The sequence below is a fragment of the Bacillus sp. ISL-39 genome (genome assembly GCF_018613295.1).
In the GTDB taxonomy this organism is placed as follows: Bacteria; Bacillota; Bacilli; order Bacillales; family Cytobacillaceae; genus Mesobacillus.
The window spans coordinates 1-48,224 of the sequence record NZ_JAGGQM010000029.1; the positions used below are offsets into that span (position 1 = coordinate 1).

Consider the following 48,224-nt stretch of genomic DNA (forward strand, 5'->3'; position numbering starts at 1 on the left):
AAAATCAATAAAAACTCGTTAAAATCCACTATTTCCACCTCATAATTAACGTATTGCATTCGGGGAAAACAATCAACTCTTATTGAACTAAACTGCATCTTTAGTCCAATAAGAGATTACTGCCGTGTTTGGCAGCACAATTATACCTATTAACCCAACGACATTAAAAATTTCACAAGATCGATTGCCTTTCCAAGTCAAAAACATTTATAGGTACTTGTTCAAAAAGTTCTTCCAATGCTTCTACTCCCTGCTCATCAGCATAATTTTTTTCAGCGTTAGATATAGGAATAGCCATCAACCAAACCACTTTTTTACTTTTAAAATCTAATGTTTTTAATTCCTCTCCCCAAAGAAAAGGAGTTACGAATAAAATATGGTTCATTGGGCTGTTTGGTAAGTACATATTAATAACATCTTTAAAAATACTACCAAGGGAACACTGGAATTTTGAGTTAATAATGTTGAAAGCGCAAGTAGCTAATACATTGGGGAAACAATCAAAGTTACTTGCCCCCACAATTTCAATTCTCACTGGTAAAAACCCTTCTTCATATCCAATTGAATAATCTGATAGACCAATAGTGGATCTTAAAACTACATCGGTTAACTCTCTAGACTTTACAGAGAGAATATCAATAGAGCTTGAATGATTATCATCCCAATATTTATAAACGCTTGGATTTTCTCCAAATGCTTTAAGGGCCGTTTTTGCAATAATTTTATTTTCTACTGAAATACTCAACCCAAGCCCTCATTTCTTTCCAAATTTATCAATACATATTCTAGTCTCTTATTAAACATTACTCTATCTTTAGTACAATAAGAAATAATTGTACTATTCGGATTCATGCAACCCTTAGATGATTTACATATTAATTCTTTTTTGCTCCATATCAAATAATTGGGTGTACTTAATTATCTTTTCACTGTCTTTTAGATATTCGGCAAAATACTTTGCTTTATAAAACTTATTCAATGAATTATGCTGATTTTCAATTTCATTAAAAGCTACCTTTAAATTCGTATATGTTCTAAACCATTCCAACCCATCTCTTGAAAAAGAGTTTTTTATATCTGTTATGACTTCCTCTATATTACTTCCATCAGGTTCAACCCACCAAATATCCTCTCTCTCTTTTTCGGCAGGATTATCTAAATGATTCTTGTATCTTGCTTGATCAATTTGACAGTTTAATTGATTCTCCAAATGACATTGAAATGGTTTCGGCAAGAGTTCACCCTGAGTACCTATTTTTATTTCACAGTTTCTTGAGGGAATAAAGTCGTAGTAAATACCTAAATCAACGTTAATAGACATTGGCGGCCATCCCGTTACATCGGAAAAATAATTACCCACGGCTCTTATTTCTAATACCCAGATGCAGTGGTCAATCCAAGCCCAGTTTTGTCTTGAATTCACTTTATTAAATCCTGCTTCTCTCAATGAAGGTGATAAGATTCTTCTAATTGTTTTATTTATTTCTGGGGATCCTATCATTACATGCCCACCCCTTAAATGGTTATTTTAACCTATTATATAATCACTACTATTAAGCTATACTGCCCCGTTAGTTGAAGAAGGATCAATAATATTGATACTCAAAACTTAAATGAAATTGACAGAGGTTTTGACTCTCTTTTTTAATTGTACAACACTTTTTGCCATCATAATAATGATGGCAATTGCTATGTCAAAGTTAAAGAAATTCCGCAGAAACCTTGATAAATAAAGAAAAAGACGTATGCCAATTCATACGTCAATTCTTGTGTCATTTATTAAAAAAGCACCCGAAAAACGGAACCCTTTATTAAAAAACTGTATTAAAAAACAGTCTCGCCTTCATCGCTTACTTTTCTGCCAAGATAATTTCCTTGAAGTCTACTTGTTCTAGTATTTTATAGCATTTATAGGAACCATTATTCTCAAACACAACGATTGCCGCATCTTTCCCAAATGGCTCCCATAAAAAGACTCCAGTTCCCTCACTCCAGCTCCCGCATTCACCGTCCAGGAACATTTCCCCTGCTAACAGCCCAAAAACCATTTCGCCACTTTTCTCCAGTTTTATAAACATATCATCAACCCTCTCATTTTCTATCTACTTTGATATTAATGCTTATTTATGTAGAAAAAATGGAGAAAAAATGGAGTTTTTGTAACCTCCTTGTGGAATGTAGGCCAGATTTGCCTTGGTGTAGCGATATTCTTTTATTAAGGAGTTGCAAGTAGGTAAGATGAATATTACCAGGATCTTCGACATTCAGCCTTAGTCCCACCAACCGTAATAGGCCAATCTTACCTAAGTAGGTTTCCATCTTCTAAGAAGAGATATCCCGACAACAAATAATGAAATGAGTGCTATTCCTGCTCCAGCAAGAATTGGATTCAATAGCACGCCTACTACGACAGGTATCAACCACGATATTTTAATTGAGGGGGGAACAATGCTTACAAAAAATAAAAGGATTTATACCTCTGTAAAAAAACTATTTCAATACTATCAATCAACTTTTCTTAGATAAGAAAACAGAGAAAAAAATCTTTAGATAAACTCACTGATGAAAATCGATATATTGAATGTCATTTGCTTTTATCGCTCTTTGGTCCATCAACCAACATACAGAATGATGTGTACTTGATAGGATGGTTTTATTTGGTTGATACAAATCACATACCTCCATTGCAAACGGACATCGCGAAGTAAAAGCGCAACCTTTTGGAGGGTCATGCAAGTCTGGTGGTGTCCCTTCAATCACGGTTAATTGTTGGTTTTTTTCTAAATCAAGATGAGGAACTGATTCTAGCAATCCAATCGTATAGGGGTGTTTTGGATTATAAAAAATTTCGTTTTTCGTTCCACTTTCGACTATTTTACCGGCATACATTATATTCACTCTATCTGAAAACCTTGCAACCACACCTAAATCATGCGTAATAAGAATGATCGCCATACCCATTTTCTCCTGCAGGTCTTTTAATAAATCCAAAATCTGTGCTTGGATGGTTACGTCAAGAGCTGTTGTTGGCTCGTCAGCAATTAACAGATCAGGTTCGCAAATCAAAGCCATTGCAATGGCAACTCGCTGCCTCATTCCTCCACTTAGTTGATGAGGATAGGTTGTACAACAATATATAGGATCCGGGATTCCAACTAGACTAATGATTTCAATTGCCTTTTCATGAGCTAACTTTTTACTATAGCCTTTATGAACGATTAGCCCCTCAGCAATTTGGTCACCCACCTTCATTGTCGGGTTTAAGGAAGTCATGGGATCCTGGAATACCATACCGATCTTTGCCCCCCGGATTTTGGAAAGTTGTTTTTTCTTCATTGTTGTGATTTCTTCCCCATTAAATAAAATGGACCCTGATGGGATGGAACATGTTTTCTCAGGAAGAAGTTTCATAATACTTTTTGCAGTAACTGATTTACCCGATCCAGATTCTCCGACAATTGCGAGGACTTCCCCCTTGTTCACATGAAAGGAAACCCCACGGACAGCGTAGATATTCTGTTTTTTTGAATGAAAATGAACTTGCAGGTCATTAACTTCTAGTAATTTTTTCACATTTATCACCCTTTCATTGAGTAAAAGAGTTATTTTCTGAATTTCGGATCCAGTGCATCCCTCAGACCATCACCCAATACATTAAATGAAAACATCGTTAAAGAAATAAATAATGCGGGAAAAAACAACCTCCATATTTCACCTGTTAATAAAGTGACGAGACCTTCTGATGTCATCGTTCCCCAGCTCGCAAGGGGTACAGGAACACCTAGTCCAAGAAAGCTTAAAGTGGCTTCCGCAAAAATTGCACCAGGAACAGATAATGTCATGCTCACTATTATAGGGCCCATAGCATTTGGAATAAGGTGCTTAAACAAGACCCGAAAAAAACTCCCTCCTAATACTTGGGATGCCAATACAAATTCAGATTCCTTCAATCTCAGTATTTCACCGCGAACTAGACGCGCCATTCCAATCCATCCCGTTGCAGCCATGGCAATTATAATAGTGAGTAATCCAGGCTTTAATACGACCATCAATAAAATTGTCACCAGCAAATGAGGCAGTCCATAAAGTATATCTACGATTCTCATCATCACTTCATCAGTTTTTCCGCCTTTATACGCTGCGATTCCTCCCCATATAATTCCGATTATTAAATCCAAAACTACTGCTGTTATACCAATAAAAAGGGAAATCCTTGCTCCTACCCAGGTCCTGGAAAATAAATCTCTACCTAAATCATCCGTTCCAAACCAATAGTCAAATGATGGAGGGAGATTGGAATTTAGCAGATTTTGGTCTGAATACGAATAGGGAACCAGCATTGGACCTATAATTGCCATTACAATCAAACCAATATTAATGGCAAGTCCAGTCATAGCAAGCTTGTTTTGTCTCAGAATGCTTATTGCATCTATCCAAAATGATTCACTAGGTTTACTATCGGCCTTTTCTTCTTTGTTTTTTTTCTTTAGAACAAAAAGATCGTCTGGCACTTGCTGCATTGTCTATCCCCTCCTTTTGATCAGTTTTATTCTTGGATCGATCAGGACGTATGCAAGGTCGACTAATATAATAAAGAATATTAATATAGCACTATAAAAAACAGTCGTTCCCAAAATTAATGGATAATCTCTATCAGTTATGCCCTCAACAAAATATTTCCCCAAGCCTGGAATACCGAAGATTTGTTCTATGACAAAGCTTCCAGTCAATACTGTAGCTGTAATGGGACCAAGTATTGTTACAACTGGAATCATTGCATTACGAAGTACATGTCTAAAAATTAATCTGAAACCAGTCACTCCTTTAGCTATGGCAGTTTGAATATAATCCATCGAAAGTACTTCTAAAATACTTGATCTAGTGAGTCGTGCAATATAGGCCATCGGTGTCACCGCAAGAGCAATGCTTGGCAAAACGGAGTGTTTCCATGTACCCCATGTTGCGACAGGGAACCATTGCAGCTTTATAGCAAAAAAATTGATTAATATTGTAGCAAAAATGAAGCTGGGGACGGAAAGGCCAAGTATGGCAATAATCATCGAAAAATAGTCAATTGCACTATTGTGACGAAAAGCTGCGAGAATACCTAAAACGATTCCAAAGAATGCAGCTATGAGAATGGCTTGAATACCTATCATGGCCGAAACAGGAAATCCGTTAGCAATTAATTGGTTAACTGTCTGGTTATCCCATTTGATTGAAGGACCAAAGTCCATCAATAATGCTCCCTTTAGATATTTAAAATATTGAATAAACAAGGGATCATTAAGTCCATAATGCTCTTTTAAATTTTCAACTACCTGCTCTGGAATACGATTTTCACTTGTAAAAGGATCTCCGGGTATCGCGTACATCAATAAAAAGGTAAGCGAAATAATGACAAATAAAGTTAAGATAACACTAATAATTCTCCTGGTAATAAATTGCCGCATATTCCCCCTCCTTTATGATTTTAGGAAAAAACAACTGAAAAAGTGTACTCATTGTACACTCTTTCAGCATTCTAGCCGCTTAGCGTGCCACCATTTTTACTACTTAACACTTGCCTCCCGGAAATCAATTGCCTGAATTGTATACTGATAGACTCCTTCGATATAGTCCTTTTGCAAGTAAACTTTTGTACGGTAATAAAGTGGGGAAATTGCCATTTGGTCTATTAGAACCTTTTCTGCTTCGACCAAATACCCCGCTCGCTTCTCCAGGTTCAATTCCGCTTCTGCTTTTTCCATTAATTGATCGTAATCAGGAATAGAAATGTTGCTATAGTTATAGACATCCCCACTCATGAATTGTCCCATTAAATTGCTTGCATCATCATAGTCTGCGCCAGTACTGTACAAAGCTAATTGGTACTCACCGGCTTGAACATTTTGAACAAATACCTTACGTTCCATCGTTTGGAGCTCTGTATCAATTCCTAAGTTTTTCTTCCACATTTCCTGCATTGCTTGAGAAAGTTTATTGTAAGTATCGTCTGTATAAAAAAGCAGATTAATTTTTGGCAATGTAGAAAGTCCCAGTTCTTCGAGTCCTTCTTTCAGAAGTTGTTTTGCTGTGTCTAAATCATTATCCTTAAACAAGGAGTCTCCAGCTAATTCCCTGAATTCTCCTGCACCACTACTCAATCCTAATGGTATTAAACCAAGAGCGGGAACTTCTCCTCCCTGTGTCACTTTTTCGACCAAAAGTTTTCTATCAAGGGCAAGACCTAATGCTTTACGGATTTTTTCATTTTTAAAAATTCGATCCTCATGATTAAATCTTATATAAGCTAAACTTGCGCTTGGCGCTGTTTTTGCTTCACCTGAAGCGATTAATTTACTTCTTATTGAATTTGGGATATTGGCAGAAAAATCGAGCTCGTTCGATTGGTACATAGCATATTCAGTATTTTGTTCATTCACCATTACCCACTTTAACTTTTCAAGCTTAATTACATCATTGCCCCAATAATTTTCATTTGGAACCATAATTAATTCTTGGCCGTGTTTCCAACTCTCAATTTTAAAAGGTCCGTTAGAAACAAAGGTTTCAGCTTCAGAAGCCCACTCTGGATTTGCCTTATCCGTTTTTTCATGGATCGGTAATAATGTAAAGAAAGCAGTTAAACCTAAGAAAAAGGAAGTAGGTTTTTCTAAAGTAACCTCCAGTGTATACTCATCAATAGCCTTAACTCCCAGCTGTGCCGGATCCTTTAATGAACCTTCATTGTATGCTGCTCCATTTTTAATAAAGAACAAGTTACTGCCAAGAGGTGAAGCTACTTCTGGACGTAAAACCTTCTCCCACGAATAGACAAAATCCTTAGCAGTCACAGGGTCACCATTTGACCATTTAGCATTCTTATTAAAATAGAAAGTATAAACAGTTCCATCATCAGAAATGTCCCACTTTTCTGCGACACCAGGAACTATGTTTCCTTCTTTGTCCAATCGGACCAAACCCTCGAATAATTGATTTGAAATATCCCCTGCAGTCTGGTTATCAATCAGTGCTGGTTCAAGACTAGGCGGTTCACTTAACGCATTGACTGTGATAACTTGCTCTTTATTAGAACTGCTTGTTTTTTCTTCATTCTTTTCTTTATTTGCAGGAGTATTAACTTGACTATTATTACAGGCACTAAATACTAATATCAGTACACAAAGTAAGCTGAAAAATGATAAGCGTTTCCCATAATTAAGCATTGTGTTTCCCCCTATTATGTTCTAGACCCGAAACTTCATCAATCCAAGTAAACCTCTTGATATCTATAAGCAAAACCTCCTACTGTTCTCAATATACATTACCCCTCTATAGTATATGTGGGTGCATCATTAAAATAACTTTTAATAACCATTAAAGGATGGTCAAGAAAATATAAATAGAATTTTTAAAATTAGAATTGTAGGTTAATACATACAGCGATAAATAAGCTTATAAAAATTGATTCAGTTAATCCCTAAGTTTTTTTCTTCTATTTTTTTAAAGTGTTTTTTAAATTGATAAAACAAAAAAGCTCCCCTTGTATATAAATCAATCGCGATTGAAATCCATATTCCCGCTATCCCCATGCCGAAATGTATTCCAAAAATATAAACTCCGATTATCCTAATCACCCACATGCCAAGTGCGGTGCTGTACATCGGACTTTTTGTGTCGCCGGCCCCCTGAAGTGCACCTGCTAAAACTAAACCCACTGCCAATGCAGGCTGTGCAAAAGCATCAATTTTTAGCGCGGTTACAACCATGCTTCTAGCATGTAGGTCTGTAGTAAACCAGGAAGCAAACCATGGAGATAAAAAGAACAACACCAAGCCAATTAATGACATAAATCCAATTGCTAACCCCGTAGTTAAAAAACCAAATTCATATGCCTCCCTATACTGTTTAGCACCGATCCTTTGGCCAACAAGGGTAGTGGCTGCTATTGCAAGACCGTAACCCGGCATATATGAAAATGTTTCAATATTCCCTGCAATTGTGTGGGCAGCATACGTTTCTGCCCCTATTTTCACGATCAGGCCAAAATAAACCACCTGGCCAAGACGCATAATTAGTCTCTCAATTGCTGCAGGTGCAGATAATGTTAAGATAGCAAATAAATCTCCTTTGGAAGATTCGCCAAAGAAAGAAAAAGAAACCGGAGATTTTTTTATATGATGATACAACGCAGCTGACCCCAAAAGCCTTACAATGACAGTGGCCCACGCGGCTCCAGCTAGACCAAATCCATCCAACTTAAATATGCCAAAAATCAGGACATAATCTAGACCAATATGAATTAAGTTAATCCACCAGCTTACTTTCATAGGTGTTTTAGTATCCCCAGCAGCCCTTAATATGCTACCAAAATTGAACATCAATGAAATAAAGACAGATGGAATTCCAACAATCTGTAAATATATGGACCCATCTCTTAAAACATCTGATTCTGCGCCCATCATTTTAAGCAACGGCTCACTAAAAAAGACGGAAATGATACCGAAGATCATTCCCGCCAAAATAGAAATAAAAGTGGATTGCCTGGCAATCGATTTTGCTTTTTCGATGTCTCCTGATCCGATGCTCCTGGCAATTAGCGAAGAAGTTCCCACCCCTATTGCCATAAAAATAGCAATATAAACGGCTAAAACTGCATTCGCTATCCCAACAGCTGTCACTTCGTTTAAACCAAGTCTGGCAACAAACAGGGTATCCACAAAACCTACCACCATTTGTAAGGTATTCTCAACCATAGCTGGAATAGCTAAAGCTAAGATGGTGCTAACCTTTTGTTTCGTACTTTGTATACCCGCCGTCTCTTGTTGAGCCACCGAAAATCCCTCCCGGTTTTCTTTCTCTCTTACTTTTTCAGCAATCTCTGGAAGGTAACTAGGACCTCATCAATGACTTCAGTATCTCCTTCATTTATCCTTTCTAGGACGCAGCTTTTTAAATGTCCTTCAAGAAGAAGACTTGCAACGCTGTTTAAAGCAGATTGGATGGCGGATAATTGAGTTATCACATCGTCACAGTAGGTATCATTTTCAATTAATCTTTTAACCCCGCGAATTTGTCCTTCAATCCGATTTAGCCTTGAATCAAGGTTCTTTTTTATTTTTTCTGAATGATGGCTCTTTCTATGATTTGTAGAGCAACCAGTGGGTGGCAATACTTGTTCATTAGCCGCCTCTACACCCATGCCCATTCCCCCTTATACCTGACTTATATTTTCAATTAGCTCTTCCTTTCCGAATCTCTTTAAAAATTTATGGAAAGGCTCTCGTTTCTTTCCTTTTTCCCCATATACCCTAATAATTTCTTCGACTGTAGTATAAAGTTCTTCAGGATTTAGATTTTCCTTAAATAAGCTTCCTGCCTCGGCATCCTCTCCTTTTGTTTTTCCGCCAATATAAAGATTATATTGATTCCCATTTATTTTCATAACTCCAATATCATTAACCAAAGGCTCTCCACAGCCAACAGGACAGCCGGTGTATGCTGGTTTTAGGGTAAACGGAACAGGTTTTCCGGCAATTCTCTTATTAAGTTCGATTGCGACAGGCATTCCCTCTTCCTCTGCACCTTTACAAAAGTTGCAGGTTCTAAGGCTCTTTACAAAATTGCCGACTGGGTAGCAGTGTAACCCGACCGACTCAAAATCCGTAATAATTTCATCCTTTTTACTGTCAGGAATATCAATATAAAGCTGCTGGAAGGTTGTAAGCTCTAGCTCCTGGCCTTCCTCCATATATTTTGCAAGTATTCGAAGCTGATTAGCAGTCAGTTTGGACCCGAAATCAATGCCACCATTAACAGCGACTTTTATTTTCTTTTCGTTGTTCAATTTAAAACTCCCTTTCCTAAGAAGTTTTTTCAAGTAAATTACTATGGCAGTGACAAGATACTGCATGGCCTGTGCCTAGAGATTCTTGTTTAGGCATTTTACTGTTACAAATATCCTCCTGGTATGGACATCTTTTTACAAATGGGCATCCTGCTGTCTCTTCGGTTGCATCCACTTCACCATCTAGAATTAACTTTTCTCGATTTTGGATAAAGTAATTTAGATCTTTCACTACCGAAACTAGTGCCTTTGTGTAAGGATGTGAAGGCGACTGGATGATTTTCTTGGTGGGCCCGACCTCGATGATTTTACCCTGGTACATGACAGCAATGCGGTCACACATATAACTTGCTGTCGATAGGTCATGTGTAATCAGCATCATGGTCAAGCCCATTTTCTTCTTAAGTTCGAGAAGGAGGTTTAAAATACCTGCTCGGACAGAAACATCAAGCATAGAAGTAGGTTCATCAGCTGCAATAAACAGTGGTTCCAGAATCACAGCTCTTGCTATAGCAATCCTTTGCCTCTGCCCGCCACTAAGCTGATGTGGAAACCTCTCCATATAGTCTTCAGCCGGCCTCAGCTCAATTGATTCAATCGCCTCTTTGACCCTTCGGACTTTCTCATCATATGGCAGGTGTTTTTCGTGGGCATTGATTGGTTCCATTAAAATGTCCATTATTGTCATACCAGGATTGAGAGTATCATATGGATCCTGAAAAATCATTTGCATTTTGCTTCTCAGCTTGTTTGTCTCTGAATCAGTTAATTTACATAAATCTCTTCCTTCAAAAAGGATTTCCCCGCTGGTTTCCTTCATCAGGCGCATCACCATTCGCGCTGTTGTAGTTTTTCCACAGCCGCTTTCCCCGATGATCCCTAGAATTTCCCCTTTTTTAATCTCAAAGCTAACGTTATGGACGGCGTAAACATTTTGCAATTTCCGGTTTAAAATCGATCCAGTTTTCTTCACAAACGTTTTCTTCAAATCTCTTACTTTCAGTAAAATTGAATTATCCATTTTCCTCCTCCTCAAGAAAGCATGCGGAAAAGTGGCCATTTTTTACTTCCCTGAACTCAGGTGTTTCTTTTCTGCAGCGGTCAAAGGCAAACGCACATCGCGTATGAAACCTGCAACATTGTGGGATGTTTACTAGATTAGGGACACTGCCTGGTATCGAAATCACTTCCCGATCAGGATCGGACAGGTCAGGAGTCGCTTGTAATAAAGCCTTTGAATAAGGATGTCTTGTATCATTCAATATATCCTCTGTTGATGCAAGCTCAACAATTTTCCCTGCATACATGATTGCAATTTTGTCGCAAATAGCAGTAACCATCGGCAAATCATGTGAAATTAGGATTACTGATAAATCCATCTTTCTCTGAAGGTTTTTAATTAATGCTATCACCTGTGCCTGGGTTAATACATCTAGTCCTGTCGTTGATTCGTCGGAAATTACCAGTTTGGGAGAACAAGCAAGAGACATGGCAATGGCAACGCGCTGCTTCATCCCTCCGCTGAATTCGTGGGGATAGCTTTTCCATCGGTCACCATCGATACCGACAAGCTCAAGTAGGGTCTTCGTCCGTGCCAGTGCTTCTCTTTTGCTTACTCTTTCATGGAGCAAAATGGCTTCCATAATTTGATCGCCTATTGTATAAACGGGATTTAGTGCATTCATCGCACTTTGTGGTATGACAGAAAGATCCTTCCATCTTAAAGAATCTAGTTCAGAATCGGAGGCTTTAAGCAAATCCCTGCCATTTAAATGAACACTTCCAGCCACCACTTTTCCGGGAAACTCTATTAATCTTAGAATCGATTGGGCAACGGTCGTTTTCCCGCATCCCGACTCTCCAATCAGTCCAAGCATTTCTCCCTCTTCAACAGAGAATGAAACGTTTTCTACAGCACGGGCAATTCCCTTTTCGGTTTTAAAGAAAGTCGAGAGGTTCTCTACAGTTAATACAGCAGTCATATGCTAACGCCCCCTTCTCAGTCGCGGATTCATAACTTCTTCCAATGAATAGCCAGTAAAAGCAAATCCTATTACCAGTGTGGTGATGAGTAAGCCAGGAGGAAGTATCCACCAGACCCATGCATCCGTTAAAAATGCTCCCCTTGCCTGGGCATAATATAAAATCGTTCCCCAACTCTTAGTAAAAGGGTCTCCTAGACCCAAAAAGCTTAAAGAGGCTTCAATTAATATAGAATGACTAGCTGCTAATACAAATTGGGAAAGTGCAATCGGGATAACACCCGGCAAAATATGCCGGCCTAATATGACCTTAATATTTGTGCCGATTGATTTGGCGGCTTCGACATACCCTTTTGTTTTTAGCGTTAATACCTGTGATCTTATAACCCTTGCTGGACTCGCCCAAGAAATTAAGCTTATAACCAAAATGATATTCCAAAAACTTGGACCAATAAAGGCTGCCAATAAGATCATAAGAGGCAAAAATGGGATAACAAGAACAAGGTCTACTAATCTCATTAAAAGAGCATCTACTTTTCCGCCGTAATACCCTGATATTACACCGATAAGGCATCCAAGAAGAATCGAAATAAAGGCAGCAAGGACACCAATTAATAATGAAATTCTAGTCCCATACAGCAATTCACTTAAAATATCCTGTCCTACGTCATTGGTACCCAGGAGAAATTGACTGTTAGGTTTCGTAAATGGTGTTCCCACACGTTCAGTCGGGTCAAATGGTGCAAGTAAAGGAGCGAAAACAGCTATCGCCAAAAATATAATCAAAAGTCCTAATCCGACTATACCGATATTATTAGATGTAAGTACATGCCAATACTTTCTCCATTTTTTATTACCCATTTCGGCTTCCCACCTTCGGATCAAGTAAAGGGTATAGTAAATCCGCCAAGAAATTGGCAATGACAACACTGAAGGTAATAATCAGGAATGTCGCCTGAATCAGTGGGTAATCTCTGCTTAGGACCGATTCAAACATTAATCGTCCTACACCCGGGTATGCAAAGACCGTTTCTATTACAGTTGCCCCGCCCAAGGTAAACCCTAAACTAAGCATAAATACAGTAGCCACCGGAAGCAAAGCGTTTCTCATGGCATGCTTATACTTAATAACTTTTTCTTTTACGCCCTTTGCTTTGGCCATCATAATATAGTCTTCCCCAAGAACATTTAGCATCGAATATCTCATAATCATGAAGGTGCTTGTTACTGAGATTAATATAAGAGTTGTTAATGGTAATATAAGGTGTTTACTAATATCAATGAATCTATCCATACCCGAATAGTTCGACCAGGCACTTTCAGCTCCGAAAACAGGGAGCCATCCTAATTGAGCTGAAAAAATAGAAACTAAAATCATACCGACCCAGAAGGAAGGCATTGCACTTAGAAACATAAAAACTGTCAATAAATTCGCATCAGTTTTAGTCCCTCTGCGCCAGGCTGAAATGGCTCCAAACATTACTCCTAGAATGGTTGAGAGGACAAGACCGAGCCCTGTTAGAAGCATTGTCCAAGGTAAGCGCTCCATAATAATCTCTGAAATCGGTCTTTTTTGCTGATAGGAGAAACCGAATTCTCCTGTCAGAATATTTTTTATATAAGTTACGTATTGTTCAAATATGGAATCATTAAGTCCATGCTTTTCCAAGATTGCTTGTTTCTCAGCGCTGGACATTAATCCAACATCCTCACCTGCCAAAAATACGAGGGGATTGCCTGGCATAAGCCTAGGCAGAAGAAAGTTCAATGTCAGCATTAGGAAGATAACAATTGTGTATTGCAAAAGCTTGCCTGCCATAAATTTCCCCATTATTCTGCACCTCCTGCTAGTTTAGGAAAAAATCCCGTAAAAATTTTTACGGGATAGATCCTTTATTCCTTAAAAATCAAAATCATCCTTATCGTTCGTCTTCTTTTTCCTTTTTAATAAGAAGAAAACTATAGCTGCTATTACGATAAGTACGCCAAAAATTAAAATCCCGTTATTATTTTCTTTTACTGAATTGCTGTCATTAGACGTTTTTTCATCAGAAGATTTACTTTCCCCACCGGAATTACTGTTATTCCCAGCAGCATCTTCACTTCTTTCCCCAGAGACAAATGACAACTTATTGATTATCCCTTTTCCTGTTTGGAAAACAAAACCATCATATTTTTCAGGGTTATAAGCATTGACGATTTCCTGATAATAGAGAGTAATAATTGGTGCTTCATCTGCTACCATTAATTGCAGATCATTAATAAGCTCTTGTCGTTCCGTCTCATCAAATGTCGCTCTTAGTTGGTCCGACAGAGCATCAAATTCTTTGTTTTTATAACCACCGATATTTACAGCACCAATTGCAGGATCTGAATAAAACAACTCGACTATCCGATCAGGGAAAAGCTGCATCGTGTTTGACCAGCCGAATACTCCCATATCAAAGTTTCTTCCCTTGCTAACATCGTAGTCAGGCCACATTAAACTAATAATGGTTGTGTCTTCCATGGCTTTTACAGAATTTTTGATGCCTATCTCATTTATAGCTTCAGAAATCAGTTCTGCAACACGGATTCTAATTGGATTGTTAGAGTGGACTAGTGTTGTGAAATTTATTTCATTTCCTTTTTGGTCTTCCCTGAAACCGTCTCCATTGGTATCCTTGAAACCAGCATCATCAAGGATTTTCTTTGCTTTTTCGGGATCGTAAGAAGTTTTTACTTCACTATTGTATGAAGGTGATGATGGATGAATAAAACCTGGGCTGCCGACTTCTGCAAATCCTAAAAGCACGATATCGACCAAACTTTTTTTATCTATTGCAAGATCAATTGCCTGTCTGAAAGGCTTTTCTGTCATAGGATATTTTTCAGAATTCAGCTGGAATAATGTGGTGCTGAATCCAGCCCCACGTGAAATCTTTAAGGAGGGGTTAGACTCGAATTGGCTAACAAGCTCCGGAGATATATTTGATGAAATCGCATCAATTTCCCCAGATTTCAATGCATTGTAAAGTGCTGTAGTATCTTTGATGATTGGAAATATGATTTCTTGAATAGGCGGAGCTTCTTTAAAATAGTCCTTGTTAGCGGTCATTTTATAATATTGATCAGCTTTATGTTCACTTAAAATGTATGGCCCACTTCCTATTGCATTGGTTTCACTATCTGGCGCTGAGATTTTAGACCAAATATGCTCTGGTAAAATTGGTACATCTGCAAGAGGTTGAATCAAGAAGTTTGGATCGGATTTTGTAAGAATCATTGTAAAGTCTGTTTCATTTTCAACAGTTAATGAGGCAACGTTTTTAAGAGGGTTGGTGAATCTTGATTTAGGATATTTAATAAAATAATCTACAGTAAACTTAACATCATCAGACGTAAGCATTTCTCCATCATGCCATTTAATATTATCGTTCAGCTTAAAACTGTACTCCAAACCGTTATCACTGACTTTATACTCTTTTACGAGCCACGGAACTGGTTTGTTATCCTTATCAAGTTGCAATAGTGTGTCGTACAGTAAGCTTACTAAGTCAAGACCTGGATAACCGGTTTGATAAGTATAAGGGTTTAACGTGCTTTCATCACTAAGAATTCCAATTTTTAAGGATTCTGCTTCTGATTTAGCAAAACCGTTTCCTGCAGAAGTAATAACAAAAAGAGCGATTATAATAAGTGATACTAATTTTCTCATTTTTTCCAGCTCCCTTATTTATTGTTAAACTATTAATTCCTTTAAGTGGAAATTCCCTTCTCTCCGATAGGCTTCCGCAAGAGCGAAATGACCATGAGTGGCAAGGCCATGATAAACATGAACAGCTTTATCTAGAACTTGATGTATAGCTCTTCCTTTTTCCTGAAAGTTGGTTAATTTGGAGAATCCAGGATACAGAAGTTCAGCTGCTTTCTGATCAAGCATTTCATCAAAATGCATGCCACTGAATTCCAATTGACTTTCAAGCATATCCATTGCACGTTCTTTTTTCTCCCATACTTCTGTAATGTCAACGACAGTATTAGGATGGTGCGGTGTCATGTAGTAAATGGTCGGAATCGGATGAGGGTCTAATCCTGGAAGTTCATCTAATGCAAAATCTCTGCTGGAAAGGGCGATGGACTCGAGTAGCAAAGTCATTGCCGGACGACGGTCGGGGTCCAAATCGTGAAAGGAATGTTCGGGATCTTGGGTAATGATGATGTCAGGTTTAACCTCTCTAATAATTTTTATAATTTTTTTCTTGGATTCAACGCTTAAATCAACGGTGCCATACTGGAAATTCAGAAATGTAATATCCTTTACTCCAAGTATTTCTGCTGCATTCCTAACCTGTGGTTGACTAGTTTCTCGGCACAGCATGATAGATGCAAATGATTCCCCACCATTTAGAACGTTCTTAGCAAGTGCACCTCCGCACTCCACAACTTCCATTCCATAGACCCCAAGAAATAAAACTTTCTGTCCTTTTGCCATTCTTTTCCCTCCTCATAAGTACTTTACCCCGCTACGGTATATTCCTGGAGTAATTAAAAATAATCTTACTACCATATTAACCTTTTGTAAATACTAAATATTTAGAATATTTTAATAATTATTCTTGAATAGAAATCTTTTTTTTAAGAATGGCTTGTCTTGGAGTGACATATGATGTACCAATTAAAGGAGGTCGAAGATGAATGAACGAATTTCACTATTTTGTAGTAGGGACGCTTTTACTTGTGACTCTCATTTCCATCATACTTTCATATCAATATAGAACAAAGATGCAGAGTATGACACCCATGGTTATATCTATGGCTATATCAATGAATATTGGTGTAACCTCTGGGATTCTTTTTGGGTTTATATATCAAGGAGATTTATTCCTTTCTTCCCTTATTTCCGTATTGATCGGAATTTCGGTAGGTGTTGCTGCAGGATTTGCATTTGGTATACTCCCGGTTATTGAGGGATCTATGGCTGGAATGATGGGCGGAATGATGGGTGCAATGCTTGGTGAAATGATTTCAAGACTCCAAGCAGTTTCTCTTCTAAATATATTTTTGACTATTACAGTCTCTACCTTATTCCTGTATTTAATTCTTTCCCAACAAAAAGCAACCGAAGATACTAGGGTTTTTACCAGTTGGCTTTTAAAGCCTATCTTTACACTCATTGTTTTAGTAGGATACTTTTATTTTGGCAACCAATTAAATAAAGAGTCGGTTATTTCAAAAGAATCACCAATACATGAGAATCATTCCCAAATTCCTACTGATGACAAGGATGAGCAATTAAACCGAATAAATATTCAAGTTAATCCCTCAAATTTTTCCTATTCTCCAAGTAGAATCAATTTGTCAAAAAACAAAAAAGTCTTGCTTACCTTTACTAATCACGACTCCATTGAGCATGATATCGTGATAGTAAAAATGCCGACATTGCCTAATACCGACCAGGAAAACATCTCATCCCATGGTTCACATGATTCACATGGAGATGGACTACATTTACATGCTAATCCACATGAGGAGGGCAACATTTCTTTTACTCCTACTGAAACTGGTACATATGAGTTTTATTGTTCCCTGCCAGGGCATAGAGAGAATGGAATGGTCGGGATTATCGTAGTTGAGTAAGTAAGTTAATTCATTTTCAATTATGAATATAAGAACTTGATCTCACTAAATATTGATAAATGTGGTTTGACCCGTTGATGCGATACCAAAATTCTTTGCCTCATGCCTAAATTGAAATTAATAAATATGGAATTTACTTATTGGCTGATACACTAAGGGCCACTGCTATAGAAAATAAAACAGCCTTCCTTGTTTTTGAAGGGAACAAGGAAGGCATAAAAGGGTTATGACTACTTATTTTTTTCGATTAATGCGGTTGATCACCATCCACAGCAATAATCCGATTCCAAGCAATATAAGGAACAGCCAAAAAGCCTGACCGAACCAGAAACGCATATGATGGTACATCATTTGCCTTCCCATCATCATCCCCATGGAATTTGGCGGGAACCATATCATTCTGACTACGAAAAACAGGAAAAACAAACCTGTTATGGTGGCAAATGTCATTATGATAATCGGCAATAAACGCTTCATTTTTCATCACCACTATTCCATTTTATATCCAATACCCCAAACTGTCTTAACAATAGACTTATCCACTCCAGCTTTTTGCAACTTTTCACGAAGGTTCTTAATATGCGAATCCACAGTCCGGTCCTCACCCATGAATTCAATTCCCCAAATCAAATCCACAAGTTGTTCTCTTGATAAGACTTTTCCCCTGTGCTCGATTAGTGCTGTGAGAATGTCGAATTCAGTCTGTGTCAGGTTGATTCTCATCCCTTCATACATTGCTTCCCTCGAGATGAGGTCAATAACCATCCCCTGATACTTCAAGATGTTCTCTCCAGAATTGGAATGGCCGGTCCTCCTTAGGAGTGCTTTGACCCTTACTAGCAGCTCTGCTTCATCAAAAGGTTTGACAACGTAATCATCCGCCCCTGTTGATAAGCCCGTAACTTTGTCCTGGACAGTACCCTTAGCAGTAAGCATGATAATCGGCAAGTCAGACATTTTGCGGACATGCTGTATTGTCTCCCACCCGTCCATCATAGGCATCATTACATCCAGGATCATCAAATCGTAGTCATCCTTTCGAAGCATGTCAATTGCCTCCTGTCCGTCCTCTGCTTCCTCCACCTGATAGCCTTCCTGAAGCAGATAAAGTTTAACCAGCTTTCTCATTTGTGCCTCGTCGTCAACAATCAATATTTTGTTCATTCGACTCTCTCCTTGGAAGTTTTTAAGTAGATGGTAAAAACAGTTCCTTCATTCAGCTTACTGTTAACCTGAATCTGTCCACCATGGGCTTCGATAATTTGCTTCACCACATAGAGTCCAAGACCTGTTCCTCCAGTTTTCCTTCCCCTTGATCGTTCCACCCGGTAAAATCTATCCCAAATTCGGGAAAGTTCAGGCTCAGGTATTCCTTCCCCAGTATCACAGATTTCTACAACAACAAGGTCCTTTTTGGTCGAGGATCGAATGGTAATTTCGCCTTCAGTGCTGTATTTCACCGCGTTTTCAAGCAGGTTGTAGAAAACCTGCTCCATTCTCTCTTTATCTACTTTTGTTTTTGATAGTCCGTCCTCAAGTACAAGAGTGATCTTCAGTCCTTTTTTTACCACTTCAGGTCTTAGGTTCGTAGCTGTTTTATTAATTAGCTCATTTAGGTTGACCGGCCTTTTATCCAGTTCGAATTTCCCCACCTGAAGCTTGCTCATTTCAAACAGGTCATTAATCATGATGGATAGCCGCTGTGCCTCTTTATTTATGATTGATAAGTACTCCTCTTTTTCTTCGTCGCTATTTGCCATTCCTTTTTTCAACACATCGCTGTACCCTTTGATGTATGTCAAGGGAGTCCGAAGTTCATGGGATACAGCAGCCAGGAATTCATTCCTGCTATCTTCAAAGTATTGAAGTTGTTCACCCAACTTCTGGATAGATATGCCAAGTTGGGCTACTTCATCCTCGCCTTTGACAGGAATCGTTTGCATATACTTTCCCAAGGACATTTTAGAAGTGGCTTCCTTCATTGCGAGCAATGGGCTGGTCAGTTTTTTTGACAAAATACCGATAAGCCCGAAAGCCAGGAGGATAATCCCAATACTGGCTATTGTGATAAGGGCATTCATGACAAAGACGATTTCTCGGAGGATGTTTGAAGGATAGTACATGTAAACATACCCTTCTTGATCGCCAATAACAGAGACTGAGATGATATAGCGATGGTCCCTCCAATCATCTTCTAGAATATAACTGCTTTTTTTCCTGTTTTCTCCAAGATGCTTCTTCATGTCATTGTCGGGGTCTTTTGAAGCAGCGATGATATTGTTTTCGGAATCTACAATAAGCACCTCAGTTGTGACTCCCTGTTCCATTTCAACCACATGGCCAATCGTTGCCCGGTCGAAGTTTTCTTCTAAAATACGGGCATGATTGTTTCCACGCGTGAGGACATCCTGCTTAATATAATCAATCAAGACATTTGTGAAAACACCATAGAGGACCAAACCAAGCAGTAGAAGGAAGCAGACAAATATCCCACTGAACAAAAGGCCCAATTTAAAAGATATATTCTTCAACCTAGAAGGCATATAAAATTCTCACCCTAACTCAATAACTACTTCATTTTATTTGTATTACTCATTATATAATAGATTAAAAAAATCAAGAAAATGTGGAGAAATCTGATAATCCTAGATTATCGGACGTCGTTCCTTATTCAAGTTGATTCAAGAATCAACTTAGACAAGTCATAAAGTATTGTTTATTCAAGACTAAAGTTCAATGGCTAAAGCATTTTAATAATTTAGCAACTGATAACCAATTATTTTTTTTCCACTCTCTGTTTCCTTTAAAACGATCTAGTGAGGCAGAATTGTAGCAAGAATTGAGGCAGTATTTAGAAGAACTAAAATAGAAGAAAGAACATCTTAATTATCTTATATAACGGCCTTTTATTTACAAAGGGTAACTCGAAAAATAATCATATAAAAAAGGGTGTTCAGAAAGTCTAAAATATGACTTACCTGACACCCTGTTATTTTTAAGTTGTTTTATTCAATCGGTGATAGTTCATCCTCTGTTACCCATTTATGATTTTTTACTTCTTCACCATTTGTAGTCAGTGTGAAATCAACCATGTACACTGTTGTTTGTTCAGCAGAATCAATTTCAGCAGTTGCCCCGTCCATTCCCTCCATATGTTCAGCATTTATAGTAACTTCTGATCCAGGTTTAACTGTTTCTTGTCCGACTCCCTCTAACTCTTCATGAATCACCCATTTATGATCTTCCACTCTTTCTCCCCCGGTAGTCGGAGTATATGAAACAGTATAAACCGTTGTGTCATATGCCCCTACAATAGTTGATTCCGCACCTTTCATACCAGGCATATGATCGGATTCAATAATTGCTTTGCTCCCAACTTCATAAGCTGGTGAAGCCGCCTCTTTTAAACCTTCAGGAACTTCACCCGAACCGGACATATCCATATTGCCATGATCCATATCTTCCATATCTTCATCCATATTATCCTGGGTCTCTTCTGTATTGTTAGTACCCGTACTTTCATTTTTTTCTTCATTTGCATTTGCACATGCCCCTAGTAGTAATAAAAGAAATGTCAGCAATACAAATAGCATTAATCTTCTTGTATTAATTCTTAACATTCAATAAACTCCTCCTTTGGCATTTTAGATTATCTTACCCTGAATTAGTAATTAGACACATCAATTCCCTTAATCTTTTATTCCCCATCTGCGAACATTTATCTGAAAGTCAAAATTATTACTTAATAACTGCATAGAAGGCAATCATTTAAAAATTACTAATCAGTATGGTTTTTTCATAGGTAAGGGAAGAAACGAGAATGACTCAGTAAGTCACTCCCATTTCTTGTACTTTTTTCTAGACCTTTTCTAGCGAATAGGTTTCCATTTTCGTAAAAACAGTGTATTGCCAACTACTGAAACAGAACTGAAAGCCATAGCTCCTCCAGCGAGAATTGGGTTTAAAAGGCCGATTGCTGCAACCGGTATCAATATGACATTATACGCAAATGCCCAGAAAAGATTTTGTTTGATTTTTCTCATTGTAGATTTTGATAAGCTAATTGTATCAACTATTCCCATCAAATCACCTCGCATTAAGGTGATATCCGCAGCTTCCATAGCAACATCTGTACCTGTTCCAATGGCAATACCAACATGCGCAGCAGCTAGTGCTGGTGCATCATTGATACCATCCCCGACCATGGCTACAATTTTCCCTTCCTGCTTCAATTTTTCTACCTCGGCTGATTTGTCTTCTGGGAGAACTTCGGCAAGTACCCGATCAACCCCCACCTGATTGGCGATAGCCTCGGCTGTCAATTTATTATCGCCAGTTATCATAATAACTTCTATGCCCATGTTTTTAAGGTGTTTAATTGCTTTTGCAGATGTTTCCTTTACTGTATCAGCAACTGCGATTATACCGGCAAGGTTGTCATTAACTGCTATTAACATAGCAGTTTTCCCTTCACCTTCAAGTTTTTCCATTCGATTTAATGCAGTATCAATAACGATACTATTTTTGTGCATTAACTTTTTATTCCCTATAAATACCTTTTGATCATTTATGTCCACTTGAATTCCATGCCCTGGGATGGCATTAAAATTTTGAGCATCCTGGAGCTGAAGATTCTTCCCTTTTGCTCCATTAATAATTGCTTCTCCAAGTGGATGCTCTGATCCTTTTTCGGCAGAAGCAGCTAATTGCAATAATTCATTTTCACTGTATTCCCCAAATGTGATGATATCTGTTACATCGGGTTCTCCTTTAGTTATAGTACCGGTCTTATCCAGTACAACGGTAGTTACCCGCTGTGCTGTTTGAAGATGTTCAGCTCCTTTAATAAGGAGGCCATTTTCAGCACCTTTTCCAGTACCAACCATTACTGCAGTTGGTGTAGCCAAGCCTAATGCACAAGGACATGCAATAACCAGCACAGCAATAGTGCTGACAAGGGCAGGCGTAAATCCTGCCAGGAAATAAGTTATAGCAAAAGTACCTAATGCAATTAGTATGACAATCGGGACAAAGATTCCAGATATTTTATCGGCAAGTTTCTGAATAGGGGCTTTTGAGCCCTGAGCTTCTTCGACAAGTTTGATAATTTGAGCTAATGCAGTATCCTTTCCAACTTTGGTCGCTTTAAAGGTAAACGCCCCGTGTTTATTTACAGTTGCTCCAATAACTGTGTCGCCTTTTCCTTTTGTAACAGGCATACTTTCACCGGTAAGCATGGATTCATCAACTGTAGTATTTCCCTCGATTATTTCTCCATCTACTGGAACCTTTTCTCCTGCTCGAACAAAAATCAAGTCACCTGTTTGAACCTCTTCTAGTGGAATATCAAGTTCTTCTCCATTTCGTAGGACCTTTGCTGTTTTTGCTTGAAGTCCCATGAGCGTTTTAATCGCTTCTGATGTTTGTCCTTTTGCTCTTGTTTCAAGCAATTTACCCAAAACAATTAAGGTCATAACAATGGCAGCTGCTTCATAATATAAAAATTGCCCTGTACCTAATATCGTGACAATTAGACTGTAAAAATATGCTGCTGATGTCCCCAGTACAACTAAAACAGCCATGTTTGCACTGCCCCCACGAACCGCGTTGAAGGCATCACGGTAATAATGGCCACCTACATAGAATTGAACTGGAGTAGCAAGAAGGAATTGAACCCATGGACTCATATGAAAGAACATCCCATTTCCATATTCCATCGCAAAATCCGATATCATTTGAACTAAGAAAAACACAGATAAGATTGCTCCTACAGTAAATTTTCTGACCTGAGTTTTGTATTCCTTTTCCCTTGCACTGCGTTCATAATCATCATCCCGATCGCCTACTACCCTGGCATCATAGCCGACTTTTTTTACAGCTGCCATGATTTGCTCGATATTTGTATTTCCAGGAATATATTCAATAATTGCTTTTTCAGTTGCTAAATTGACAGCTGCACCAGTAACTCCTTCGACCTTTTCCAACGCTTTTTCAACACGAGTTGCACATGATGCACATGTCATTCCGATGATATCGAGTTGAACTTTTTCCTCTTGAACCCCATAGCCGGTCTTTTTTATTTTAGCAATGACATCATCAACAGTAGCAACATCAGGATCATATATAACAGAAGCTTTCTCTGTAGCGAGGTTCACATTAGCCTTTTGTACACCTGGAACTTTGGCAATGTTTTTCTCGATGCGTGTGGCACACGCAGCACATGTCATTCCAGTGATATTCAATGTGACGTTTTCTCCTGAAGGATTAGTTTGAGTCTTTGCTATAGATTTCTCATCCATTATTCTTCCTCCTTTTTAGATAGAAATAAGGATACATACTATATTTTTAAAAACTGTTATATACCCACACAGGGTATGTATTTTTTTAAAAAGAAAGGGTGTCCCATTAAGCACACCCTTCTTCATAATTAATTCACATCATAACCTTGATCATCAATAGTTTCCTTAATCTTATCCAGGGAAACTTCCGTTGGGCTGTATTCAACATCGACTTTTCCGCTTTCTAGATGAACTTTAACATTTGAAACTCCAGATAATTCTCCTACACTACCTTCAATCGCTTTGACACAATGTCCACACGACATACCTACTACATTTAATGTTACCTTTTCCATTTCTAACAGCTCCTTTACTTTTTTATTAACTTATGAATAGTAACGAGTACTTCATCTATTACATCGAAATCTCCTTGCTCCAGGCGGTCCACTACGCATCCCTTTAAATGTCCTTCTAAAAGAACTTTTGCCACGCTGTTCAACGCAGATTGGGTTGCTGATATTTGTGTAATAACATCATCACAATAAGTGTCTCTTTCGATTAACCCTTTTATGCCACGTATTTGACCTTCTATTCGGTTTAGTCGAACCACAAGCGAGTTTTTCACTTTATCCGAGTGATGACTTTTTCTTTCAAACGCGTAACAATTTACTTCATCAGCGATTAAAGTATTCGTTTTTATTTCAGGATGCATTTAGCTTCCCCCCTTCTACAATTAATATACTATACCCCTGTACCCTATGTAAATATAAATAAATTTAATTTTTGAAAAATATGTAATTAATGTGAACGCGAAACAAGAGAAGCATTGTAGTTGATTTCCAGTTTGCTTTGTTGGCATTGCCTGTCTACTACCTATGTATCATTTTGTACATAAAAAGGGGTTTATCATTTTAGTGTCATTAAGATATTTAGCAAGTTGAATACTCGATTCTGCGAATCCATTTCTTAAACATAGTTGCCATCTAAAAACACTGAAATGTCTTCTACAGATCTGCATAACCGGGTTTATTGTTCTATTACGGGACATAAAGAAAATGAATGATTGGCACTATTACGGAGAATTTAGGAAAAGCCATCCCTCGTTTATTATACAGGGGTGGCTTTTAGGTCATGCTTCACTCTTTTGACAGTATACTTCATGCAATTTTATATAATTTCCTATAACAGGTTACATTTCTATTTAAGATCACTTTTATCCTGACTTCCTACTGTTACCTTCTTCAACAATTTCTTCCCATGTTTTCCCACTATCACTACTTGTATATACATTTAGTAGGTCGGTTGCAAATGAGAGCTCTTTTTTGTTTTCACGGTTTACGGCAATATAAGAGATAATTCCCTCAAAGTTTTGGGGCATATTTAAATTACTGAAACTACTATCACTGATATTAATTTGTAAGATTCGCTTGTCACCATTATTTGTTCCTGCAATTATTGTATCATCATCTGAAAATACAGCAGCACTCACACTTAAATCCGTTACTATCTGTTCAAACGAATCCCCATAGTTCTCAGAAAGATAGAGACCCTGATCTGTTCCAATTGCGAATGTTCCCTTTTTGGAAGGATGTGCCGCCATTACTAAAGGAGAGCCGGAAATCCCTTGCAAATTCATTAAATTCCAGGTTTCTCCCTGATTATTTGAGTAGTAAAATCCTTGTTTTTTCATTTTGGAATTAGGTTCAGATGCAAAGACATAGATTTCTTCTGTTTCGTACCCTACGGACAATGCATGGAAATCTGCCTCCCCATGCAAATCAACTACATCAACCGTCTGTCCATTGTCCTTGCTTTTTACAATTCCTAAGGGATTTTGAAGGTTAGAACCAGGTGCTGGGTGTCCACTGCTGTAAAATCCATCCTTAACGGGTGAATACCCCATATAATCATTTTTTGGTCCTTCTGGTATTGACCATGATCCATTAGAGTATACCTTTAAACCATCATGGACTGCTGCAATTAACTTTTCTCCATCTTCTGAATAGCTCAGACCATGCAAGTCAGAAAATGTCATTTTATTTCCTCCGTTATTAGGAAGAAGAATTATAATCACGAATAAACCCATTACTACTAGAAAGAGCCACCCTAAGTCAAACTTTTGCTCTTTGTTTTGTTTCTTCTTCTTAGACATCGTTTCCCTCCTGAAATCTATTATTCCTTTACTTTTGTCACTAATATCCCATAAAACTGTGCATTTTTTATGAAGCACCATATTGATATATATGATTTGAGGATTTTAAGTGATTTAACAAGAGGGAGATAGTCTATTTTAAAACGCCAAAACTAAAACAATCAATTCCCGTTTACTTCCACAGCTTCCCAATAATATTCACTGAAAACTTCTGCAAATGCTTTAATAGAATGATCCAATTCAATGCTATTATTTTCTATTCCTCCAAACTCAAGCAGCATCGATTGGCTGGAAAGGTCTTGATTATATACTCCATTCCCATCATCTTTTGTCTTTACAAAAACACCTCTGCTGATTCCTGGGAATTTCTCTTCTAGCATTTTATTTAACTCTTTAGCCAAGGCAAGGTTTTTTTCATAGTTTTTGTTATCTTTTCCCACAATAAAAAACAATCTGGCGTAGGGTTTTCCATTTATAATTGTAGTTGTAAGCTTTCTTGGCTGGGAGTCTCTATGAATATCAATAAGATAACTAATTGACGATTCTTGTGCCATTACCTCTTTTACTGTCTCCCTTGAAAGCGTATAGGAATCATTGTAATTCCAATTTTTCTTTTTCAATTCTTCTGTAACATTGGATGTGCTATGGCTTGCTCCAATGCCTTTTTTCATTAATTCATCTCTTAGCTTCTTCCCAACCGCAATGATGTTTTTACTTTCATTTAAACTAACAGCTTCATCTGCCGTTTTCTTTCCAGGTAAAGTTGGTAAAAAAGCTTCCCAGCTGTGCGAATGATAAATATACGCCACATCTTTTTCAGTTTTAGGGACAGGCGTAACCGGATTCTCTTGAGAAACATTTGTTTTCGCTAGCTCCTTATCTGCTCGTTCTTTCTCCTTTAACAGCACCTCCACCGGGGGAGCTGACTCCATTGGCAGAGTAGTGAGGTCTGTTCCTCTTCCAGCGATAGCAATTTCTGTGTTGAAGTTGGAGAAACCAGGAATTTCTCTGCCAAGAAATGTTCTAATGTCTTCGGGCCAAATATTTGTGATAGTGAGGAATACCGCTCGGGAGATAGAGGGTGTTTCTTTTTCATCAATACTTGGTCTAAGTGAAGCAATTTCAGTTGACATGAGGCTTAAGAGGATATTGGTATGTACCTTTTCACTAGTAGCTGTAATAATGGAAGAACTCAATTTTTCTTTTAAATCAAGAAAATTAATGAAAAATATGATACCAAAGATTAATAAAAATAGAGAGAAATAAATCCTGTGAACTTGTAATATAAATATAGTATTTTGATGTCTTTTGTTCATTCGTTCCCTCCGTTCTATTCCTATCAAATCTACTGTATTTATATGACCTAAAGTAAAGTTATAGACTATTTACCGGTTGAATTCTATTGCAGTTGCACAGGAAAATACCATTCCATATTACCCCTTCTTCACTATTTTTTAGATATTCAAATTAAAAATTCCAGCGTAGAACCTAGGTGAAAGAAAGGTATTTTAACTTCTTGAGGGCAAAAAAAACAGACATCAAGTGCCTGTTTTTTTGCTTATCAAACCATATGACGGCATGCTCCAAGCATATACTGCGAGGTACTGGTGCAATGTAAATTTAAATGCTTCACCATTCGTTTCTGTAACCCTCGCAAAGGTCCGTTTACAACTGGCAGATTTGTTTTACAACCAAAAAAAATAATTAAACTACGCTATAATCAAACAAAGTTAATTAACCTCTAACGCTCGTTTTAAGGTTTCAATATTTTTATTCATCAAGCTAATATAGTCTTCGTTGTTTTTAATATCTTCTTCTGTTAATGATTCTAAATTGTGAAGAATCAAAGTTTCTGCCCGATTTCTTCTTTTATGACCTCGGCCACCCGATTCTCGACATTTTGCTCGAAAAGGATATAATCCAATTCAGCTTTTGCAGCGGTTTTTACTATTTCTGAGAGCTGTTTTTGAGACGGTTCAGCACTAGGAGAAAGACCGCTAATTCCTATTTGCTTCAAACCATATGCATCTTCCCAATAACCATAGGCAGAGTGGGCAACGACGAAAGTTTTATTTTGTGACTCGTTGACCATACTTTCAAAGTTGGAATCTACAGCTTCTAAATTAGTTTTCAGAGTTTGAAAATTCTTTTCAAAGTAATTTTGCTGTCTGGGATTGATTTTGATTAATGCATTCTTTAATTTTCAGCAAGCTGCACGGATCGCCCTGGGTCTAGCCAGACATGAGGATCAAAATCCCCCTCTTCTCCAGTATGTTCCCCTTCATTTTCTTCTTCATTTTCTTCTTCATGTTCATCTTCAGGAGATTCATATGCACTTATTAGCGGAATGCCTTCGGATGCTTTAACAATGGCTGTATCCTCATTTTTCACAGCACTAATGACGGCATCAGTAAAACCCTCGATTCCCGTTCCTAAATAAATGAACGCATCCCCTTCAGCAATTTTGACCATGGTTTTAGTTGTAGGTTCAAAGGAATGAGCATCAGACCCTGCTGGTACGATGTTTTCTACTTCTACAAAATCCCCACCTATTTTTTCTGAAAAATCCTGAAGCGGAAAAATTGTCGTGAAAATTTTAATCTTCTCTTCATCTGATTCATTGTCAGTATCGTCTTTTGCTGCTTGACTGCACCCTCCGAAAACTAGGATGCTAGACGCAAACAATATTAGCCACAGTGATTTAAACAGAATGTTACCTCCTCCATTAATAAATAGTAATGATTACGATTTGTATTTTATAAGTATTTCATTAAAAAGGCAATATAACTTCTATTTTTTGCATAAAGTATGAATTCTAAAAGGAGCATTCCCTCCTTTTTAATCTGCCTATTCTTTATTCCATTGTAAATTAAATGACTCAGGATTTTTGTAAACAAATTTTGTTTATCCTTGATATTGATTGAGGCATCATTTATATTTTCCTGTTTTGCTTTTGAAAACACTTCGAATGAATACGGCCCACTGCAGCAAGAAAATGGCTATTACGGTGACCATAAAAAGGCTTTTGCATCCAATTATAGCTGCCTAATCTGAAAAAGAAGAGGAAAAATGCAATGTGCAATAATGCCAAAATATATAGAGTCCCACTTTTCTTCTGGAGGTAATCCCAAGTCCTTCTCCCTAAAACGTTTATTGCATAATTATTCGATATTAAAGCAAGCATAAATAAGTAGACTAGTCCCACAGCACCAACTAGGTTAGCGAGGGTGAAACCGGGTCAAACGAAAGCTGGCCAGTTTCTTGGTTAACACCAATGATCAGTCTGATCGGTTCCCAGTAAAACCATCCTTGGAATAATACATGTACATGCAATAAAGCCATGATGCAGCACCAGACCCCTAACTCCCTTCTCCAAGATAAAAAGCGGACAAATAGGTTACTCAATTTACTTAAGGGACCGATCATAATAGTTATGACGAGAAGAAGAAGTGATACATCAGCATAGGCTCTATTCCAGGCATGCATAGAACTCCATTCAGACCTACTAATAAAGAATAGATAAGCTAGAATAATGCTTATCAATCCAACAGCCATGTGCCTCACATATATATTCATAAACATAACATGCAATCCCTCTCTCCCTCTCTTTAGTTATCAGCCCAGAGTGTGTCACTTTGAACGACTTTCTAGACGAAATGCTGTTTCATAACAAAGTATTATTTAGATATGGATACAGCCAATTTGCAGTTTCCAAAGAAAAAACGAAAGCCTCTTGGATATTGGCGGCTTTCGTAGATTCGATTAAGGATCTCCCTGAAAAATTTGTTCCTTTCTCAAACCCAACAACACCAATCAATTTGATAGCTGAATTAGTTGAGTAATATACTCAATATGCTTACCACTCCCATTATCATAAACCAAATCACAAAAAATAAGCCGTTGGGCATTTTCTTGTCCGAACTCTTTTCTTTCCTGAAGCGACAACACGATATAGGACATCACTCCTTCGGTCTTAGTGATTATTCCCGTTTGACGGGACTCAATATGGCAATATACACTATTCCATCCTGGACAAATGCCTCAAAAATATCCAGCGGCCTTGGAGGGGGGCCACCGATATTTACACCAAATTCGTCATATTTCCCTCCATGACAGGGACAATAAAACGCGACTCCTTCCTATGAATTCAAACCCTGCTCTGCTTTTCCAGCAATACATCCCAAATGTGTACATACAGGTGACATAATCATTAAAGAGTCCACATTTGCGTTTTTATTGATGTATACAAACCCCTTCCATTTTCTGTTCAACCCATGCATCTTGAACGGTTGTTTTATAAGGCACTTTCTTAAGGAATTCTCCCTTTTCCAATTCACTGATAGGTCCAAGGCTGGCCATCGAACTAGTATCCACCTTTTTGATATTGTGGCAAGCATTCAAACCAAGAGGAAGAACAGAAACGCCAATAACTCCTGCCGTCCCTTTGAGCGTTTTAGCTATAAATGTTCTCCTGCTCCATTTATCCATATTCTCCACCTCCTATTTAGGACCAATCTTAACATTACTTTTTGCGAAAATTTCTAATTATTGTTTACTAAAAAAATACCTTTTCAAAATTTTCATGGTAAGTCTTGCCCTAATAACCTTTTCAAAAAAAAGAAATGAATTTTTCATCCATAATTTCTGCATTTATTTGTATTATGATTTCCTTAAAAAATTTCTGGAGGTATACAGCTATGAAATTAAAGTTACTTTCAATTCTCATTTTATCCACCCTTTTTATTGCTGCCTGTTCCAGTAGCAGTATGAGTGAAATGGATCACAAAAACATGGAAGAAGAACCTAGCTCTGAAGTAAATGAAAATATAGAAGGTCTACAAACAGCAACCGTTACTGAAACACTTACTGGCAATGAAATAAATATTATTGCCAAAGAAGCCATGCACCAGCTAAATGAGGATGTTAGCGTAAAAGCACTTACTTTCAATGGCTCTGTACCCGGCTCCCAAATTCGGGTAAAGCAAGGAGAGAAATTAAAAATCAATCTTAAAAATGAACTGAATGAACCAATCTCTATACACTGGCATGGAATTACAGTGCCAAATGAAATGGATGGCATCCCTGGTGTGACACAAAATGCAGTCCAGCCAGGTGAAAGCTTCACATATGAATTTATCCCTGAAGATCCAGGAACGTATATGTACCATACCCATCAAAATGCTGTTGAACAAATGGATAAAGGGCTTTACGGTTCATTTATTGTAGAACCAAATGATAAGTCTTATGATCGTGATTATACCCTTATGCTTGACGAGTGGATGAGCAACCCTGCAGAAGGTAAGTCCAGCATGGAAGGAATGGACCACGGGAATATGGGGTCAGATGAAGATGGTGATAAAGAGGCCAATTCCTCGGATACCAGCATGAGTGGCATGGATCATGGGAATATGGGCTCGCACGGGAATGACAGCATGAATGGAATGGGCCATGATATGAGTGCTTACGATATCTTTACGATAAATGGCAAAAGCGGTAAAAGTATTGAGCCTTTAAAGGTTAAAGAAGGTGAAAAGGTCAGAATTCGTCTTGTCAATGTAGGGTATATGTCTCATAAAATCCACCTGCATGGACATGACTTTAAAGTAGCAGCAATTGACGGACAAGAACTAAATGAACCAAAAGAATTGAGAGATCATGTGATTGCTATAGCACCAGGTGAGCGATATGACATTGAATTTACGGCAAACAACCCGGGAGAATGGTTCATAGAACGGCACGGAGACATGGAAGTTTCAAGTGGAATGAAGACAAAAATTCAATATGAAAATTCTACTGATTCATCTGACAAGTCCAACCAGTCCGAAAAGCTTCCCGAATTCACATTTATGAATTATGGCGGTTCTGAAAAGGGTGAGTTCTCACTGGATCAAAAATATAATGTTGAATATAAAATGGATTTAAACACTGCTATGGATGGCAACGAAATGGCCTATACGATTAACGGCAAGACTTTCCCAGAAACAGATAACATAACTGTTGAGGAAGGTGATCTTGTTAAAGTGACCCTGACAAATAATTCTATGATGGATGATCACCCAATGCATTTACACGGCCACTTCTTTCAGGTCCTCAGCAAGAATGGAAAACCTGTGGAAGGTGCTCCTATCATGAAAGATACAATTAACTTAAAACCAGGTGATGAATATGTTGTTGCCTTTAAAGCAGATAACCCTGGAAACTGGCTCTTCCATTGTCACGATTTGCATCATGCCACTGCTGGAATGGTGAACATGGTTAAATACGATGGATTTAAAGTAAACTTCACTCCAGATCCTGATGCTAATAATAAACCCGAATAATAACCTCTTCCGTTAGAGCATTAAAATGTAGAATAAGAAAACTGATTTCAAAGAGGAAGCCTACCTGGCTTCCTTTTTTACTTTCAATCCCTTCTTCAAGCGGTATATATAGCCTTTCCTCAACGTGTTTTCCGATTTCCTCTCTAGTTGGAACCTAACTAGATTTAGTCCTCGCAACTTCTTCTAAACTTACCGGAGTCGTTGATATTGGCCTCTTTCTATACGAAAAACTGAAGTTTTCCAGCCACTTTCCTGCAGTCGAAGTCAAATTGCATTGGCTGTCAGGCTAGCACTTTAATAGCATAACCCCTACAACAGAAACTGAGCTGAATGCAGTAGTTATTCGGGCGAGGAAGGGATTTAAAATCCCCTTTATCTTGGCAGGGATTGTTATGATATAAAAGCTGTAGTCTATTTCTGCGTAGTGGCCCTTGACAGAATAAATAAAGGATTCAACTCTAGCTAGATTCTTTAGGTTTTTTCTATTACTTTGCAATTGCAAAACTGATTTCATGCGGAGTCTTACCAAGCTTAATCTTTGAAAGAATCTTCATTGATTTAGCATCCACCACAGTTAAATCATCAGAATCCTTGTTAGTGACATAGAGTTTATCTGTTCCTGGCACCAATGAGACATGATTGGCGGTTTTCCCGGTCAGCACATTCCCCTCAAGTTTTCTAGTATCCAAATGAATTTTAATGAGGTCATTCGATATACGATTGGATGCAAACAAAAATTTTCCATCAGCAGAGAGAGCTAACCCATGTGTTCCTTCTCCTGCTTTTACTGTTTCTATTTCTGCCCTGTTTATTAAGTCTACAACGGATACGGTACCATCTGTTACATTCGCTACGTAAAGGTATTTATCATCCGCTGAAGGCTCGACCTCATTTGGAATGGTGCCGACTGGAATTGTTGCGATGATCTTAAATGTTTCTGTGCTAATCAATGTAATATCATTTGACAGAATATTCGCGACGTAAGCCAGGCTTCCATCTCTGCTGAAATCTATATGCGACGGGCTTTTTGATGTAGTGGGGATTTCTTTGACCACTTTATGGCTGCCGGTTGCTACTACGGTTATATAGTTGAATTCTTTCCCTTCCTTGAAATCCCCGCTCGCCAGGTACAAGTACTTCCCATCCGGAGTCATATCAATTCCATGAAGGTTCTTGCCTGTATCAATTCTTTTTACTATTTCCCCTGTTTTAGAATCAATAACCAATAGCTCCCCGCGACTATAATTCCCAGCATAAATCCATTTACCATCTTTACTGGCCTCAATCCCGTCGGATAGCACATTGTCTACTTTAAGCGTTCTCATAACCTTATCTTTTTTAGTATCAATAACAGAAATAGTCCCTTCATCGACATTCGGAATATAGGCAACCATTGTGTTACTATTCTTTAGTCCTATCACGTAAATAATGGAGAGCAGCAGTAATATAGCTGCCCCCGACACCATCAACCGATTCTTTTTCACTGTTCTCCCTCCTTGGCGGACTGGAAAATATCCTCATTTGTCCAACTAAACGTTCTCACTGGTATATTATCGATTTGCTCCAATTTAAGGCTCACCTCTTTGAAGTCAACAGTCACTTGTCCATCCCAAGTTAATATTCCGCTCATATGATGAGAATCCTCTGATGATGCTTTCCATATGAATTCTTGGCTTTCTTCCCTTTCATCAAAAACAATCTTGGAGGCTTTAGTGATATTGTATTTTGATAGATCGACAGAGTGCGTATTCAACACCAACTCAAACACCAGTTGGTTGGTATTGCTTTTCTCCGGAATGATTGTGGCTTTTACGGCAACAGCTCCTTGGGTATCCGTTTTTGTAAGGCTGTCATCTTTTTGATTCAATCCAGCCACCTCTTTTTTTCCCTTCACCTGTTCAGCGATGGTAGGCGTGACTGACTGTGCATTTTTGTCAAAGTCTAAAATCAAATAAACGGAACCTCCAAATAACACAACTATTGCTGCCACAAGCACGATTCTTTTATACTTGTTCATTTATCTTCCTCCAATTGACCCTATTGGAATTTCCTAAAATCTCATGACTCCTTTTTTATAATTCATTAATGCCACCCAATCACCTCTGCTTTTGAATTTCATATTAGGCAATTCCTCAACAAATGCTTCAATCATCTCCCAGATTATTTTACTTGCATCTTCAGTCATCATTACTTGGTTCATGGTATACAAAGCCTCCTTTACTATAGAGAAACCTTTTTTCATTATGATTGTATAAATCAAATGTGTAGAAATAATCGAGTTTATGTGACGAATAATTGTATTCAGTAATGCAAGAAGCCGCCCCTCAAAGATATAAGGCGCGGCATCCATCCATTACTTCATGATCGTGATTCCATTTGGGACTTCTCCAATCTTAATCGTTTGTTTTACTTCTTTCGTTATAAGTCTATTATGCTTACCGTATTTTCGAAATATTAGTTACATACGCAGTATAACTGTCCCCACTCAGCACCACGCCATGTGCTCCTTTGCCGGTTTCAATCGTAGATATAGCTGCTTTTGATTTTAGATCAACAATCGTTATGCTGTTAGAAGGATTACTCTATGTTCCCTGATTGGCGACATAGGCAAATTCATTATTCGAAGCAAGGTATACCTGAGCCGGGCCAATGCCAACTCCTACCTTCTCTATGTTTCCACTTTCCAGATCAACAATTGCCAGAGCATTTTCAGCATTCAGCGTCGCTACCAATGTCTTCCCATCAACACTTATTCCTGTTGTAACAGGAGCGGCACCTACCTGTATTTTCCGATCTTCTTATGTGAATGTTTTTTTTCCTCATGAAGGACTCAAAGTTCTCCAACCAGGAGTCTGCAAGTGACATAAGCCCAAATCCACCTAGTCTAATTTCAGAATCAATCCTTTTAATTCTTTTATAGCTTTTTTCATACAACTTAAAAAACTCTTCTTCGGTTCCTGACCAAAAACTTTTAACCTCTGGTTCATTCCAAAATTCAAAATACCAGGTTCTTACCTCCATTAAACCGTAGCGGTTAATGATATGTTTGAAAAAGGCTTCTAACAATATTAACCACCTATTCATATCCTTAGGTGGAGAAACAAATGCATTCCACCAGAAAATCTTATCTTCTGTACTCGCTAAATCCTTTGGCATAAAACCTATTTCAATAAAAGGTTTTACATTTGCCTTTAATAAATTATCTAAAAGAGAATCAATATGATTAAAATTAAAATAATATGTTCCATCCTGTTTCTCGTTATAAACAAGAAGTTGATCGGCAAAGATTCCATGAAATCGAACATATTCAAACCCATTTTCCTGTTGGATTTGTTGCAGCTGATCAGTAAAATCCCTTCTAAGAGCATGAGGGGCATATCCATAGGCCATTAATTTAGTAAAGGTTGGAGTAATCTTTCCTTTAAATTCCTTCATGTCAATATAATATTTTTGTCCATCAGTTATAAGGTCTTTTCTATTTTCGTCATTTCTATCTTTTTTCACTAGGTGTTTAAATAAGTTCACCAGTGATTCACCGCTATTAATATTCAAGTAATCTTTAGGAATGTTTTTTTCAATATCAACCTTATATTTCTCTCGATATTGCATCGGTGTAATTCCTAACACTTCCTTAAATACCCTGTAATAGGCTTTGTTATCAGGGAAACCATATTTTAGTGCTATTTCTGTAATCGTCTCATCTGTTGTCCTTAATGAAAATAATGATTTATTAAGTCTGATGCTGTCTAGTTTCTTCTTAAATGATTTCCCAACATTTGACTTAAAATATCTTGATAAATATTGTGGATTTAAAGAAAACTCGTCTGCAATTTCCTGTAAACTTTATTGGGAATCCATACAATGGTGATTCTTATATTTTAATATCTCAAGCAGTCTTTGGTCGCGAGCTATCTCTCTCTCTTTAGTCTGTGTAGGAAGTTCATAATGTTCCAATAGTATGACAATTAACTCAAGTAATAATTTCTCAATTTTTAAATGGTACAGATTCTTTCTGTTAAGTATGAGGTCCATCATATTTGCTAATATGTATTTGATATGATCGAGTGTGTATGTGGATTCAGTTACCATTTTTTTAGAGTTTAAATAAAACCTTTTTTCTGAAAGGTTAAAATTATGTTTTTTTACATATTTATGATCAATTTGAAGTGCTAAAACATGTGTTTTCCCTATTGCAGTCTTAGAGTTGACGAAATGGAGTTCGTTCCCATTCACAAGGAACAAATCCCCCTCTTCAAGTTGAAAGCTATCCTGATTACTCTTATCTCTAAGGAACCGTCTAGAACGAAAAGGAGTTCAAGATCTTCGTGCCAATGATATGGAAAACGTTCAACGGTTTGCGTAAAGATTTTAATCGGCAAATCTACTTGGTAGTCTATTTGCTCATACTGGTAACGAGTATCCATTTTTCTTCTCCTTCTCCAAAAATTAAATTTACTTTAGCATAATAAGAATACGTTAACAACTAAGTAAATTTAAATAGGATTTTCACATTTTAGAAATCATCTAAATTTGTCCGTTAGTAAGTTATACTTTCACATGACAAAGGCACTCATTGCTGAGTGCCTAAAAATATTAGAAAAATAATATAGTAATTCTACGAAGAAAAATCAAAATAATTCCTCTTTAGTATTCTTGGCTGCGTCATAAGTTCCTCAAAAGTAAGCACTTTATCTAATTTTTTAGTATTGATTAAAAACAGCTGGTCTTCTATTTCTTTTGTGATTAAATCTGTCTGATAGATCATTTCACAATCGAGACATTTTACAGTTGGTGTCTCATCAATCTGAATTGCACGTGAACCATCCGGCAGCTCCCAAAATACCCTGTCAGTTACATTTCTTACGTTTTCGCTGCTGCACCAGTCACACTTTTTCACTGCTTTCCCTCCTTATTCCGTGGCAGATGTTGGAGTTACCCCTTGCTCATCAGTCGCTTCAGGCCCTTTTTTCTGCTGAGATAAAAACTTCTTTTCTTTTAGCTCATCTCGTTTTTCACGTTTATCTTTTAATGATGAATGCGCAGGATCGACTTCATATTGTTCTCTCCGATCCAGTCTGCGAAGTCCTTCGGGAATGAGATTGAATTCACTGTCATTCATGATAGCAGCAATACCAGTATTGGATTTTTTGTTTTCATATTCTGGATATACCTGTTTGAAGTATCCTTCTGCTCTGCCTGGAACATAACTTTCAGGCTCGGGATAAGAGGTGATTACACCTTCAAAATTCCGCAGCACCACTTTTTCTGGACTTTGGGAAATCAGGTAGTTTGGCTGCAAGGAAATTTTGCCGCCTCCGCCAGGTGCATCGACCACAAAGGTTGGAACGGCGTAGCCGGATGTATGCCCCCTTAAGCCTTCAATAATTTCAAGGCCTTTTGTGACCGGGGCACGGAAATGGCCGATGCCTTCAGAGAGGTCACATTGGTATATATAATAAGGGCGGACACGAATTTTAACGAGGTCATGCATAAGCTTTTTCATAATCGGGACACTGTCATTGATTCCTGCAAGTATGACGGATTGGTTTCCAACAGGGACACCTGCGTTGGCAAGCATTTCACAGGCCCGCTTTGAGTCTTCAGTAATTTCAATTGATGTATTGAAGTGTGTATTCAGCCAGATTGGATGGTATTTTTTGAGGATTGAACAAAGATTCTCTGTGATGCGCTGTGGGAAAACAACTGGTGCACGAGTTCCAATCCTGATGATTTCAACATGGTCGATTTCTCTCAGGTTTTTTAATATATATTCAAGAATATTATCGTTGATCAGCAGGCCATCTCCGCCAGATATCAAGACATCACGAACTTCAGGAGTATTCCTGATGTAGTTGATTGCGGCATCAAGCTGTTTCTTTGCAACCCCCATGCCGATTTGTCCCGAAAATCTCCTCCTTGTGCAATAGCGGCAATACATCGAGCATTGATTGGTTACGAGGAAAAGCACCCTGTCAGGATATCTGTGCGTCAAACCAGGTACAGGTGAATCTTCATCTTCATGAAGGGGATCTTCAAGATCATATTTTGTTTTGTGAATTTCCTTGGAGATTGGCACTGACTGCATCCTGATCGGACAGCGCGGGTCGTCTGGATTCATTAATGAAGCGTAGTAAGGTGTTATATTCAGCGGGATTGTTTTCGTCGAGATCCTGACACCCTCTTCTTCTTCGGGTGTAAGATTAATAACCTTCTTTAAATCATCAAGTGTCCTGATTGTATTTGTAAGCTGCCATAGCCAGTCATTCCATTGTTCCTCGGTAACATTCTTCCAAAGTTCTATATCCTTCCAGTGTCTTAAAGGCTTATATAAAGTCTGTTTCATTCCAATTCCCCCTAGCTATTTTTATAGCTATTTATAATGCAAGTTCCGTGCCAAAAGTGACGGATTATTCAGAATTCGGCAATCCCGCTTCCTGCAAGGCTTTAGTAAACTAGTTTGGGAATTTAATCTTAAAAAAGAAAATAACCTGCTGAAAATTCGGCAGATTAGAATGTCATAGATTTAATTTTTTCATTTTATATTGTAGTGTTTGTCTTGGAATGTCGAGGAGGACGGCTGCTTTCTGGACATTTCCGCCAGAAGCATCCAGCGCATCACTGATTATTTGGATTTCCAGCTCTTTTAGATGGTCTCTCAAAACAAATGAAGTACGTGTTTCTTCAGCAGGATCTGGCTGGATGTTTTTCATCATCATCGGCAGATCCTGTCCGGTCAGCATACTGCCTTCACATACATTCATCATGTATTCAATAGTATGCTTCAGTTCCCTGACATTGCCAGGCCATGGGTGTTTGCAGAAAATGGCTTTTACATAATCATCAAGCCCGGAGACATGCTTACTCAGCTGCTTGTTATATTGACTGATAAAGATATCGGACAAATAAAGGATATCTTCTTTCCTTTGCCTTAAGGGGATCAGTTCGAATGTCAAAACATTCAAACGGTAAAACAAATCCGTCCGAAGCTGGTTTGCTTCCATTGCCTGGGCAGGATAAACGTTCATCGCAGAAATCACCCTGACGTTGACAGAAATGACATGAGTGCTTCCGATTCTTCTGACAGCGCCATCCTCAAGGACACGAAGAAGCTTGGCCTGGAGGTCGAAGGGCATCGAATTAAGCTCATCTAGAAAAAGTGTTCCGCCATTAGCCAACTCGAACAATCCAGGCCTGTCCACTGCTCCAGTATAGCTTCCCTTTGATGTGCCAAACAGGATGCTTTCAAGCAGGTTTTCCGGAATTGCCGCACAGTTTTGCGCAATGAAAGGTCCAGCTGCCCGACTGGAGGCGTTATGGATGGATTGGACGAAAAGCTCCTTTCCGGTCCCGCTTTCCCCATACACAAGAATCGGAGAATCAGATTTTGCCAGTTTCTCTGCCTTCTTTTTAATCATCATAAAATGCTTATTGCTTGTAATCAGGTCGCTGAACGTATAGCCGGCTTGCTGTTTAACAGCTTTCCCGCCACGATGCTTATGACTCTTTTGAATTTCGACCAGACGTTCAGAAAGCTGCTTGATTTGAGAATAATCCTTTGCAATTTCAACTGCGCCAATCAATTCTCCCTGCACAAAGATGGGCAGAGTCGAGTTGACAGTGTCAATTTTTCGCCCATGTAAATTGACGAAGGACTGGGTTTCATTATAGATCGGTTTCTTCGTTTCAATTACTTTCAATAGAGTGCTGGACTGATTGTTCAGTGAAGGGAATACAGCAAGGAGCGGCTTTCCAATCACCTCATTGATTTCCAGTCCATCGTGCCTGGCAGCTACTTCATTATAGAAAATGGTCATACCGTCTGTATTCACAACATGGATTGCTTCGTCGATGCACTTCAATATTGCGCTCAAGATTTCTTCGGTCACATTGGATATTGAATTCATCTCATCACACTCCCATATTCAGTATATGACAGAGTGCCGAAAAACTGTCTTTTCACTGCCCAAAATTTGGCGGTTTTGCCAAATCTTTTATCCAAACGTTCATGTTTTCAATTTTATCATAGATAAACACATTGTTCACCAGTCTGCCACGGTATGCATAACCCAGTTGATGGAGGGCTGCGTTCATCCCGAACGATAATGCCCTGGCGATGGAGTAAGAACAATATATGCCATTTTCGATCAGTTCCTCCTCAAGGCGGGCTAGCAGCACCTTCATCAATCCGTGCTTCCTGTGCTCTTTTAATGTCGCACAATCAGTCATCTCTGCATTTTTATAAAAAGAGTCCACTTCTGCTGATGCAGCGCTTACGATCTGACCATCATGGACAAATCCGTAATAAATGGTTCCTTCTTTCATTGTTTTGACGATATACTCTGGATCATTCAACGGTGTGGGATAAATTTGGAAAACTACTTTGTATAAATGAGACAATCCTTTTGAATCCGTTTCGTCCATCTTTTTCAAAATGTAATCCTTTGGAGGTGTGAGTTTCTGTGCTGGTTCTGCCAGATGGTAAACACTTTTAATGATTCCATCCTCTTGAAGCCAATGCGGCGAAGTCCTTCTTTCGTCGCTGAAAAACTTCGAAAAGAACACACAGTCAGAGCCCAGGAAGAACCCATCAATACTTGCTTCAAAACTGAAACCTCGTTCGATCAGCTGTGTAAAATGTTCTCTTCTTCCTTTGATAATCAATTTGTCAGCCTTTTCACTCTCAATAAACCCTTCAGCTCGATCCAATACTTTTGATAAACTCCCTAAATAATCTTCTACTCTGACTCGTTTATTCTGTTTATCAAGATAAACGGTCATGTTATACTCCTTTTCCGATAAAGCTAATGTTTTTCCTAAGTGCATATTCAAACCCCCTATTACCGATATTCAACATTTCAATCGTATGAAAAGCCCGGCTTAAAGCCAGGCTGACGATTCAATCCAGTTTGATTGAAACAAGCTTCAGTTCGGTCATCTCTTCTAAAGCGTATTTAATCCCTTCTCTTCCGGTTCCACTCATTTTGACACCGCCGTAAGGCATATGATCTACCCTGAATGTCGGTATTTCATTGATCATCACACCGCCGACATGAAGTTTTTTTGCCGCTTGCATCGCTTTTTGAAGATCATTCGTATAGACTCCTGCCTGCAGCCCGTACTTTGAGTCATTAGCCTTAGCAATCGCATCAGCGAATTCAAGGAATGTATTAATGTGGACAACCGGGGCGAACACTTCCTCACAGGAAATTTTATCAGTGAGCTTTGCATTGAGCAGCACAGTTGGCTTCAAGATTTGTCTTTCACTATCTCCGCCATATACGAGCTCCGCTCCACTTTCCACTGCATCCTGAATCCAGGCTTTTGCCCTGGTCACATCATTTCCGCTGATCATTGCAGCTAAATCTGTTTGCACATCCAGTGGATCTCCCACCTTCAGTTTGCCAGCTTCTTCAATAAACAAAGAAACAAATTCAGCAGCGATCGCTTCGTGTACGAAAATCCTCTGGATAGAGATGCAAACCTGCCCCTGATTAGAAAAGGCTCCAGTAACAATTCTTGGCATTACCTTTTTAAGATCGGTTCCATCATCGACAATCAATGCTGAATTGGAACCCAGTTCCAGAGTTACTCGTTTCAACCCGGCATTTTCTCGGATATGCTTCCCAACTTCAGGACTTCCCGTAAAAGTGACCATCTTCACCCGGTCATCGGCAATCAGCACATCACCAACACTTTTTCCGCTGCCTGTCACAACATTGAGAGCACCCGCAGGAAGCCCTGCTTCATGGAAATAGGAAGCAATTTTATAGGCTGATAATGGGGTCTGGCTGGCTGGCTTAAGGACTACCGTATTTCCGGCAGCGATTGCCGGTCCGACTTTATGGGCAACAAGATTCATCGGGAAGTTGAAAGGAGTGATCGCAGCAATAACTCCAAGCGGCTCCCTCACCGTATAGGCGACTCTTCCCTCGCCTCCAGGAGCCGCGTCCATCGGGATTGTTTCGCCGTGAAGCCTCCTTGCTTCTTCTGATGCAAACTTATAGGTCATGATGGTACGGTCGACTTCACCAAATGCAGCCTTCAATGGTTTGGAGGATTCCTCCGCAATCAGGCGGGCGCACTCCTCCCTGTCCTCCTGGATTAATTCAGCCACTCTCCGGAGAATGTCGGAACGCTTATAGGCATCCATCTCTGCCATCGTCCCTGCTGACCCGGCAGCTGAATCTATCGCTTTTATCACGTCTTCTTTGCTTGCCTCTGCTACATCGGCAATTTTTTCTCCATTAAAAGGATTAAAAAGCGGACGGTATTTATCACATTCAACGCTTTCACCATTAATCCATAAATTCTGTCTCATTGTTTCCCCCTCCTACCGCTTGCAGCATTCAGTGATTGCTGATTCAAGCACATCGAACCCTTCCTCCATTTGATCCTCTGTTATGACCAGAGGTGCTAAAAGCCTGATTACATTACCATAAAGACCAGCGCTCATTAAAATTAATCCTCGCTGATGTGCTTTTGCAAGTATTTCTCGAACGATTTGGCCGTTTGGCCGATCATTCTCATCGAAAAATTCGATCGCACACATAGCACCTAAAGAACGGATATCGCCTATTTCCGAAAAACTGTCTGTCAGCTTGCCGAACCTTTCCTGGAACTTTTCCCCGAACAGGTTTGCTCTATCAAGAAGATTTAGCTCTTCTATCATTTTAACGACTTCTATTGCCGCTACACAACCAAGAGGACTTCCGCCAAAGGTTCCGCCAATTTCCCCGATACCTGCTGAGTCCATAATTTCAGCACTTCCCGTGACCGCACTGATCGGCAGCCCAGCAGCAATCGATTTTGACATCGTCATCAAATCGGGGACCACATCGTAGTGCTCCATCGCAAACATCTTCCCTGTCCTGCCGAAACCGGTTTGGATTTCGTCTGCAATAAAGAGAATCCCATACTGTTCACAAATTCTTTTCACTCCTTGGACAAAGGTTTTGGATGGAATATTAAATCCGCCTTCACCCTGAATCGGTTCCATTATGACAGCCGCAATTTCGGTGCCAGGAACCTCGCTAAGGAAAAATGTCTCAAATTTTTTTAACATGTAGGCATCCAGTTCTTCAGGTGCCATGCCTTTTTCTTGAGAATACACCGGGAATGGCCATTTATAGGTTTCCGGAGCGAACGGGCCGAACTGGTATTTGTATGGTTTGACCTTGCTCGTCAGCGACATTGCCATATAGGTCCTTCCGTGAAAACCTCGTTCAAAAGAAATGATTCCTTTCCGGCCTGAATATTTCCTTGCTATCTTTATCGCATTTTCTACTGCTTCTGCTCCGCTGCTCAGGAAGAATGTTTTTTTATCATGAGTCCCTGGAGTAATGTTGTTTAGAATTTCCGCAAGTTCTATATATGGTTCATACATCATCACATGGAAGCACGGGTGAAGATAGCGGTCGATCTGCTCATGAAGTGCTTTCACTACATTACTTGGACAGTGGCCAACATTCAGTGTGCCGATGGCGCCCGCAAAATCGATGAATGTATTTCCATCAACATCCGTCAATAAGGTACCTTCTCCTCTTTCCGCAAACGACTTGATTGTGTTGAACGGTCCCACAGGGATATTTTTTTCTTTCCGCTCTAACAATGCCTTTGCCTTTGGGCCTGGTATAGCTGTTTTAATCTTTATATCTCCCATTTGTTTGGTTCCCCCTTTTCTCTAATCGCTGACCTCACACCACTTAAGCAGAGCAAGTGCAATGATTTCCGCCGCTTCAAAAACATCTTCAAGCTTGATATATTCATTCGCCTGATGTGCGGTTTCCGTCACCCCGGGTCCAAAAACAACTACAGGCACTCCACCTACCTTGGAGAGGATACCGCCGTCAGTTGCCCATGGGGATGCCTCGATTAATGGAGATTTTTCCTTAACGTTCATAAAGCTTTCTGAAAGGACATGAATCAGCTCATGTTCAGGATCCAGGTCGCCTGGCAACCAGCTTGCACCGAACCATTCAAGTTTAGGTTTATTTTCTCTCAGCCATGGGTCTTCGTTACAGACTTCGACAATGGCTTCAAACATTTCCCTCTTTGCCTCATCCTGTGTTTCATTGGGAGCCACTCCCATCCTCCCCTCAATTACAGCTAAATCCGGTACAGATGATGGCCAGTCTCCAGCATGGATTTTTCCGATATTGATAGGAATCGGGATTGGGATGCTTTCAAAAAACGGGTCAGTAATCCTTTCATTTCTCCGAGACTCCAAAATTCTCAGTCTATCAATAACCAGCATCGCTTTCTCAATCGCATTGACACCTTCATACCTCGTTCCGCCATGCGCCCCTTTTCCTTTCACTGAAATCCTGAACCACATGGATCCTTGCTGTTTTGGAAACAGCTTCATATTAGTCGGCTCAGGGATGATGGCTGCATCCGCTTTATAACCTCTCAGGACAGCAGCAAGTGTTCCCGCACCACCGCTTTCTTCTTCGATCACACTTTGAAAAATGACATCGCCCTTTAGCTTGATTCCTGAATTTTTTATTGCCTCCATCGCCATAAGCAGCGAAGTTGTGCCGCCCTTCATATCTGTCGAGCCTCTGCCAAATAACTTGCCGCATTCGATATGTCCGCTGAACGGGTCCCGTTCCCAATCTTTTGTGTCGCCTGCGGGAACAACATCAATATGTCCATTCAGGATCATCGACTTTCCTCCACCTGTTCCTCTCATGATTCCTACAGCGTTTGGGTTCCCAGTGAAGTCTTTTCGATCTGAACAAAAAGCGGGGTGAGCAGCCAGTCCGTTCTCCCCGATTTCCCAAATATCCATTTCAAGCCCCAGCTCGCGGCATTTTTCAATAATGACTGCCTGGGCTCCGCTTTCATCCCCTCTAGTACTCGGTTCCTGAACTAATTTTTGCAAAAGCCTGGTCCCTCTTATTCTGCTTTCTTTAATGTAATTCCTCACCTTTTGTTCAGGAGTTTGCACGATATCAGCCCCTTTTAATATTCGATAATCCGGATGTTTTCGTCGATTGTAAAATCGCATGGTGTCTTTCCGGTAACTTCAGGTATTGTATGTGGCGCAAAAAGTTCAGACAAAATCAATGAACCGTCAATTATTTTAAAAACGGCGAGATCGGTGATGACCATGTCAACACATTCAGAAGCGGTTAATGGCAAGGTACACGATTGAACGATTTTAGAAACTCCGTTTTTATCCGTATGGTTCATCAATACGGCAACTTTTCGGGCTTTTTGTGCCAGCTCCATTGCTCCTCCCATGCCCGGAACCTTCTTGCCGGGGACAATCCAGTTCGCAAGGTCCCCTTTTTGGCTAACCTGTAAGGATCCTAGAATAGTAAGATCCACTCTGCCTCTGCGAATCATACCGAAGGCTATAGCACTATCACAATAAGAAGAACCCGCCATGACAGTGACTGGGAATCCGCCGGCATTGCACAGGTTTTCATCCTCCTGACCTTTTTCCGGCGACTTTCCCATCCCGACAATTCCGTTTTCAGCATGGAACATGACTCTCGTTTTTTCGGGAAGGTGGTTTGGTACCAGGGAGGGAATTCCTATGCCCAGGTTAACAACCATGCCCGGAGAAATTTCTTCGGCGGCTCGTCTGGCCATTCTGTTTCTGACATCTATTCCCATGCCCATTTCCAATTCACCCCTCCAGACGGAATTACCATATCCACAAATACACCAGGCGTGACGATTTCTTCAGGATCAAGGCTGCCAAGGGGCACAATTTCCTCTGCCTCCGCGATGGTGAATTTTCCGGCCATCGCCACGAGCGGGTTCGTATTCCTGGCACTTTTATCAAAGACAAGATTTCCATATGGATCTGCCTTTTTTGCATAAACGATTGAAACTTCGGCTGTTAACGCAGTTTCAATCAAATAATCTTTACCGTTCAGAGTCATTCTTTGTTTGCCTTTTGCAACAAACTCATGATCCACTCCTACATCTGTCAAAATTGCTCCAAGTCCCATCCCTCCAGCACGAATCCGTTCTGTCAAGGTTCCCTGCGGCGAGAATTCAACCTCCAGTTCTCCCTGGGTCATCAGGGTGCCTGCTACTGGGTTGGACCCAATATGGGAGGCGATCACTTTCTTTGCCTTACCGCGGCTGACAATTTTGCCAATGCCGATCTCGGGAAAACCAGTATCATTTCCAATCAGCACAAGATTTTTTATTTCTTTTTCAAGAATGCCGTCAATCAGGTCAGGAGGTGACCCTACCCCGCCAAATCCGCCAAACATCAAAGTCATTCCGTCATAAAAATGCTCCATTGCCTGCTCAAGCGTCGCAATTTTTCCAAATGGATTATCCATCTACTTTTCAACTCCATTTTCAAAAGGAAATCCCAGTATTCTATACACTTCGATGAATGTTGCCTTCAGCAAGGCTATTAATTCATCAATCTCCCGCCTGGTGATCGTCAGCGGCGGCGAAATAATTATTGCATCCCCTGAAAGACCATCCATGCCAGCGCCTGCAGGGTACAGCAATATTCCATGATCCCTGCCCGCCTTAACCACTAGTTCAGTTAATTTCATGCTTCGTTCAAACGGGAGTTTCGCACCTGGCAACCTGACAAATTCAAGACCGAGAAGCAAGCCTTTGCCCCGCACATCTCCTATAAAATCAAACTGATTTTTCAACTTATCAAGTTTATTTTTCAGGTACACAGACTTGGATCCGACTTCATTTAAAACTTGATTGTTCTCAAGGTATTCCATGACCGCCAGTGCGGCTGCGCAGGATTGTGGATTCGCGCTAAGAGTATGGCCGCTCATGATCGATTTAGAGCCATTCAAAATAGGCTCCATCACATGGTCACTGACAACCGTTGCCGCAATCGGGGCATAACCTGCTCCCATTCCCTTACCTAGCGCGACAATATCGGGAATGATGTTCCAGTGTTCTGATGCCAGCATCGTCCCTGTACGGCCAAAACCCGTCATGACCTCATCCGCAATGAATAATATATTGTTTTCGTCACAAATCTTTTTAATTGTTTCGTAATAGCCTATAGGGGGTGAAATCGCCCCTCCAGCCGCACCAATAACCGGTTCTGCAATAAATCCGGCGATATGGTCAGAACCAATCCGCTTTATTGCTCCCTCAAGCTCCATCGCACATAAAAAACCACACTCAGGCGCTGTGCTTTGATATGGACAGCGATAACAATATGGAGGTGAAATCGATGGGAATTCTTCAAGCAATGGAACAAACCTTGCTCTTCTTCCCGGATGCCCTGACATAGATAGTGCACCTAGAGTGATTCCATGGTAGCTGATCCATCTTGATAAAATTTTTGTTTTGGACTTAATCCCTTTCTCTTGCCAGTACTGAATCGCAATTTTCAGCGCGGTTTCTGTAGCCTCTGAGCCACTATTTACAAAGAAACTCCAATTCAAATCCCCCGGCAAAGCATCAGCGAGTTTTTCCGCCAGCTTTTCTGCTGCCTCACTGGTGAATTGGGAGCGATAGACAAATGACACCCGTTTGGACTGTTCATGCATTGCCAGGATAATTTCAGGAACTCCGTGTCCGATATTTGCTGTGACAGCCCCGGATGCAGCATCAAGATATTTCTTGCCATCTTTGTCAAAAAGAAAGACACCTTTTCCATAGTCAATCTCTGGATAGCTTTCATCCAGGGCAGGCTTAATCAAGTAGGACGGCTTCATACATTCACTCCATTCACCGCAATTAAAATTAAATGGACATTCTATAAATTGTATGAAATGAAAAGGGGAATCTTTCTTGAAGATGTAAAAAATAAGTGGTACTGGCCTGGGATTTTTGATAGGGACGGAATTGATCCATTTTCGTAATTGAGGATTGCCTACAATTCGTACAAATTCTGCTCTTCCATCAGTTGTTTTGTCTGAACCTGGGGTGACTTCCGACAACTTTTGCTATTCCGTCGGCTGTTTTGTCTGAACCTGGGGTGACTTCGGACAACTTCTGCTCTTCCATCGGCTCTTTTGTCTGAACCTGGGGTGACTTCGGACAACTTCTGCTCTTCCGTCGGCTGTTTTGTCTGAACCTGGGGTGACTTCA

At 39.3% G+C, this 48,224-nt stretch carries 44 protein-coding genes and 1 pseudogene; 3 read left to right on the forward strand and 42 right to left on the reverse strand.

Annotated features, from left to right (window positions below):
* Positions 1 to 172: 172 nt before the first annotated feature.
* From J7E37_RS19625 to J7E37_RS19700, 16 genes are all read right to left on the reverse strand, one after another.
* Positions 173 to 745 carry a suppressor of fused domain protein gene (locus J7E37_RS19625; RefSeq protein WP_215026558.1) on the reverse strand — a complete coding sequence of 191 codons (573 nt, stop codon included), beginning with the start codon at positions 743 to 745 and terminating at the stop codon, positions 173 to 175.
* A gap of 123 nt (positions 746 to 868) precedes the next feature.
* Positions 869 to 1,501 (reverse strand): DUF4304 domain-containing protein, encoded by a 633-nt coding sequence (locus J7E37_RS19630; protein WP_214741250.1) that lies wholly within the window; start codon positions 1,499 to 1,501, stop codon positions 869 to 871.
* Positions 1,502 to 1,850: 349 nt separating this feature from the next.
* Complete coding sequence (locus tag J7E37_RS19635; RefSeq protein WP_214738080.1) at positions 1,851 to 2,078, reverse strand: hypothetical protein; 228 nt, start codon at positions 2,076 to 2,078, stop codon at positions 1,851 to 1,853.
* Positions 2,079 to 2,556: 478 nt separating this feature from the next.
* Positions 2,557 to 3,573, reverse strand: a complete 1,017-nt coding sequence (locus J7E37_RS19640) for an ABC transporter ATP-binding protein (RefSeq protein ID WP_214738078.1) — start codon at positions 3,571 to 3,573, stop codon at positions 2,557 to 2,559.
* 29 nt (positions 3,574 to 3,602) lie between these two features.
* Complete coding sequence (locus tag J7E37_RS19645) at positions 3,603 to 4,520, reverse strand: ABC transporter permease (RefSeq protein WP_192472140.1); 918 nt, start codon at positions 4,518 to 4,520, stop codon at positions 3,603 to 3,605.
* A 3-nt stretch (positions 4,521 to 4,523) separates the two neighbouring features.
* On the reverse strand, positions 4,524 to 5,453 hold the full coding sequence (locus J7E37_RS19650) for an ABC transporter permease (protein WP_192472111.1): 930 nt from the start codon (positions 5,451 to 5,453) through the stop codon (positions 4,524 to 4,526).
* A 99-nt stretch (positions 5,454 to 5,552) separates the two neighbouring features.
* Positions 5,553 to 7,208 carry a peptide ABC transporter substrate-binding protein gene (locus tag J7E37_RS19655; RefSeq protein WP_215026560.1) on the reverse strand — a complete coding sequence of 552 codons (1,656 nt, stop codon included), beginning with the start codon at positions 7,206 to 7,208 and terminating at the stop codon, positions 5,553 to 5,555.
* A gap of 243 nt (positions 7,209 to 7,451) precedes the next feature.
* The gene (locus tag J7E37_RS19660; protein ID WP_413632720.1) at positions 7,452 to 8,816 is read right to left on the reverse strand and encodes an MATE family efflux transporter; all 1,365 of its coding nucleotides are present in this window, start codon (positions 8,814 to 8,816) and stop codon (positions 7,452 to 7,454) included.
* 29 nt (positions 8,817 to 8,845) lie between these two features.
* Positions 8,846 to 9,184 (reverse strand): metal-sensitive transcriptional regulator, encoded by a 339-nt coding sequence (locus tag J7E37_RS19665; RefSeq protein ID WP_192472109.1) that lies wholly within the window; start codon positions 9,182 to 9,184, stop codon positions 8,846 to 8,848.
* A 12-nt stretch (positions 9,185 to 9,196) separates the two neighbouring features.
* Positions 9,197 to 9,895 carry an NAD(P)/FAD-dependent oxidoreductase gene (locus J7E37_RS19670; protein WP_214738072.1) on the reverse strand — a complete coding sequence of 233 codons (699 nt, stop codon included), beginning with the start codon at positions 9,893 to 9,895 and terminating at the stop codon, positions 9,197 to 9,199.
* Positions 9,846 to 10,850 carry an ABC transporter ATP-binding protein gene (locus J7E37_RS19675; RefSeq protein ID WP_215026562.1) on the reverse strand — a complete coding sequence of 335 codons (1,005 nt, stop codon included), beginning with the start codon at positions 10,848 to 10,850 and terminating at the stop codon, positions 9,846 to 9,848. Before J7E37_RS19675 ends, J7E37_RS19670 begins: the two co-directional genes overlap by 50 nt.
* Positions 10,843 to 11,811: an ABC transporter ATP-binding protein gene (locus tag J7E37_RS19680; RefSeq protein ID WP_214738068.1), complete on the reverse strand. Its 969-nt coding sequence runs from the start codon at positions 11,809 to 11,811 to the stop codon at positions 10,843 to 10,845. The genes J7E37_RS19675 and J7E37_RS19680 overlap by 8 nt, the downstream gene beginning before the upstream one ends.
* Before the next feature lie 3 nt (positions 11,812 to 11,814).
* Entirely contained in the window at positions 11,815 to 12,672 is an 858-nt protein-coding gene (locus tag J7E37_RS19685; protein ID WP_214705843.1) for an ABC transporter permease, read from the reverse strand.
* Entirely contained in the window at positions 12,665 to 13,642 is a 978-nt protein-coding gene (locus J7E37_RS19690; protein WP_215026564.1) for an ABC transporter permease, read from the reverse strand. Before J7E37_RS19690 ends, J7E37_RS19685 begins: the two co-directional genes overlap by 8 nt.
* A gap of 69 nt (positions 13,643 to 13,711) precedes the next feature.
* Positions 13,712 to 15,508, reverse strand: coding sequence for an ABC transporter substrate-binding protein (locus tag J7E37_RS19695; protein ID WP_215026566.1), 1,797 nt, complete (start codon positions 15,506 to 15,508; stop codon positions 13,712 to 13,714).
* 24 nt (positions 15,509 to 15,532) lie between these two features.
* Positions 15,533 to 16,285: a PIG-L deacetylase family protein gene (locus J7E37_RS19700; protein ID WP_214738061.1), complete on the reverse strand. Its 753-nt coding sequence runs from the start codon at positions 16,283 to 16,285 to the stop codon at positions 15,533 to 15,535.
* A gap of 203 nt (positions 16,286 to 16,488) precedes the next feature.
* Here J7E37_RS19700 and J7E37_RS19705 point away from each other — a divergent pair, with 203 nt between their 5' ends.
* Positions 16,489 to 17,430 (forward strand): plastocyanin/azurin family copper-binding protein, encoded by a 942-nt coding sequence (locus tag J7E37_RS19705; RefSeq protein ID WP_215026568.1) that lies wholly within the window; start codon positions 16,489 to 16,491, stop codon positions 17,428 to 17,430.
* Positions 17,431 to 17,664: 234 nt separating this feature from the next.
* Here J7E37_RS19705 and J7E37_RS19710 read toward each other — a convergent pair whose 3' ends face one another.
* The 10 genes and pseudogenes from J7E37_RS19710 to J7E37_RS19755 all read right to left on the reverse strand — a co-directional run bounded on the left by J7E37_RS19710 (position 17,665) and on the right by J7E37_RS19755 (position 28,545).
* Positions 17,665 to 17,907, reverse strand: coding sequence for a hypothetical protein (locus J7E37_RS19710; protein ID WP_214705839.1), 243 nt, complete (start codon positions 17,905 to 17,907; stop codon positions 17,665 to 17,667).
* A gap of 12 nt (positions 17,908 to 17,919) precedes the next feature.
* Positions 17,920 to 18,594 carry a response regulator transcription factor gene (locus tag J7E37_RS19715; RefSeq protein ID WP_214738057.1) on the reverse strand — a complete coding sequence of 225 codons (675 nt, stop codon included), beginning with the start codon at positions 18,592 to 18,594 and terminating at the stop codon, positions 17,920 to 17,922.
* Positions 18,591 to 19,973: a sensor histidine kinase gene (locus J7E37_RS19720; protein WP_251009773.1), complete on the reverse strand. Its 1,383-nt coding sequence runs from the start codon at positions 19,971 to 19,973 to the stop codon at positions 18,591 to 18,593. Before J7E37_RS19720 ends, J7E37_RS19715 begins: the two co-directional genes overlap by 4 nt.
* 462 nt (positions 19,974 to 20,435) lie before the next feature.
* Positions 20,436 to 21,050 (reverse strand): YdhK family protein, encoded by a 615-nt coding sequence (locus J7E37_RS19725; protein ID WP_214738054.1) that lies wholly within the window; start codon positions 21,048 to 21,050, stop codon positions 20,436 to 20,438.
* A gap of 249 nt (positions 21,051 to 21,299) precedes the next feature.
* Positions 21,300 to 23,729, reverse strand: coding sequence for a heavy metal translocating P-type ATPase (locus tag J7E37_RS19730; protein WP_215026571.1), 2,430 nt, complete (start codon positions 23,727 to 23,729; stop codon positions 21,300 to 21,302).
* A 128-nt stretch (positions 23,730 to 23,857) separates the two neighbouring features.
* Positions 23,858 to 24,064, reverse strand: a complete 207-nt coding sequence (gene copZ, locus J7E37_RS19735) for a copper chaperone CopZ (RefSeq protein ID WP_214738050.1) — start codon at positions 24,062 to 24,064, stop codon at positions 23,858 to 23,860.
* 14 nt (positions 24,065 to 24,078) lie between these two features.
* Entirely contained in the window at positions 24,079 to 24,420 is a 342-nt protein-coding gene (locus J7E37_RS19740) for a metal-sensitive transcriptional regulator (protein ID WP_214738049.1), read from the reverse strand.
* 501 nt (positions 24,421 to 24,921) lie between these two features.
* Positions 24,922 to 25,860 (reverse strand): F510_1955 family glycosylhydrolase, encoded by a 939-nt coding sequence (locus tag J7E37_RS19745; protein WP_215026574.1) that lies wholly within the window; start codon positions 25,858 to 25,860, stop codon positions 24,922 to 24,924.
* 161 nt (positions 25,861 to 26,021) lie between these two features.
* Entirely contained in the window at positions 26,022 to 27,176 is a 1,155-nt protein-coding gene (gene spoIIP / locus J7E37_RS19750; RefSeq protein WP_214781162.1) for a stage II sporulation protein P, read from the reverse strand.
* Positions 27,177 to 27,703: 527 nt separating this feature from the next.
* Positions 27,704 to 28,545: pseudogene (locus J7E37_RS19755) on the reverse strand (metal ABC transporter solute-binding protein, Zn/Mn family).
* 950 nt (positions 28,546 to 29,495) lie between these two features.
* On the opposite strand from J7E37_RS19755, the gene J7E37_RS19760 reads away from it, so the two are divergent.
* Positions 29,496 to 29,702, forward strand: coding sequence for a hypothetical protein (locus J7E37_RS19760; RefSeq protein WP_215026577.1), 207 nt, complete (start codon positions 29,496 to 29,498; stop codon positions 29,700 to 29,702).
* A gap of 391 nt (positions 29,703 to 30,093) precedes the next feature.
* On the opposite strand, the gene J7E37_RS22165 is transcribed toward J7E37_RS19760, so the two are convergent.
* The gene (locus tag J7E37_RS22165; RefSeq protein ID WP_251009774.1) at positions 30,094 to 30,348 is read right to left on the reverse strand and encodes a hypothetical protein; all 255 of its coding nucleotides are present in this window, start codon (positions 30,346 to 30,348) and stop codon (positions 30,094 to 30,096) included.
* Between the two features lie 209 nt (positions 30,349 to 30,557).
* Between J7E37_RS22165 and J7E37_RS19770 the strand changes: the two genes are divergently transcribed.
* Entirely contained in the window at positions 30,558 to 32,180 is a 1,623-nt protein-coding gene (locus J7E37_RS19770) for a multicopper oxidase family protein (RefSeq protein WP_215026580.1), read from the forward strand.
* Between the two features lie 485 nt (positions 32,181 to 32,665).
* On the opposite strand, the gene J7E37_RS19775 is transcribed toward J7E37_RS19770, so the two are convergent.
* The 15 genes from J7E37_RS19775 to J7E37_RS19845 form a co-directional block, all read right to left on the reverse strand.
* Positions 32,666 to 33,664 carry a YVTN family beta-propeller repeat protein gene (locus J7E37_RS19775; RefSeq protein WP_214781158.1) on the reverse strand — a complete coding sequence of 333 codons (999 nt, stop codon included), beginning with the start codon at positions 33,662 to 33,664 and terminating at the stop codon, positions 32,666 to 32,668.
* On the reverse strand, positions 33,661 to 34,197 hold the full coding sequence (locus J7E37_RS19780) for a hypothetical protein (RefSeq protein WP_214781156.1): 537 nt from the start codon (positions 34,195 to 34,197) through the stop codon (positions 33,661 to 33,663). Before J7E37_RS19780 ends, J7E37_RS19775 begins: the two co-directional genes overlap by 4 nt.
* A 33-nt stretch (positions 34,198 to 34,230) precedes the next feature.
* Positions 34,231 to 34,380 carry a hypothetical protein gene (locus J7E37_RS19785; RefSeq protein ID WP_214781155.1) on the reverse strand — a complete coding sequence of 50 codons (150 nt, stop codon included), beginning with the start codon at positions 34,378 to 34,380 and terminating at the stop codon, positions 34,231 to 34,233.
* A 382-nt stretch (positions 34,381 to 34,762) separates the two neighbouring features.
* On the reverse strand, positions 34,763 to 34,912 hold the full coding sequence (locus J7E37_RS19790; RefSeq protein WP_214781154.1) for a hypothetical protein: 150 nt from the start codon (positions 34,910 to 34,912) through the stop codon (positions 34,763 to 34,765).
* Between the two features lie 10 nt (positions 34,913 to 34,922).
* Complete coding sequence (locus J7E37_RS22545; protein ID WP_353050050.1) at positions 34,923 to 36,011, reverse strand: GH39 family glycosyl hydrolase; 1,089 nt, start codon at positions 36,009 to 36,011, stop codon at positions 34,923 to 34,925.
* 784 nt (positions 36,012 to 36,795) lie between these two features.
* Positions 36,796 to 37,077, reverse strand: a complete 282-nt coding sequence (locus J7E37_RS19800; protein ID WP_214781152.1) for a YokU family protein — start codon at positions 37,075 to 37,077, stop codon at positions 36,796 to 36,798.
* Positions 37,078 to 37,089: 12 nt separating this feature from the next.
* Positions 37,090 to 38,523, reverse strand: a complete 1,434-nt coding sequence (gene kamA, locus J7E37_RS19805; protein WP_214781151.1) for a lysine 2,3-aminomutase — start codon at positions 38,521 to 38,523, stop codon at positions 37,090 to 37,092.
* Between the two features lie 172 nt (positions 38,524 to 38,695).
* Positions 38,696 to 40,084 carry a sigma-54 interaction domain-containing protein gene (locus tag J7E37_RS19810; protein WP_214781149.1) on the reverse strand — a complete coding sequence of 463 codons (1,389 nt, stop codon included), beginning with the start codon at positions 40,082 to 40,084 and terminating at the stop codon, positions 38,696 to 38,698.
* Between the two features lie 52 nt (positions 40,085 to 40,136).
* Positions 40,137 to 41,003, reverse strand: a complete 867-nt coding sequence (gene ablB / locus J7E37_RS19815; RefSeq protein WP_214781147.1) for a putative beta-lysine N-acetyltransferase — start codon at positions 41,001 to 41,003, stop codon at positions 40,137 to 40,139.
* A gap of 73 nt (positions 41,004 to 41,076) precedes the next feature.
* Positions 41,077 to 42,498 (reverse strand): aldehyde dehydrogenase family protein, encoded by a 1,422-nt coding sequence (locus J7E37_RS19820; RefSeq protein ID WP_214781145.1) that lies wholly within the window; start codon positions 42,496 to 42,498, stop codon positions 41,077 to 41,079.
* Positions 42,499 to 42,510: 12 nt separating this feature from the next.
* A complete protein-coding gene (gabT, locus tag J7E37_RS19825; RefSeq protein WP_215026584.1) occupies positions 42,511 to 43,839 on the reverse strand; it encodes a 4-aminobutyrate--2-oxoglutarate transaminase in 1,329 nt (442 codons plus the stop codon).
* Positions 43,840 to 43,860: 21 nt separating this feature from the next.
* Positions 43,861 to 45,129, reverse strand: a complete 1,269-nt coding sequence (locus J7E37_RS19830) for a peptidase (RefSeq protein ID WP_353050049.1) — start codon at positions 45,127 to 45,129, stop codon at positions 43,861 to 43,863.
* A gap of 14 nt (positions 45,130 to 45,143) precedes the next feature.
* On the reverse strand, positions 45,144 to 45,809 hold the full coding sequence (locus J7E37_RS19835) for a 3-oxoacid CoA-transferase subunit B (protein ID WP_215026588.1): 666 nt from the start codon (positions 45,807 to 45,809) through the stop codon (positions 45,144 to 45,146).
* The gene (locus tag J7E37_RS19840) at positions 45,794 to 46,486 is read right to left on the reverse strand and encodes a CoA transferase subunit A (RefSeq protein ID WP_215026590.1); all 693 of its coding nucleotides are present in this window, start codon (positions 46,484 to 46,486) and stop codon (positions 45,794 to 45,796) included. The genes J7E37_RS19835 and J7E37_RS19840 overlap by 16 nt, the downstream gene beginning before the upstream one ends.
* Positions 46,487 to 47,848, reverse strand: a complete 1,362-nt coding sequence (locus tag J7E37_RS19845) for an aspartate aminotransferase family protein (protein ID WP_215026592.1) — start codon at positions 47,846 to 47,848, stop codon at positions 46,487 to 46,489.
* Positions 47,849 to 48,224 lie beyond the last annotated feature (376 nt).

Coding starts and splice junctions, on each gene's coding strand:
- J7E37_RS19630 (WP_214741250.1), bottom strand. CDS start 1,501: ATGATAGGATCCCCAGAAATAAATAAAACAATTAGAAGAATCTTATCA.
- J7E37_RS19635 (WP_214738080.1), bottom strand. CDS start 2,078: ATGTTTATAAAACTGGAGAAAAGTGGCGAAATGGTTTTTGGGCTGTTA.
- J7E37_RS19645 (WP_192472140.1), bottom strand. CDS start 4,520: ATGCAGCAAGTGCCAGACGATCTTTTTGTTCTAAAGAAAAAAAACAAA.
- J7E37_RS19650 (WP_192472111.1), bottom strand. CDS start 5,453: ATGCGGCAATTTATTACCAGGAGAATTATTAGTGTTATCTTAACTTTA.
- J7E37_RS19655 (WP_215026560.1), bottom strand. CDS start 7,208: ATGCTTAATTATGGGAAACGCTTATCATTTTTCAGCTTACTTTGTGTA.
- J7E37_RS19665 (WP_192472109.1), bottom strand. CDS start 9,184: ATGGGTGTAGAGGCGGCTAATGAACAAGTATTGCCACCCACTGGTTGC.
- J7E37_RS19670 (WP_214738072.1), bottom strand. CDS start 9,895: ATGCAGTATCTTGTCACTGCCATAGTAATTTACTTGAAAAAACTTCTT.
- J7E37_RS19675 (WP_215026562.1), bottom strand. CDS start 10,850: ATGGATAATTCAATTTTACTGAAAGTAAGAGATTTGAAGAAAACGTTT.
- J7E37_RS19680 (WP_214738068.1), bottom strand. CDS start 11,811: ATGACTGCTGTATTAACTGTAGAGAACCTCTCGACTTTCTTTAAAACC.
- J7E37_RS19685 (WP_214705843.1), bottom strand. CDS start 12,672: ATGGGTAATAAAAAATGGAGAAAGTATTGGCATGTACTTACATCTAAT.
- J7E37_RS19690 (WP_215026564.1), bottom strand. CDS start 13,642: ATGGGGAAATTTATGGCAGGCAAGCTTTTGCAATACACAATTGTTATC.
- J7E37_RS19695 (WP_215026566.1), bottom strand. CDS start 15,508: ATGAGAAAATTAGTATCACTTATTATAATCGCTCTTTTTGTTATTACT.
- J7E37_RS19700 (WP_214738061.1), bottom strand. CDS start 16,285: ATGGCAAAAGGACAGAAAGTTTTATTTCTTGGGGTCTATGGAATGGAA.
- J7E37_RS19705 (WP_215026568.1), top strand. CDS start 16,489: ATGAACGAATTTCACTATTTTGTAGTAGGGACGCTTTTACTTGTGACT.
- J7E37_RS19710 (WP_214705839.1), bottom strand. CDS start 17,907: ATGAAGCGTTTATTGCCGATTATCATAATGACATTTGCCACCATAACA.
- J7E37_RS19715 (WP_214738057.1), bottom strand. CDS start 18,594: ATGAACAAAATATTGATTGTTGACGACGAGGCACAAATGAGAAAGCTG.
- J7E37_RS19720 (WP_251009773.1), bottom strand. CDS start 19,973: ATGCCTTCTAGGTTGAAGAATATATCTTTTAAATTGGGCCTTTTGTTC.
- J7E37_RS19725 (WP_214738054.1), bottom strand. CDS start 21,050: ATGTTAAGAATTAATACAAGAAGATTAATGCTATTTGTATTGCTGACA.
- J7E37_RS19730 (WP_215026571.1), bottom strand. CDS start 23,729: ATGGATGAGAAATCTATAGCAAAGACTCAAACTAATCCTTCAGGAGAA.
- copZ (WP_214738050.1), bottom strand. CDS start 24,064: ATGGAAAAGGTAACATTAAATGTAGTAGGTATGTCGTGTGGACATTGT.
- J7E37_RS19740 (WP_214738049.1), bottom strand. CDS start 24,420: ATGCATCCTGAAATAAAAACGAATACTTTAATCGCTGATGAAGTAAAT.
- J7E37_RS19745 (WP_215026574.1), bottom strand. CDS start 25,860: ATGTCTAAGAAGAAGAAACAAAACAAAGAGCAAAAGTTTGACTTAGGG.
- spoIIP (WP_214781162.1), bottom strand. CDS start 27,176: ATGAACAAAAGACATCAAAATACTATATTTATATTACAAGTTCACAGG.
- J7E37_RS22165 (WP_251009774.1), bottom strand. CDS start 30,348: ATGGATAAATGGAGCAGGAGAACATTTATAGCTAAAACGCTCAAAGGG.
- J7E37_RS19770 (WP_215026580.1), top strand. CDS start 30,558: ATGAAATTAAAGTTACTTTCAATTCTCATTTTATCCACCCTTTTTATT.
- J7E37_RS19780 (WP_214781156.1), bottom strand. CDS start 34,197: ATGAACAAGTATAAAAGAATCGTGCTTGTGGCAGCAATAGTTGTGTTA.
- J7E37_RS19785 (WP_214781155.1), bottom strand. CDS start 34,380: ATGAACCAAGTAATGATGACTGAAGATGCAAGTAAAATAATCTGGGAG.
- kamA (WP_214781151.1), bottom strand. CDS start 38,523: ATGAAACAGACTTTATATAAGCCTTTAAGACACTGGAAGGATATAGAA.
- J7E37_RS19810 (WP_214781149.1), bottom strand. CDS start 40,084: ATGAATTCAATATCCAATGTGACCGAAGAAATCTTGAGCGCAATATTG.
- ablB (WP_214781147.1), bottom strand. CDS start 41,003: ATGCACTTAGGAAAAACATTAGCTTTATCGGAAAAGGAGTATAACATG.
- J7E37_RS19820 (WP_214781145.1), bottom strand. CDS start 42,498: ATGAGACAGAATTTATGGATTAATGGTGAAAGCGTTGAATGTGATAAA.
- gabT (WP_215026584.1), bottom strand. CDS start 43,839: ATGGGAGATATAAAGATTAAAACAGCTATACCAGGCCCAAAGGCAAAG.
- J7E37_RS19835 (WP_215026588.1), bottom strand. CDS start 45,809: ATGGGCATGGGAATAGATGTCAGAAACAGAATGGCCAGACGAGCCGCC.
- J7E37_RS19840 (WP_215026590.1), bottom strand. CDS start 46,486: ATGGATAATCCATTTGGAAAAATTGCGACGCTTGAGCAGGCAATGGAG.
- J7E37_RS19845 (WP_215026592.1), bottom strand. CDS start 47,848: ATGAAGCCGTCCTACTTGATTAAGCCTGCCCTGGATGAAAGCTATCCA.